Here is a 57,671-nt window from a genome sequence, read left to right as displayed (position 1 = left end):
AGCTCGGCACGCTGGTGCAAGTAGAGAACGAGGCCTCGGCCGCCGCCTTGCTGCACAACCTCGTGCTGAGCGGCGTTCCGGTCTGCGATTTCGGACCGGCCGTCGGCAATCTCGAGCACACCTTTCTCGACCTCACGCGGTCGACCATCATTGACTCGGAGGCGCGAGAATGACCGACTCGCGGGTGTTCCTTTCCGGGCTCTGGCTCATCGTCACCCTCGAGCTTCGTCAGCGAGTGCGCGGCCCCTCCTGGTATGTGTTGTTGGGCCTCTTCATGCTGCTCGTTGGTATTGTCACGTTTTTGCTCTGGTTGGCGACCTCGGCCTGGCTCTCCGGCGGCGGCGGGGTGTTTTCGACCATCATCTTTTTCGTGCTGTTGCTCGGCACCCTGGTATCGCCAGCGCTCTCGGGCAATGCCGTAAACGGCGACCGGGATGCCGGCACCCTCGCCACGACGCAGGTCACGCTGATCAGTACCGGGCAGCTCGTGTTCGGCAAGTTTCTGGCCGCCTGGATCACGGCCCTGGCCTTTCTTGCGGCGGCCCTGCCATTTCTCATCTTCGCCGTCGTGCTCGGCGAGGTCTCGCTCGGCACCATCACCGTGTCGGTGCTCGTGCTCGCGGCCGAGCTTGGCGTGATCGCGGCCATCGGGGTTGGACTCTCCGGCATTTTGACCCGTCCACTATTTTCGATCGTGGTGACCTACCTCGTCGTTGCGGCGCTCAGCCTCGGCACGCTCATCGCATTCGCCCTGCTCGGCACCGCCACCCAGCAGCAGGCGACGAACGTGAGCTACCAGGTCGTGTCATCGACCTTTGATGAGGCCACCGGCAAACAGTTGAACATTGTCTGTTCCACCGCGCAAACCACGACTTCCAACGTGCCACGCTTCGACTACTACTGGTTCTTTCTGGCTGCCAACCCCTACGTGGTGGTGGCAGATGCCGCTCCCGGCAGTTTCAATGATGCTGGCTACCCCACCGACCTGTTCGGCCAGATTGCCGTCGGCGCGCGCAGCGCACAAGTGCCCCCGAAGTTGTACACCGAATACAACGGATGCGACGAGGCCGCAACGAGTAGCTACGACGAGCGTGGAGCCTTCTCGGGTCAAGCCTTCGAGCAGCCGCCAACCGCGCAGGAGACCTACAACAGCGCAGCACCGAGCTGGTTCATCGGCCTGGCCATGCACCTCGTACTAGCGGTGGCCGCCCTAACCTGGGCCTGGCGCCGCACCCAAACCCCCACGGCCCACCTCCCCGCCGGCAGTCGCATCGCCTAAACCCCCCTCCTCCCTCACTCCCCCTCCCTCCCTCCGTTCCGTTCCGCGAAAGCGGGAAAATTGCTGCTTCAGTACCAGCGAAGCAACACTTTTCCCGCTCTCGCGTGATGTCCGAGAGAGTTAGGACGGGAGGGCGATTACGCCGGCGTCGAAGGACTCGTCCAGCGGCACCTCGGCTCCGCGAATCTCACCCTGCAGGTCGCGCACGGCGGCACGCAGGGCGCGCTCGGCGTCGAGGCCCTGGGCGCGAGCGGAGGCCACGATGGCCAGTAGCAAGGGGCCCAGATCGGCTTCGGACTCAATCGGAAGCGGGAAGCCGGCATCCGCTTCGATCAGGCCAATCTTCTCGGCCCGGCCCAACACCTTATCGGCCAGGGCGAGCGCCGGCATGCCGGCCGGAATGCCGTCGAGCACGCTCGTGCGACCCGGCTTCTCCGCGGCCTTGAAACCGTCCCAGGCCGCCGAGACCGCCTCAGCGGTATCGAGCGTGACATCGCCAAACACGTGCGGATGCCGCCCGACCATTTTCTCGGTCAGGCGAGCGGCAACATCCTGAATATCGAAGTTCTCCTCCGGCGTGTTCGCGGCGAGATCGGCGTGAAAGAGCACCTGGTAAAGCACATCGCCGAGCTCTTCGAGCAGGTCGTCGCGGCTGCCCTGTTCAATCGCCTCGATCAGTTCGTGGGTCTCCTCGACCAAATGACGCACCAGCGAAGCGTGAGTCTGGTCGGCGTCCCACGCGCATCCGTCTGGGGCGCGCAGCCGGGCGACGGTTGCGATCAGGGTGTCGAATGCGCTCGGGGCGTCGAGGGTACTCGGGGTGTCGAGGGTGCTCGGGGTGTCGAGGGTGCTCGGGGTGTCGAGGGCGCTGGGGGTGTCGAGGTTGCTGGGTCGCACCGGTGTTTCGCGAGCGGATGCCGGCTCAATGCCGTGCTCGTCGGCCTCCGGCGCTGCGCGGGTCACGTCGGCCGATGCCGCGCGCGACGGCGCGGATTCCCGTGCCGGGGCGGATGAAAACAGCGGATTCGTCATGGTCTGCACTCCTGGATCGGTTGCTCCAATCGTACGGGCGGCCACCCGATGATCGCTCAGCTACCTGGTGTATTCTGGATTAAGGTGAGCCGGGAAGTCTGGTCGGCAGTTGCTTGTGCGCGCCCAAAGACCAGAGGATTTTTATGACTGAACCATCCCGAGTGCCCACCCCATCGACCGCCACCGTGCTTCGTCGCGGTAGCCACCGCGAATTCGTGCGCATCTCCGCCATTCTTCGCAAGGAAACCGTCGGTGGTGCCATTCTGCTGGCCGCTACCGTGGCCGCGCTGATCATGGCCAATTCCGGATTCTCGGATGCCTATTACGCCTTTCGTGACTTCAAGATCGGCTACGAGCCCTGGCACCTCGAGCTGAGCCTCGGCGCCTGGGCTGCCGACGGCTTGCTGGCGATCTTCTTCTTTCTGGCCGGCCTCGAGCTGAAACGCGAATTCGTGGCTGGTGACCTGCGCAGTGTGAACCGGGCCATCGTTCCGGTGGCCGCAGCGGTTGGTGGCGTCATCGTTCCGGCGGTCATCTACACCCTGATCAACCTCGACTCCGGCGCCGAAACACTGCGCGGCTGGGCAATTCCCACCGCGACCGACATTGCGTTCGCCGTGGCCGTTCTCGCCGTCATTGGATCGAAGCTTCCGCCCGCGCTGCGCATCTTTCTGCTGACCCTCGCCGTGGTCGACGACCTCCTCGCCATCGCGATCATCGCCTTCTTCTACACCACCGGCATCGCCCTGCTGCCACTCGTGCTAGCCCTGGGACTCCTCGTGGTGTTCTGGGTGTTGACGCACAAATTCTCCTACTTCTTTGGCACCAGGGCCTGGGCAGCATGGACGGTGCTGCTGCCTCTCGGCTTCATTGTCTGGGCGCTCGTGCATGATTCCGGCGTGCACGCGACCGTGGCCGGCGTGCTCCTCGGCTTTGCAGTGCCGGTGCTGCGCAGCAAGCGCGGCGGCGGGCCAGACGCCGGGCCGGGCCTAGCCGAAACCCTGGAACATCGCATCCGTCCGCTCTCCAGCGGAATCGCCATTCCGGTGTTCGCGTTCTTCTCGGCCGGTGTCACCATCGGCGGGGCCGATGGCCTGTACCGGGCACTCACCGACCCGGTAGCACTGGGCATCGTCATCGCGCTCGTCGTCGGCAAGCCCATTGGGGTTTTGCTCGCGACCTTCATCGTGACCAAAACCACGCGGGCGGCGCTCGACCCCGACCTGGCCTGGATCGACGTTACCGGCGTTGCCCTGCTGGCAGGCGTCGGCTTCACCGTGTCGCTGCTGATCAGCGAGCTCGCCTTCGGCCAGGGCAGCCCCCACGACGACCACGCCAAGGTCGCCATCCTGGCCGGTTCTCTCATTGCAGCACTGCTGGCCACGGTTATCCTGCGCATACGCAACCGGCATTATGGGCGCATCGCCGAGAAGGAAACTGTCGACAGTGACAACGACGGCATTCCAGATGTCTACGAGCAGGAACAGACGCGCTAGCGCCCGACGCTTGGCCTGGCGGGAGTCGCTTGGTCTAGGAAACCCGGGCACCACGCCGGTTGCACGCGCGGGAGTCGCGCCAGTGCGCGCGACGTACGCCAGTGCGCGGGAGTTCGGGCCTGGCCAGAACCCCCGCGTAGCTCGTCGCGCGGGACTTGCGGCGCTGCGCGGGAGTTGGGCCTCCCGCGTAGCGGCACAACTCCCGCGCAGCACGTAGTGGAGGCACCTGACCCGCCGTCGCACTCAGAACAGCGCCATCCAACCGACGTATTGAGCCGCTTTGCACTCAAGCTGGCCGCCGACCTACGCGGCCGTGACTCTGAAGCCGGCCATCCAGCATCCGCAAACCGGTCACGCCAGTCGATGGTGATCTCGGCAGACTCGATCAGCGGATGGAGACATCCGCAAACCGGTCACGCCAACGGCCTTCCGTGCGCCGCAGAATGCGCGGTGAAGCTACGCCTTCGCGGCAACGGCCGGAACGGCCGGCGGGAAGATCGCGGCGAGCAGCGTCTTGGTCCACTCGATCAGGGCGTTGTCATCGAGCGGCTCTCCGTTTGGCCTGGGCATCGGCACGCTCAGCGCCCCGGTGGCCGACACGTAACGTGAGCCGGGATACATCCGCTGCAAACGGATTTGAATGGAGTCGGCCAGATCGGCCGGTGCGACCCGCAGGTTCGACCCCATAGCGACAACCTCGCTGAGGTTCGCCTGCTGGGCAAGCCAGCGCAACCGCGACACGGCCACCAGGTTCTGCACCGGCAGGGGCGGTTCGCCGTAGCGGTCGGTGAGCTCCTCGAGCACCAGATCAATCTGGTCGTCGGTCGCCGTCGGCGAACTCGCGCTAGAAAGCTTCTGATACGCCTCGAGGCGCAGGCGCTCACTGTCGACGAAGTCGTGCGGAATGTGCGCGTCGACCGGTAGCTCCAGCCGCAGCTCGGTCTGCCCGTCGGCGACATCGCCGCGGAACGTCGACACGGCCTCACCGATCATGCGCAGGTACAGGTCGAAGCCCACACCGGCGATGTGCCCGGCCTGCTCGCCGCCGAGCAGGTTGCCGGCGCCACGAATCTCGAGGTCCTTCAGCGCGACCTGCATACCGGCACCGAGCTCGTTGTTCGCCGCGATCGTGGCAAGCCGGTCGTGCGCGGTCTCCGACAGCGGCTTGTTCTCGTCGTACAGAAAATAGGCGTAGGCCCGTTCGCGCCCACGCCCCACCCGGCCGCGCAACTGGTGCAGCTGACTCAGACCGAACTTGTCGGCTCGGTCGATGATGATGGTGTTGGCGTTGTTGATGTCAAGGCCGGTCTCGATGATCGTGGTGCAGACCAAAATATCGAACTTACGCTCCCAGAAATCCCCAACGACCTGCTCCAACTGCGCCTCCGGCAGCTGCCCGTGCGCGATCGCGATGCGCGCCTCCGGCACGAGCTCGGCGAGCTCCGACGCGATGCGGTTAATGCTCGTGACCCGGTTGTGCACGAAGAAAATCTGGCCCTCGCGCAGCAGCTCCCGACGGATGGCCGCGGCCACCTGCCGCTGCGAATACGGCCCCACAAAGGTCAGAATCGGGTGCCGATCCTCGGGAGGGGTGGCCAGGGTCGACATTTCACGAATGCCGGTGACCGCCATCTCGAGCGAGCGCGGGATGGGCGTCGCGCTCATCGCGAGAATATCAACGTTGGTCTTAAGCTTCTTGAGGGCGTCCTTGTGCTCAACACCAAAGCGCTGCTCCTCGTCGATGATGACCAGGCCGAGGTCCTTGAAGATAATCGACGGTGACAGCAGCCGGTGCGTGCCGATGACTACGTCGACGGTGCCGTCGAGCATGCCGGCGATCGTCTCCCGTGACTCCTTGTCGGTTTGAAACCGCGACAGGGCACGCAGGTGAATGGGAAATCCGGCAAAGCGTTCCTTGAAAGTTTCCATGTGCTGGCTGACCAGAAGCGTCGTCGGAACCAGCATGGCGACCTGCTTGCCGTCTTGCACGGCCTTGAACGCGGCGCGAATGGCGACCTCGGTCTTGCCGAAACCAACGTCACCGCTCAGCAGCCGGTCCATTGGAATGGGCCGTTCCATGTCGGCCTTGACCTCATCAATCGTGGTGAGCTGGTCGGGGGTCTCCACGAACGGAAACGCCTCTTCGAGCTCGCGCTGCCACGGCGTATCCGGCCCGAAGGCGTGGCCCCTGCTGGCCATCCGCGCCGAATACAGTTTGACCAGTTCGACGGCAATGTCCCGCACGGCCTTGCGCGCCTTGCTCTTCGCACTCGACCAATCGCTGCCGCCCATCTTGCTCAGCGTCGGCGCCTCACCGCCGACATAGCGAGTGACCAGGTCAAGCTGGTCCGTCGGTACGTACAGCCGGTCGCCGGCGTGACCGCGCTTCGACGGCGCATATTCGAGCACAAGGTATTCGCGAGTGGTCTTGACCGGATTGCGCCCGCCGCTCGACACCTCACGCTGGGTCAATTCGAGAAAACGGCCAATACCGTGCGTCTGATGCACGACGTGGTCGCCGGCCACGAGCTGCAGTGGGTCGACGACGTTTTTACGGCGGCTGGCGAGCTTCTTAATCTGCCGCGCCGAGTAGCCGACGGTGCGCCCATAAAATTCGCTCTCGCTCATCAGCGACAGCTTGCTGGTCGGCAGCTCAAAACCCTGATCGACGGATGCCTTCAGCAGGTAGGCAATACCCGGTTCCGGCTCCAGCGGCCACACGTCGACGACCCGCGCCGGAAGCTCGCGCTCGGCCAACACCTGCGCCGCCCGCTCGACCAGCCCAGCCCCCTGGGCGACGATTCCGACGACCCAGCCGTCGTGCAACCGGGAGGCAACGTGACCCACGGCGCCATCGACGCTGCCGGCAAAGGTGGGAACGGCATCCGCTTCGATGCGAATGGTGAGCAGGTCGTCTATTTCACGATGTTCGGGCAATACCGGCGCGTCCGTCGGCGCGGCCTGAAATGTGCTCAACGTCCACCAGTTGTGACCGGATGCTGGCGCGCCGGGAGCTGAGTACTTCACGCTGTCGCGCAGGCGGCCGAGGGTGAGAAAATCGCCCGATTCGAGGTCGATCGGGGCATCGGCACCGGCCGTGGCCGCGCTCCAGGCGGCCCCCAAAAACTCGCGGTTGGTTTCGGCGAGGCTGATCGCGCGGCTCGCGACGCGCTCGGGCGAGATCACGGCAACGGCGGCATTGCTCGGCAGGTAGTGAGTGACCGGAACGAGCCGGTCGACCAGCGCCGGCGCGAGGCTTTCCATGCCCTCGACCGGAATACCCTCGGCAATCTTGGCCAGCAGGCCGGCCAGGCTCGGAAACTCGTGCTGCATCTCGCGGGCGCGCTGCCGCACGGCAGGGCTCAGCAGCAGTTCCCGGCTCGGCGGTAGGCTGACCGATTCGACCGGTTCGGGCAGCGAACGCTGGTCGGCGACACTGAACAGGCGAATCTGCTCGACCTCATCACCGAAGAATTCGACTCGGTAGGGGTGCGAAGCGACCGGCGGAAACACGTCGAGAATTCCCCCGCGCACGGCGAATTCGCCGCGCCGGGTAACCATGTCGACCCGGGCGTAGGCCACATTGACCAGCTGCAGCACGATCGCCGCGAGGTCGTGGCCGCGCGCTCCGACCGTGAGCTCGATCGGTTCATAGTCGGTGAGGTTGTCGGCGACGGGTTGCAGGGCGGCGCGCACCGACGCAACAACGATAAGCGGATGCCGCGTGGCCGGGTCGGCCTCCTGCCACTCGCGCATGCGGCGCAGAGCGTGCAGGCGCTTGCCGACGATTTCGGCGCTCGGGCTGAGGCGTTCGTGAGGCAGGGTTTCCCAGGCCGGAAAGTCGACGATTTCGGCGCTCGTGGCGAAGCAGCCGAGGTTCTCGCGCAACGCCTCTGACTCGCGGCCGGTCGCGGTGATCACGAACAGGGCCTGGGCATCATCGCGGCGCAGGTCGAGCAACGCGGCGAGCAGCGGGGCACGCAGGCCCTCGGTCAGACTGAAATCAGCGTCCCGGCTGGCGTAGGCGAGGGCGTTGTCGAAGGTGGAGGCGCGTGCAAGCGCTGCGATTAAGCCCTGAAGGATCACTAAACGAGTCTACCTATGACGGCGAGTGGAACTTCTGCTGGGCCGCGACGACGCCGTCGCTGGCGATCATCTCGATCGCATCGGCGGCATCCGCTATTAGATTGGGCAGAATGCTACGCTCGGCGGTTGCGAAGTCGTGCAGCACGAAGTCGGCCGCATTCTGGCGGCCGGGCGGCCGGCCGATGCCCATCCGAATGCGAATGAACTCATTGCTGCCGGTGGCGGCGATGATGTCACGCAGGCCGTTGTGCCCGCCGTGACCGCCGCCGACCTTGATCTTGAGGGTGTCGAAGGGCAGGTCGAGGTCATCGTGCACGACGATGAGCCGGGTGATGGGCAGCGAGTAGAAGCGCAGCAGGGCGGCGACCGGGCTGCCGGAGACGTTCATGAACGTGGTCGGTTTGGCCGACACCAGTTTGGGGCCGCCGGGTGAGAGCCGACCCTCGGCGACCAGGGCAGCCGTTTTGTGGCGCTTGAAATTTGAGGTGAGCCGGTCGGCCACCTCGCCCGTCACCATCTGTCCGACGTTGTGGCGGTTGCCGGCGTAGTCGGGCCCGGGGTTGCCGAGCCCGACTACGAGCCACTGGTTCGCGTCCAGGGGAATCCTCCGTGTGAACGGGAACCAGTTGACGATGGCTACTACGCGGCGGGCGTTGCGGCCGGGGTACCAGCCGTAATGACCTCGGTCTCGTCGGACTCGTCCTCGCCACGCGGCGTGTGAACGTAGACGACGAGGGTATCGGGGTCAGAGACGAGTGCTGCGCCGGCGGGCAGCGCGACATCCTTGGCGTGCACCTGAGCGCCATCTTCGAGGCCCTCGATCGACAATACGAGGTTCTCGGGAATGTCGGTGGCTTCAACCTCAAGCAGAAGCGCCTTGGTGTCGAAGTCGGCGATGGTGCCGGGGAACGATTCGCCGGTCATGTGCACGGGAACCTCAACCTGAACCTTTTCACCCTTGCGCACGACGATGAGGTCGATGTGCTCGATGATGGCCTTGACCGGGTCCTTCTGCACGTCCTTGACCAGCACGAGCTGCTTGGCGCCGGCAATGTCGAGTTCGAGGATCATGTTCTTACGACGCAGCAGCAGGCCGATGCGGTGCGAGGGCAGCGACACGTGCACCGGCTCGGTGCCGTGGCCGTAGATGACGGCCGGGATCAGGCCGAGCACGCGCAGCTTGCGGGCCGCACCCTTGCCAAAGTTTTCGCGCAGTTCAGCGACGACGGCATTTACTTCTTTTTTAGTAGCCATGGTGTTTCTCCTAGCGGGTATAAGACCCAGATGTGGGTTTTCGGGCCAAGGTCCGAAGGTGGGATGTTGATTCAACTCGAACGCATGTCAGCGTGAGGAAAAGCCCAAGGCCTTTTCGCCGCGTCGATAACGGATGCCGTCGGTCCTGATTCAGACCGGCAGATCCCTCGCCGAAGTTCAATTATTCAGCTTACACAGTTTGGGCAGCGCCAGCGAGCCCGGCGTGTCGTTCAGGGCAGCTGTACCGCTCCAGTCCGTTAGTGTCGGAGCATGCCATTCAGCCTGCACAATCGCGTGGTCGACGCTGTAGGCACTCCAATAGTTGACGGTCGCACGCCGGCCGGAACTGTCATGCTGTCCGAACATATTGAGCGGTCACAGGGCGTCAGCCGATCGGTCGTGCGCGAAGCCGTGCGCGTGCTCGCCGCGATGGGACTGGTCGAATCGGTCAAACGGATCGGCATCCGAGTGCGACCGCAATCGGGGTGGAATGCCTTTGATCCGGTACTCATTCGCTGGCGCCTGGCCGGGCCGGATCGGGGCGCGCAGCTGCGGTCGCTGTCCGAGTTGCGGGCATCCGTTGAGCCGATGGCCGCCGAGCTCGCCGCTGCGCACTGCCCCCAGCAGATGTCGGGCGAACTCATGAGCGTGGCCGCGCAGATGCGCACCGTTGGGCGCTCGGGCGACCTCGATCGCTTTCTGGCCCTCGACATCCACTTTCACCGGCTGGTACTGCATGGTTCGGGCAATGAAATGTTCGCCAAGCTCGACGAGGTGATCGCCGCCGTACTTTCCGGCCGCACCGGCCTCGGCCTCATGCCAGCCCACCCGCACGAGACCGCGCTGCAATGGCACGTCGACGTAGCCGACGCCATCCAGGGCGGCCATCCGCTTCGCGCGCGTGAATCGATGGAACTTATAATGCGCCGCACCATTGCCGAGGTGGAAGCGTCGTGGGCCGACACGCCCCGCATGTTCTTCGCGGCCACCGACTAGGCAAACTATCGGCCAAGTCCGAGATTTTCGCTTGTACATCGAGCCAGAGAGCAAAACCACTGGGCCACGCCTAAATTATTCCTACTCCCCCGCCGATAGTTGCGGCGACGGCCGCACTCGCAAGTGAGATTGCCAGCCAGCACATGCCCTGCGAGTCTGCGGTCTAGCTTGCGGAAGCATTTGTTACCCGGGCTTGCTGTCGCCGTAGCCCCATAGCCCCATAGCCCCATAGCCCCATAGCCCCATAGCCCTGACCATGCGGGGTTAGTCAGTTTACGCGGCGAAATTCTTAGAGTTCTCCTGTCCTGCGTCGGGAGTCCGTTGTCGACGTTGTACCCCGTTGCCCGCCTGCGAAAACAGCCGCGTCTCGTTGGATCGAGCTCGCCGAGCCCCGCAGACCAACGCAGCGTGCCTGCGCAATCCTCTCCTCCCCGCTGGCAGCGCTTGTCGACCGCCACAGACCGTGGCCGGCCGCCTGCAAAATCCGCCCATCCCCGTTGATCGAAATCTCGACAGGCTCACCCCCAGGCTTGCGCACGAAACCGCCGCGGACCAACGCTGGCTATCCGCGAAACCCGTCCATATTCGTTGGCCGAGCGCGCCGAGACCACCATCGACGAACGTAACCGGGTCTGGAACACAGCGTTCATGCTCGCCCGAGAGCCTCAGCATGTGAATCATCTACCCCACTAATCAAGTGTCGAAGTCGGGGTCTCGCCAGTAGTGGAACGGTGGTTGGCGCTCAGGGTTGAGGTGACGGTGGATCGTCATTCCTGAGACGCCGAGGGCCTTGGTGATTTGGGTGGAGTTTCTCGCCGCTGCGAGCGTGTCGGGTGTGACGGCGGTTGCGCGCTCATTGACCCTGCGTGTGCGTGTTCGGTGGCGAGGACGGCGAGGAAGTCTCAGAGTGTCTTGCGAACGATCATTACCGAACGCCACGCGCCAGAAACCTTTGCGTCGCATATTTGACTAATTCACAAGCCTGTGAGAGGTGCCACCCCGCACATCCAAGCGAATGTCAGCTCATTCGTATCCCGGTCTCAGGCTCGGAGTCGTCACAATTCGCCGCGTGGCCTGCTCGGTGTCAAACTTGAACCATGGTGCTTTCACTTCCGATCCTCGATTTCTCTCAACTCGACGCTGGCGATGCCGAAGCTGCGGCATTCCGCGCCGAACTCCTGCGCGTCACCCACGAGGTCGGGTTCTTCTACCTGACCGGCCACGGCGTCGACCCGCAGCTCACGAAGGAGCTCCTCGCCGTCTCCCGCAAATTCTTCGACTTGCCGGACGAGCAGAAACTCATGCTGGAAAACATCCACAGCCCGCAGTTTCGCGGTTATACCCGCGTCGGAGGTGAGCTCACCGCCAACGCCGTTGACTGGCGTGAGCAAATCGACATCGGGGTAGACCGCGAGCCTGTACCCCTCGCCGACGGTACTTCCGATTATTGGCGCCTCGAGGGCCCAAACCTCTGGCCGGAGTCCCTGCCCGAGCTCAAAGCCGTCGCCCTGCGCTGGAACGACGAACTGAGCCGCATCGCGCTTCGTTTGCTCCGCGCCTGGGCACTCGCCCTCGGCAGCCCCGAGAACGTCTTCGACGCCGCTTTCGCCCAGAACCCGTTCCTCTTGACTAAGATCGTGCGCTATCCCGGCCAGCCAGTGCGCGCTCAGGGCGTGGGCGAGCACCGCGACGGTGGAGTTCTCACACTCCTGCTCGTCGAACCGGGCAAAGATGGCCTGCAAGTCGAGCACGAGGGCGAGTGGATCGACGCTCCCCCGCTCGACGACGCCTTCGTCGTGAACATCGGCGAAATGCTAGAACTTGCAACGGATGGCTACCTCAAAGCCACCCTGCACCGCGTCTTCTCCCCTCAAGACGGGTCCGACCGCATTTCCGTACCGTTCTTCTTCAACCCCGCACTCGACACTGTGATGCCGCGGCTACAGCTCGACGAGAGCCTCTCTCGCGAGGCCCGCGGGCTCTCTGCCGACCCCACCAACAGTCCCATTCTCGAGACGACCTACGGTGACAACGCCCTGCGCTACCGCTTACGCGCCCACCCCAACGTGGCCGCGGCCCACCACGCCGACTTACTCTGACTCCATATGACGGATGATACCCAGGCCGAAGCATTCGTCATCTGCGTCACCCGAGTACTGCGCTTCAGCCGCACCGCAATCGGTCGCAAGACTAGACCGAAAGCAGGCCGTCCAGGTCAGTGATCTGAGCGTGGGTGTCTTCGCTGTATTTCTCTTCAAACATGGCAATCCCGTCCGGACTTACGACACAAGACACGAGCCGACGTTTATCTGTGCGTTAGAAGCGCAGCAGCACCTTGCCGCTGACGGCCGCGTCGCGGCCTACCGCGAACGCCTCGAGAGCGTCTGCCGCGGCGAACTCGTGGGTGACCACTGGGCCTACCCGTAGCGAACCGTCGGCCAGTGCATCCATCACGTCATCGATCTCATCATTGAAGCGGAAGGAGCCGACGAGTTCGAGTTCGCGGGTGATGGCGAGGCTGATCAGTGCGGGCTGCTCGCCCGAAGGCAGCAAGCCGACCATCACGACCCGCCCGCCTCTGCGCGCTCCGTGCACGGCCGAGGCGAGCCCGCGGGCGCTACCGGACGATTCGAAGACCACGTCGGCGTTCACGGATGCGATGGCCGCAGCATCCGTCGCCCGGAGCACCTGGGTGGCGCCGAGCTCTAGAGCGGCCTCGAGCGGACGCTCATGGATGTCGACGGCGATAATCTCGACGGCGCCAGCGCGCTTCAGTACCGCGATAATGAGGGATCCGATCGGTCCGGCTCCAATGACGAGCACGCGGCGGCCGGCAACGGTGCCACCACGGGAGACGGCATGCCACGCGACGCTCGCCGGTTCGACGAGGGCAGCGACGCGGAGGGACAGTCCGTCCGGTAGCGCCCGCAGCATGCGCGCTGGCAGGGCTACGTGGCTACCAAATGCCCCTTCGGTGTGCGGAAATCGTGCCGCGCTGCCGAGATAGGTGCATCCCGGCGAGAGGTTGGGGCGGTCGGCCGGGAACGGGCTGCCGTCGCCTGCTCCTGGGGTCGCCGGGTGCACGGCAACCCGGGTTCCCGCTGCCGGCCCGGTGCCGTCAGCGGCGGCCGTGATGACCGTGCCCACGACTTCGTGGCCAAGCCGCATCGGCGCCCGCAGCACCGACTCGCCGGCGGCGCCATGCTGCCAGTAGTGCAGGTCGGAGCCACAGATACCGCCGTAAGCGACCGCTACGAGGACTTCCGAGCGTGTTGGCACCGCAACGGGAACGGTGTCCACGCGCAGATCACCCGCCGCGTGGGCGACGACGGCGAGGCTGTGCGTGGGGATGACGGTATCGGTTGGAGTATTCACGGGGCCTTCCGGATGCGGGGTGATTTGGTCTCAGCGGCTCAGCGGCTCACAGGTTCAGACGACGACGGTCATACCGCCGTCAATGAAGACGACCTGTCCGTTGACAAAGTTGGAGCCGTCGCCGGCCAGCCACAGGGCAGGGCCGACCAGGTCGGCCACGGTTCCCCAGCGATGGGCAGGGGTGCGGCCGAGAATCCATTGGTTGAAGGTCTCGTCGTCGACGAGTTTCTGGGTCATTGCCGTGTGGATGTACCCGGGCGCGATGGCGTTTATCTGCAGGCCGTGCTCGGCCCACTCCGCCGTCATCGCCCGGGTCAGGTTGCGTAGCCCACCCTTGGAGACGGTGTACGGCGCGATGGTCGGTCGGGCAAGGTCGGTCTGCACGGAGGCGACGTTGATGATCTTGCCGGTGCCGCGCGGAATCATGTGGCGGGCCACTGCCCGGCCAACGAGGAACGCGCTTGTAAGGTTGGTCGTCATGACCCGTTCCCAGTCGGCAAGTTCCAGGTCGAGCAGCGGCACCCGGTGCTGCACCCCGGCGTTGTTCACGAGGATGCGGAGCGGACCGACGGTCTGCTCAACCCAATCGATCCCCGTTGAGACGGCCACGGCATCCGTCACGTCGAAGGCGCGGGAGAATACCCGCTCGGCGCCGAAACGCTCGGCAAACTCGGCATGGGTCGCCGCAAGGCGCTCACTGTTGACGCCGTTGAGCACGACAAGGGCGCCGGCAGCGGCGAGTCCCTCCGCGATTGCCCGTCCGATGCCGCGGCTGGACCCGGTGACGAGCGCCACCCGGCCTTCGATACTGAACGGGGTGGTCGGAGCGAAGTGACTCACAGACATTAGAAGAGGGTGGCGACGAGGTAGATCGCCAGAGCGATGATGAATCCGACCACACCGACCAGGGCCTGACCGACGGTCCAGGTCTTCAGGGTGGTCTTGGTGTCCATCTCAAAGAACCGGCTGATCAGCCAGAAGCCTGAGTCGTTCACGTGGCCGGCGAAAACCGACCCGGCGGCGAGCGCGAGCACGATCGCGGCCAGCTCCACCGGGTTGAACGTGGTGTTGCTCATGACGACGGGTTGCAAGAGCGCTGCGGACGTGGTGAGTGCCACGGTCGCTGACCCTTGGGCGATGCGAACGATGGCGGCGATCACAAAGCCGGCCACGATCACCGGCAGCCCGATGGCATCGAGGGACTCGGCAATGGCGTCGCCGATGCCGCTAGCCCGCAACACCCCGCCAAACATTCCACCGGCACCAGTGATGAGAATGACCGCAGACACTGGGCCGAGCGCGCTGTCGACGACAGCTTCGATCAGACCGGATGACTTGCGCTTCTGCCAGCCGAGCAGAATCATGCCGAGGAGCACCGTGATCAGCAGCGCGACGGGGGTCTCACCGAAAGCGCGCAGAATTTGCACCCAAGCGTCGTCGAGCGAGACCAGCCCCGCCGAAGCGGCCATGTTGAGACCGGTGTTGAGAAAGATCAGGCCAATTGGAAGCAGCAGCAGTGTCAGGACGATACCGACCTTGGGAGTCGACTCGAACTCGGCGAAGTTTTCGCTCTTGCCACTCAGAATGGAGGGTACGGGAATGTTGTACTTGCGGCCGACGTAACGACCAAACAGATGCCCGACGACAAACCAGGTGGGCAGGGCAACGATCAGGCCGAAGATCAAAACGAGGCCGACATCCGCTCCAAGCAACCCGGTGGCGGCGACCGGCCCCGGGTGCGGCGGCACGAAGATGTGCATGACCGAGAAGGCCACGGCGGACGGGAAACCATAGGCGAGGAATGATCCGCCGAGGCGGCGGGCTACCGCAAAGATGATCGGCAACATGACGACCAGGCCGGCGTCGAAGAAGATGGGGAAGCCGAGCATCAGGGAGGCGACCGCCAGGGCGAATGGTGCACGTTTCTCGCCAAACCGGTTGATCAGGGCATCCGTCAGCACCTTGGCTCCACCGCTGGTTTCCAGCATGCGCCCGAGCATCGCGCCGAGGCCGACCAGTAGCGCAACGCTGGCCAGCGTGCCACCGAATCCGTCGAGCAGGGTGGGAATGAGGCTGGACGTGGGGATTCCGGTGGCAACGGCCGTCAGCATGCTCACCATGATCAGGGAGAGAAAGGCGTGCACCTTGAACTTCATGATCAAAACGAGTAGCAGCGCGATGGAGCCGGCAGCAACGCCGAGCAGCGCGGGTGTCGACAACACCCAGTTCAATTCAAGATCGGTCATCAGCGAACTATCTCTTTCTGTAACAATCCGACCAGTTCGTCGGGGGTATGGATGAGGTCGACCCGCGTGCCAGCTTCGTCAGCTGCGAGCGGTTCGAGCGTCGCGAATTGCGAGTCGAGTAGGGTAGGCGGCATATACTCGTGGTTGCGGTGGGTGAGCCGCTCGGCGATGAGTTCCTGGCTGCCGTACAGCTCGGCGAAGACGAGGGTCGGCACGAATTGGCGCAACAGGTCTCGGTAGCTGCGCTTGAGGGCTGAGCACGCCACGACGAGGGGTTCGCCCTGCTCCAGGGCCTCCGCTATGGTTTCCGCGATGCGAGTGAGCCACGGCAGGCGGTCTTTGTCGGTGAGCGGATGCCCGGACGCCATCTTGGCGCGAGCCGCCGCGCTGTGCAGGTCGTCGCCATCGAGAAAACGCAGGCCGCGGGCATCCGCTAAACCCTGACCGACAGTCGATTTGCCACAGCCCTGGACGCCCATCACGACTATGGGCGTAGAAAAGGTATCTGGCATGGTGCTCCGCTCCGGTCGGCCGCTGCTTCTTCGCATCGAATCACCACGCGACAAGGGCGTAATAAATCTGATTACAATGAAAACGCTAGCATTTATGTCTGCTTCAGTGAAATCGTGTTCGTCCCCCACCGGTGGGTCTGTTCATCCTCGTGAGGTAAACTTGCAGATGGTCTGTTCAACACAGCCCCAAAGGAGAAAAAACGTGTCAGATTCCCGCGCAGCGCAGGCAAATATTGGTGTCGTCGGTCTGGCGGTGATGGGTTCGAATCTCGCCCGCAACCTCGCTGGCCGCACAGGGAACACGGTCGCGGTGTACAACCGCTCCCCTGAACGCACCCGTCTGCTCACGACCGAACACCCCGAGGCGAACTTCGTCGCTTCCGAGAACATCGCCGATTTCGTCGCTTCGCTCACCAAGCCGCGCACCGCCATCATTATGGTGCAGGCTGGCCGCGGAACCGACGCCGTTATCTCGCAGCTCTCCGAGCTGTTCGAGCCCGGAGATATTATCGTCGATGGCGGTAATGCCGAATTCACCGACACCATCCGTCGCGAAAAGGAACAGAGCGCCAAGGAAATCAACTTCGTCGGCGCCGGCATCTCCGGTGGCGAAGAGGGCGCCCTCAACGGTCCGAGCATCATGCCCGGCGGTTCGGTCGAGGCCTACAAGACCCTCGGCCCGATCCTCGAATCCATTGCAGCCGTCGTCGACGGTGTGCCCTGCGTCACCCACATCGGCACCGACGGCGCCGGCCACTTCGTCAAGATGGTGCACAACGGCATTGAATACGCCGACATGCAGCTCATCGCTGAAGCCTACGACCTGCTCCGCAAGGTCGGCGGGCACTCCCCCGAGGCCATCGCCGACATCTTCACCGACTGGAACACCGGTGAGCTCAACAGCTACCTCATCGAAATCACCTCCGAGATTCTGCGCCAGGTTGACGCGAAGACCGGTGCACCGTTCATCGACGTCGTGCTCGACGAGGCTGGCTCCAAGGGAACCGGCGTCTGGACCGTACAGAACTCCCTCGACCTAGGCGTTCCCGTCGGCGGAATCGCCGAAGCCGTCTTTGCCCGCGCCGTTTCCAGCCACCCGGAGCAGCGCGGACCGGTGCGCGCCATCCTCGGCGCTCGCCCCGAGATTGCTGCCGTCGACGACACCTTCCAGGAAGACGTGCGCCAAGCGCTCTACGCCTCGAAGATCATTGCCTACGCGCAGGGTTTCGACGCAATCATCGCCGGAGCGACAAAGTACGATTGGAACATTGACAAGGGCGCCATCGCCACAATCTGGCGCGGCGGCTGCATCATTCGTGCCCAGTTCCTCAACCGCATCGTCGATGCATACAACAACAACCCGTCGATCCCGAGCCTGCTCGTCGACCCGTACTTCGCCGAGGCCATCGCCGCCGGTGAAGCCGCGTGGCGCCGAGTAGTCTCGACCGCCGCGCTGTCGGGCATCCCGGTTCCCGGCTTTGGTTCGAGCCTGAGCTACTTCGACTCGCTCGCGAGTGAGCGCCTGCCGGCCGCTCTGGTTCAGGGTCAGCGCGACTTCTTCGGAGCGCACACTTACCACCGCGTCGACATGCCAGGAACCTTCCACACGCTGTGGTCGGGCGACCGCAGCGAGATCGTCACCGAGGCATCGACTCACTAACAGCACCAACCCCGCCGGCCGGCAGCATCCGCTTGTTTAAGCGGATGCTGCCGGCCGCTTCGTTTTACCGGGTCGTCTCACACCCTGGTCTGGAATAATAAGCCTCCCATGACTGACAACCACCCCGAGCTCTCCGGCTACGAGCCGAACGACAACTACCGTCCCCTGCGCGGGAAGCACTTCACCTCTATATTGCGGGTCACTGTCGTGCTTGGGCTCATTGCTTTGGTTGTGCCCGGTGTACTCACCACCATGCGGGTCGCCACCAACACCGCGAACAACGCCTGCGTGACGACCGTGGCCCAGTACTATCCATTAGCCGTCGACTACGACGCCCGCTTCGACCTGACCGGACCGGGCGGGTTCGGCTGGCAGTGTTACGCGATCGACCAGAACGAGCGCGACACCTTCGTCACGCCGCTCGGAATCATTCCCGCCGCACCGCGCCAGCTCGCCCCAGCAACCCGAACTTAGCTGCACTGCGCGGGATCTGCGCCAGTGCGCGGGAGTTCGGTACTGCCCGGAACTCCCGCGCACCACGTCGCGCGGGATCTGCGCCAGTGCGCGGGAGTTGGGCCTCCCACGTAGCGGCGCACCTCCCGCGCCTCGTGAAACGGATGCCCCCAGCGGGGCACGAACGGGAGCGGGAGCATCCGTTTGGCGTGGTTAACAAACTGGAGGCGGTGGCCGCAGCCACCGCCTCCAGAAATTAGCCATGCAGATGCTACGCGGCGCCGTCGAACATCGAGGTGACCGAACCCTCGTCAAAGACCTCGTGGATGGCACGCGCGAGCAGCGGCGCGATCGGCAGCACCGTCAGCGTCGGGAAGCGCTTTTCCGGCGGAATCGGCAGCGTGTCGGTGACAACAACGGCGCTGATGGCCGGGTTCTGTAACATCTCAACGGCCGGATCACTAAACACGGCGTGAGTGGCCGCGACGACGACGCCGATGGCGCCAGCCTCGCGCAGGGCCTCAGCGGCCAGGGCGATCGTGCGACCGGTGTCGATCATGTCGTCAACAATCAGGCAGACACGACCCTGAACCTGGCCGACGATCTCGTGCACCGAGACTTGATTGGGCACGAGCGGATCGCGACGCTTGTGGATGATCGCGAGCGGAACGCCGAGGCGGTCGCTCCAGATGTCGGCGACGCGCACGCGGCCCATGTCAGGCGAGACGACCGTCAGAGTGGCAGGGTCGAGCTTCTCGCGGAAGTGATCGAGCAACACCGGCATGGCGAACAGGTGGTCGACGGGGCCGTCGAAGAATCCCTGAATCTGGGCGGCGTGCAGGTCGATTGACATGATGCGATCGGCGCCGGCCACCTTGAACAGGTCCGCGACCAGTCGGGCCGAGATCGGCTCACGACCGCGACCCTTTTTGTCTTGCCGGGCGTACGGATAGAACGGGGCGACCACGGTGATGCGCTTGGCGGATGCCCGCTTGAGCGCGTCCACCATGATGAGCTGTTCCATCAGCCACTCGTTGATCGGGGCGGTGTGCGACTGAATGACGAAGGCATCCGAGCCGCGCACGCTCTCGTCGAACCGGGCATACAGCTCGCCGTTGGCGAAGGTGCGTGCGTCGGTGTGGAGCAGCTCAGAACCAAGCTCCGTGGCGATGTCGAGTGCGAGCTGCGGGTGCGCTCGCCCCGAAACCAGTACTAGTCGTTTGTCGCCGCTGGTCTTGATTTCCGACACTTATTCTCCAGTCTGTGTGGTGCTGCTCGCTGCGGCAGCTTCGGCTGCCGCAGTGCCTGCACGGTTGGTCTCGACCCAGCCGTCCATATTGCGTTGCGGGGCCACGTTAATGGCCAGTGCACCGGCCGGAACGCTCTTGCGAACGACCGTGCCAGCCCCCGTATACGCCCCGTCACCAATTGTAATCGGAGCGACGAACACGTTGTGCGACCCGGTGCGCACGTGCGACCCGATCGCCGAGTGATGTTTGGCCACGCCGTCATAGTTCGCGAAGATCGTTCCGGCTCCGATGTTCGACCCGACGCCGACCGTGGCATCGCCCACGTAGCTCAGGTGCGGCACCTTGCTGCCGGCTCCAATCTGGGCATTCTTGGTCTCAACGAAGGCACCGATCTTGCCGTCTTCACCGAGCACGGTGTTCGGGCGCAGGTACGAGAACGGCCCGACGGATGCCCCGGCCGCGATCACCGCGAGCGTCGCGTCGGTGCGATTGACGCGAGCGCCTTCGCCGATCTCGCAGTCGCGCAGGGTGGTGTCCGGGCCGACGATGGCGCCGGTCGCCACGACGGTGGCGCCCTCGATCTGAGTGCCCGGCAGCAGGGTCACGTCGGGTTCGAGCACGGCTTTCAGGTCAATCCAGGTCGTGGCCGGGTCTTGCACGGTCACACCGGAGAGTTGCCAGCCGCGCACGATGAGTGCGTTGAGCTTCTGGGCGGTGTCACCGAGCTGGGCGCGGTCATTGATGCCAGCCACGATCCAGGCATCGGCGACGGGAACGGCGCTCACCTCGGAGCCGGCCCGGCGCAGCAGTTCGATCACATCGGTGAGGTATTTCTCGCCCTGCGCGTTTTCGGTGGTGAGCTCGGCCAGCTGCTCGCGCAGCGCGCCAAGTGCGAACAGGTACACACCGGCGTTGATCTCGGTAACGGCCAATTCGGCATCCGTCGCATCTTTCTGCTCGACGATGCGGTCAAAAGCACCCTCCACCGAGCGGATGATGCGGCCGTAGCCGGTGGCGTCGTCGGGGTACGCGGAGAGTACTGTGCCGGCGGCGGCACCGGTGCGGTGGGAAGCGATGAACGAGGCGAGGGTCGCGGCGTTCAGCAGCGGCACGTCGCCGTTGATGATGAGCACGTCACCGTCCCAGGACGCCGGCAGCGCGGCGACGGCCTGCTCGACAGCCCGACCGGTGCCGGGAATCTCGTCCTGGTCGACAATGGTGCCCTCCGGCAGGTCCTGCGCGACGACAGCGGCCAGCAGGTCGCGTTCGTGCCGCACGACGGTAATGACGTGCGCGGCTTCGAGGGCGCGCGCGGTGGCCAGCACGTGGCTGACGATGGGCACTCCGGCGAGCGGATGCAGCAGCTTCGGCAGGCTGGACTTCATGCGGGTGCCCTGGCCAGCGGCCAACACGATGATGGCGAGGCGGGCGTCTGTCACAGGATTCCTAACACGTAGAGAAAGTGAGGGGCTCCGCCACCAGGATTCGAACCTGGACCGAACAACTCCAAAGGTTGCCGTGCTGCCGTTACACTATGGCGGACCATGCTGGCCGAGGCCAGCAACCAGTCAAGTCTGCCAGATTCCAGCGGCCAGCATGCACACTCGAGTGCTGCGAACGCCGCTTACGGCGAAGAAACCCCCCGATAAGCGGGATAATGGAGCAATGCCTGGCCATGATGAAGTCGACCGAATCGTCGATTCGTGGCTGCGTGAACGCCCAGATCTCGACTTCGCGCCGCTGCAAGTGCTCAGCCGGGTTGCCCGACTGTCGAAGCACCTCGACCGGGCCCGCCGCACCGCCTTCTCTCGCTCCGAGCTCGCCTACTGGGAGTTCGACGTGCTCTCGGCCCTTCGCCGGGCCGGCACACCCTATGAGCTCAGCCCGAAGGCTCTGCTGCAGCAGACACTCGTCTCGAGCGGCACCATGACCAACCGCATTGATGGCCTCGTCGACCGGGGGCTCGTTAAGCGCCGCTCTGCACCGAACGACGGCCGTGGCATCCTGGTGGGCATGACGCCCGCCGGGCTCAGCCGAGTGGATGCCGCCATCACCCGGCTGGTCGACGCCGAGGCCGACCTGCTCGCGACCCTCTCGCTGACCGACCAGGAGCGCCTGGCCGGTCTGCTGCGCAAGCTGAGCCTCGACTTCGACTAGCGGCTCAACCTAGCGGCGGAGCGCCTTGCGGGCGAGGTAGTTTCCGAGGAACTGCACGAGCTGAACCAGCACGATAATCAGCAGCACAGCGGCCCAGGTCACGACAGGGTTGTACTGCCGGTAGCCGTAGAGCAGGGCGAAGCTTCCGAGGCCCCCGCCACCGACGTAGCCGGCGACCGCCGACATGTCCACGAGCGCGACGAAGATGAACGTGTAGCCGAGGATCAGCGGTCCGAGCGCTTCGGGCAGCAATACCGTGAAGATGATGCGAATCGGCCCGGCACCCACACTTCGCGCCGCGTCGATCACGCCGGGCGTCACCGTGAGCAGGTTCTGCTCCACGATGCGGGCCATGGCGAAGGATGCCGCGAGTGCGATGGTGAAGATGATCGCGTTATTGCCGATACCACTGCCGGTGACAGCCCGGGCAAGTGGTTGCGCTGCGGCCAGAAAGATAATGAACGGAATCGGGCGAACGAAGTTCACCAGCAGGTTGAGCACAAAAAAGAACGGCTTGTTCTCGAGGATGCTGCCGGCTCGGGTGAGATAGAGTCCGAGACCGAGCAGCACCCCGCCGATGCCGCCAAAAAACAGGGTGAGCGCGACGATGTACAGCGTCTCGTAGGTGGCCGTCCACAGTTCGGGCAGCAGATCGATCAGGGCATCCATATCAGCGCACCTCCGTGACAGTCGTGAGCGTTCGAATATGGGCGAGCACGGTGTCGATCACGGGGTCAGCTCCGGTGAGGGCGAGGGTCAGATGCCCGAACGGGCGCCCCTGAATCTCATTGATGCCACCGTAAACGACCTCAAACGCCACGCCGGCCCGCGATAGTTCGCCAAAGACGGCCGTCTGGTCAACCGCGTTGTCGCGAAAAGCGAGGGTGACGATGCGTCCAGCGTGCCGCGCGCGCAGCACGGCAAGTTCGTCGGGCGATGGCACCCCCTTAACCACCGTCGAGACGAATCGAGCGGATGCCGCTGCCTGCGGATTCGAAAACACGTCAAAGACCGGTCCGCGCTCGATCACCCGACCCTGGTCCATTACGGCGACCTTGGTCGCAATCGTTTGGATGACATCCATTTCATGGGTGATCACGATAATCGTGACCCCGAATTCCGCGTTCACGCGCTTGAGCAGCGCGAGCACCTCGTGCGTGGTTTCCGGGTCGAGGGCACTCGTGGCCTCGTCGGCCAGCAGAATGCTCGGCTGCGTGGCGAGGGCGCGGGCGATGCCCACCCGCTGCTTCTGGCCACCGGAAAGCTGGTCAGGAAAGGACCCGGCCTTGTCGGCGAGGCCGACAAAGTCGAGCAATTCGGCCACGCGGGCGGCGCGCTCTACCTTGGGATGCCCAGCTACTTCAAGCGGGTAAGCAACGTTGCGGGCCACCGTACGGGAACCGAGCAGATTGAACTGTTGAAAGATCATGCCGATACCGAGGCGCACCTGGCGCAGCTCGCGCTCCCGCAGCGCGGCGATGTTCTGACCGTTCACCCAGATCTCGCCGGAAGTGGAGTGTTCCAGCGCGTTGACGAGTCGCACCAGGGTGCTCTTGCCCGCACCGGAATAGCCGATGATGCCGTAAATATCGCCGGCCTCAACGTCGAGGCTGACATCGTCGATCGCCGTGACGCTCGCGCCATCTTTGGTCTGAGGCGGGTACACCTTGCCCACATTTCGCAGACTGACTACAGCCATCCGTTTGCCTCGCTCATTTCATGCTTGTACCGCTGAACACAACAGCGCAGTCCGGGTCTCGTGCTCCCCGGACTGCGCTACACCGCTAGCGGATGTTTACTGGGTGGCCTTGATATCGGCCTGAACCGTCGCGAGCGACTCGGCTAGGTCAGCCGCCGAAGTGGTGACCATCTGGGCGGTGTCACCGGAGACAGCCATCACGCCGTCCTGCACGTCCTGGGTGTTCTGGTAGATCTCGACGAGCTTCAGGAACGTCTCGTTGTTCTTGTCTTCGTCACGCGTGACGAAGATGTTAATGTAGGGCAGCGCCTGCGGGTCGGTGGCGTCGTCGGTGGCGATGGCGTCCTCGAACTTGAGTCCACCCTTCTCGGCGAAGTCGTTGTTGATGACCGCGGCGGCGACGTCGGGCAGCGAGGCCACCGTGAGCGATGCTTCGAGGGCCTTGACCTTGACCTTCGAGGCCTCCTCGTCAATGTCGTCGAGGCCGGAGAAAATCGAGCCGCCGTCTTTCAGGACGATTAGCCCGTTGGACTGCAGCACGACGAGCGCGCGAGCCTGGTTGCTGTCGTCGTCGGGCACAGCGACGGTGTCACCCTTCACGATGTCGTCAACGCTGCTGTACTGGGTCGAGTACAGGCCGATCGGGTAGATCGCCGTGGCACCGATCGGGGCGAGGTTCTCGTTGCTCGCCTCGTTGTACTCGGCGAGGTAGACGATGTGCTGAAACTGATTAATGTCGATCTCGCCAGCGGCGAGGGCCGGGTTCACCTGCGGATACTGCGCAAAGTCGACAATCTCGATCTCAATGCCCTCGGCCGCGGCGGCCTCGGTGTACACCGCCCAGTACGGGTCGCTCGCTCCGACGACGCCGATCTTGATGGCGTCGCCGTCGGTGCCGGCAGCCGGCCCTTCGGAGGCGCCCGCGCAGCCGGCCAACAGGGCGACGAGCGGTACGACGGCGAGTGCGGCGAGCACGCTCTTGATGGTGGCAGTCTTCTTCACGATGATTCCTTCAGACGATTTCAGTGTCACATGGCATGGGTATTGCCTGCAGCGGATGCCCCAGCAAACGAAATAACGCATCGTTCCGACTGTTCGCGGGCACATGAAACCCACCGGTCAGGGGGAGGGGATGTGCCCACGTGGGGCGATGTACCGCGGCTGCGCAGGCACCCCTTAACGATACGTGCCGAAGCTGCGACGCGTGGGCCGTTTCGACACACTGCGTCACAGCTTCTGCGAAGCTAGCCCTCGATCAGCTCGGTAAGTTCGACCCACCGCGTTTCGAGCGCTGCGATGGTCTCTTCAAGTTCGGTCAACTTCACCCCGAGCGCGCCCAGACCGGCAAAATCGGACTGATCGTGCGCGGCCAGCTTCTCGTGTTTGAGGGCGATACGCTCCTGCAGCTTGACCACCTTGCGGTCGATTGAACCGAGCTCCTTCTGGGCGTTGCGCAGTTCGGCCCCGCCCAGGGTGGGAATCTTCTTGGTCGTGCCGGACGCATCCGTTGGCGAGCCAGCTGCCGGGCCGGCAACGGCCTTGCGGCGCACCTCGAGGTACTGGTCGACGCCGCCAGGAAGGTGACGAAAGCCGCCGTCCATGACCGCGTACTGGTTGTCGGTGACGCGCTCAATGAGGTACCGGTCGTGCGAGACGACGAGCAGGGTGCCCGGGAAGGAGTCGAGCAGATCTTCCATGGCGGCGAGCATGTCGGTGTCGAGGTCGTTAGTGGGCTCGTCGAGAATGAGCACGTTGGGCTCGTCGAGCACGATCAGCAGCAGCTGCAGGCGCCGCTTCTGACCACCGGAGAGGTCCTTGACCTGGGTGGTGAGCTGGGCGCTCAAAAAACCCATGCGTTCGAGCATCTGGCCGGGCGTGATCTCCTTGCCGCCGGCCATGTAGCTCGTCTTCTGACGACCGATGACGTCGCTCACGCGGTCGTTGCGAATCTCGTCGAGTTCGAACAGCTGCTGGGTGAGTACGGCGACCTTGATGGTCTTGCCGCGCTTCACGGTACCGGTCGTTGGCTGCAAGGTGCCGGCGACCAGGTTCAGCAGGGTGGACTTGCCGGCACCGTTGACGCCCATGATGCCGGTGCGCTCCCCCGGCGCGATGCGCCAGGTGATGTCGTTCAGCACGGTCTTGTCGCCGAACTTCACGCCGATGTCGATGAGGTCGACGACGTCCTTGCCGAGGCGCTGCATGGCCATCGACTGCATCGAGACGGTGTCGCGGGGCGGCGGCTCGTTTTCGATCAGCACGTTGGCGGCATCGATGCGAAATTTGGGCTTTGCGGTGCGGGCCGGAGCGCCGCGGCGCAGCCAAGCCAGCTCCTTTTTCATGAGGTTCTGCCGCTTGGATTCGACCACGCTACTCATGCGGTCACGCTCGACGCGCTGCAGAATGTAGGCGGCGTAGCCTCCCTCGAAGGGTTCGATCAGGCGGTCGTGCACTTCCCAGGTGATGTTGCAGACCTCGTCGAGGAACCACCGGTCGTGGGTGACGACCACGAGCCCGCCGCTCTGAGTAGCCCAGCGGGTCTTGAGGTGACCGGCGAGCCAGGAGATGCCCTCCACGTCGAGGTGGTTGGTGGGCTCGTCGAGAAAGATCACGTCGTAGTCGCCGATGAGCACCGCGGCCAGGGCCACCCGGCGACGCTGGCCACCGGAGAGGTCGTCAACGAGGGCGTCCCAGGGAATGTCGCGAACGAGTCCGCCGATGACGTCGCGCACCTTGGCGTCGCCAGCCCAGACGTGTTCCTCGATGCCGCCGACGATGGTGTGGCCGACGGTCTGGCCGGAGGCGAGGTCGTCGGACTGGTCGAGCATGCCGATGGTGACACCGCGACGACGGGTGACGCGGCCCTCGTCGGGCTCCATCCGGCCGGCCAAGAGGCGCATGAGGGTGGACTTGCCATCGCCATTCTTGCCGACGACACCGATGCGGTCGCCTTCGTTGAGGCCGGCGGTGACGCTGTCAAAGATGACGCGGGTGGGAAATTCGAGGTGCAGGGACTCAGCCCCGAGAAGATGTGCCATAGCCTCCAAGTTTACGGCACGGGAGTGTCGGTGAACTCAGCGGCACCAGGGACTGTGCTGCGGCGCTCGTCCGAAGCTGCCGACTGTCTGCCATCACTCGGTCGCCCGCTGAAGAATGTACCGGGTCACTGGGCGAAAGAGCGCGGGTGCCAAGTTGTCATCAATAACGAAGACGCCGTCGTGGCTGCCGCGTGCGTACGCTAGCGGCAGCGCCGGATCATTGACATCAGCGATCGACAAGGTTGGTATACCTCGAGCGATCGCGGCTCCGGCCATACCGTGGTCGGCGATGACTAGGTCGATCCGCTCCCCATCCTGTTCGAGCTCATTCAGCATGACCTCCATATAGTCGGCCAGGTGAGAGTGCACCAGGGAAAGACCGTCATAGACGCAACCGACCGAACCGACGAAACGCACGGTGCGTGCACTTTCGGAGTCGGTTGGGGCTGTAATGGTCGGCCCGTCATCGTGGGCGCTGAGCAGTCTGTTGCCGGCGACCTGCAGGGCGCGTCCAAGGTCAATGTAGTGCTCCAGAAGACCGGTCGGATGTCCGGTAGCGATGAGTACGTTCGCGCCCCCCGTGCGTAGATACGGAGAGAGCAGTCCCGCATAACGGTCGATACCTACCAGCGTGATGATCGGGTCAATATACCCACGAGTCTCGTCATCTACATTCAGGCTCGCCCCGGAGGTGAGCATGATCGCGTCCGCCACGTCCGCCTCCGTTGCCGTCTGCCAGTCGTTTAGACCAAACGTGCACGCAGGGTTGCCCGCTAAAAGTCGGCTCATCTTCAGCTTCGTGTTCGCGACGCTGGTCTGCACCTCACCAGCCAGATGTGATTCGACTAAGTGAACGAGGAGGGCCGACGCCTGCTGCGTCGCAACGGCATCGTCTTGTTTCAGGGTCATTTTATGCTCCGCAGTCTCGTTGGATTCAGTCGGACGGATTCCCAGCGGCTGGGCAAGTACATCGCGCCAGCGGGCACTGACGCAAATTGTGGATGGTCAGAGTGCACCGGAATGACCATCGGTGCGCCGGTAGCAGCCACGAAGCGTCGCAACGCGTCCGGAGTGGCGTGACCGTGCGCGTCTATGACCAGGAACGGCACACCCAGTTGACGAACCCAGTTGGTCAGCGCTATCCACCCCGGGTACTGGGAACCGAGCGGATGGCCGTTGGCGTGAATGATCAGGTCCGATGGACCCATTCCAACTTCCAGCATCGCCGCATATGTCGCTGTGCTGAGCTGACATACGTACGAATCGCGATCCGCCCGAATCTGCGCCAGAGTCACGTAAGTAATAGGGAAAGAGCGGTCCGGCTCATCCCCTTTGGCTAGCGGGGACTCTTCGAACGCGAGCACTCGGGATGGGTGGATGTCGAGTAACCCACCACGTATGGCCTCCAACCAAAACGCAGCAGTTCGCGCTTCGACCACGACGCGGCGGTCGGACGCTTCCAGCGCAGCGCCCAGCGCGGCTGCGCGCTCGAGCTGTTGTTGATGAAAGCAGAAAAAAACGAGACCCGGAGCAGCCGTGATAGCACCGTAAAGTGCATCGCAGGCGTCATGCTCGTTCAGCGGTACCGCGCTTATGGTGTGGCCCACCGCTTCGGCGGGAATACCTCCGCCCCAGGGCCAGCGCGCTGCGCCGGCTGGCACCGCCGTTGACGCTTCGGTGACCAGTACGTCGACTGAGCGGGCGTAGCAAAGCTCCGCGAAGGCATCCATTTTCTGGGGATTTAGCCCGTGGTACCGCCAGTCGCCCGTGTATGCCACCGTTCCCGCATCGGTCTCAGCAATAAATCCCATCGCACCAGGGGTGTCATGATCGGTGTCAATTAAGGTTAACTCGATGTCACCCACATTTACGCGGCGCCCATCCGGGTGTCCGGTCAGGGCTGCAATTGTCGGTTGTACCAGTCCGGAGCGTTCTAGGGCCCCTTGCAGTTTGTGGCTCACCTCACTCAGGTGCACCGGCTGGTCCTCGCTGAGGTAAGGCAAGAGCCCGGCGTGGTCGGAGTGCAGGTGACTAACGAATACAGCGCGAGCGTTACCCCGTTGCGGAAAATAGGGCGCATGCTCTAGGAACTTAGCTTTATCTCGCAGCGGATCGATCAGATCCGCTAAGGGTTGCCCCAGGGCATCCGCTCGATATAGCCCGTCGACCAACGGGGCCATCGCTGAGCGCAGGTAGTCGGCGAGGGGTTGTCCTCTCACGCCGGGCGGCACCTGGGCGTTGAAGAGCGCCGCTTGCTCGGTCTGTGCCAGCCCCACGTCGAAGAATATCTCTGCCTCGGCGGTGCGTAATGCCAGCTGCGTACCTCCGATGTGGTTCAGCCCGTTGATGAAGACCAACTCGGGCCCATTGTGCTGCGTCATCCCTTGACCCCTCCACTTGCCAGGCCGCCGACGAAGAAGGGCTGCAAGACGAAGAACAAAACAACCAGCGGTAGCACAGACAGCAGGCCTACCGCCATCAAGCCGCTCCAGTCGGTGCCGTTCTCATTCATGAAGGTTGACAGGCCCACGGTCAGAGTCCAGAGGTCGGTGCTGTCGATGAGTGTGCGAGCAAAGAGGAAGTCTCCCCAGGCCGTCATAGTGGCATAGAGCGCGGTGGCTGCAAGCCCTGGGGCCGTCAAGGGCAGCACGATTTTGCAGACTGCCTGAAAGCGGGAACAACCATCGATCATTGCCGCTTCCTCGAGTTCGTACGGGATCCCGTCAAAAAATCCCTTCATCAGCCAAGCAGCAAACGGCACAATAATGGTGGCGTTGGCCAGAACCAGCGCGAGCAGGCCGTCGGTCAGTCCAATGCTGTTGAACATGATGAAGAGTGGCAATACCAGCACGGTTCCCGGGATGATGCGCGTCAGCAATAGTGCATACCCCGTGGCACCTTGCCCGCGTGACGGGAGCCTCGATAGGCTGTAGCCGGCCATCAGGGAGACCACCATTGCCAGAGCTGAGGAGCCGACGGTGACCATAACCGAGTTGCCGAACCATCGCAGTACGTCCTTGTCTGTGAATGCAGACACATAGGCATCGATGCTGAGTAGTTCTAACTGTGGGAACAGAGTGGGCTGCTTGGTGAGCAAAGCCCCCATCGGCGTCACCGAAGTGAGAAACATCCAGTAGAGCGGAAAAATGGCCATTGCAGCAACGACAATGGCCGCGCCCAGTAGCACTATGGACTTCGGCTGCCAACGGCGACGCTGACGCCGGATACCGGGGTAGGCCAGTGTCGGGATCAAAAGAACTCCTTCTTGACGTAGGGATAGAGCACGCCAACGCCGAGGGCACACGCGATCATGGTTAATATGGCGATAGCCCCGGCCACGCCACCGTCGAAGTAGACGAAGAACTCGTTGTAAATGCGAACTGCAAGAGTCTCGGTGGCACCAATTGGGCCGCCGCGGGTAAGCGAGTAGATCAAGTCGAATTCCCTGAAAGCTGTCAGCGCACCGAGAAGCAGTGCTAGAGATGCACTGCTGCGGATGGCCGGCCAGGTGATATGCCGAAAACGCTGGAAGGCGTTTGCGCCGTCCATCCCGGCCGCTTCGTAGAGCTCTACCGGTACATTCTGTAGCGAGGCGAGTAGGACGAGGGTGTAGAAGGGAAACTGCGTCCATACCGTCGGCACGATGACGCCGATCAGTGCCGTTTCGGGCCGGGAGAGCCACGGCACATATTCGGTGATCAGCCCGACGCTGGCCAGCGCATAGTTGATGATTCCGTACGAACCATCGAGCATCCACAGGAATGCGGCACCAGCCACTACGCCCGGAACCGCCCAGGGAATCAACGTGAGGGTGCGCAGAAGCCTGTTGCCACGAAACTTCTTGTTGAACAGGAGTGCGGCGCCCAGCCCGATCAAGAAGGAGGGGACGGAAACACCGACCATGTAGAGCACCGAGCGCCAGATCGTGGTGCCGATATCGGCGCCGATAATCATCTGTACATAGTTCTCCTGAGTAAGTGGTGCCGACTCCAACCGGCTGAGGCTCACCACATCGATGTCACGCAGGCTGATACTGGTGACCAGGTAGATCGGATAAACAAAAAGGAGAAGCGCGAGTAAAATGGCGGGGAGTAAAAAGACATACCCCATGAACGGCTTCGACCGGCTGAACTTGACTGCCCGTTGGGCGATGGAACTCACTGGTACTCCAAGATGCATTAGTCGCAGGAAATAGGCTCGAGGGAGCGTCGCGGCGCCAGTAGGCATCGCGCGACACTCCCCTTCTGGCGCTAAGGCTGGATGTCTTCGCTCAGCAAGCGCTCCTCGACATCCGCAAAGATGTCACTAATGCTGCGATCGCTGGTCAACATCTCCATCAGTCCATCTTGAACCAGGCGATCGAAGGTTCCGAAGTTCGCCCGGATGCTGGCGGAGCTGGGGATGATCCCGACAGATTCGGCGGATCCGGTGATGAACTCCTCGAGCAGTGGCGAGACCTCCGCCTCGCTCCCGGCACCGGCGCGAGCGGCCGGGGACTGGTATAGCTCAACGAACAAATCCTGCATCTCTGCGGATGCGCTCAGTTCGAGGAAGTCCCACGCAAGGTCTTTCTCTCGGTCTGTGCCCGTCGACGGAATGTGCAATCCATTTGCTGGGTAGTAGCTGATCGCATCGAACGGTGATCGAGCTACCTTCACGTAGTCCTTCACCTCGGGCGCAGCATCGGCCAACGCGGGAATGTTGAATGGACCATCCAGCATCATCGCGACCTTGCCCTGGAAGAATAGTTCGCGTTTCTGGTCGCTACTGATGCCTTGTGGTGAGAATTTGGACACCTCGCGGTAGTTCTCGAGCGCTGCCACGACCTCCGTGGACGTGAATTGGTATTCCCCATCTTTCGCCCACGCTCCACCGAAGCCGACCACATAGGAAGAAGCCTGGCGAAACAGATCCCGATGCTGGGTCGTCACGCTTCCATAGCCATAAACGTCACCTTCGGTGAGAGCTTTAGCCACGGCCACCAGTTCTTCCGATGTCGTCGGTACACTTTGCCCGGCCTCTTCGAGCAGCTGCTCGTTATAGAAAAGTTGAACCGAGTATCCGAAGACCATCAGGCCTTGAGTAGTGCCGTCCCATTCCATAAGAGACTGCGTCTCCGGCCAGGTCTGTGGAATGTCGGTGTCGGCTAAACGGGAATCCAGTTCCTCAAGCCACCCCTCTTCCGCAAAGACGGCAAACACTTCGGTGGGTAGATGGAGTATTGCCGGTGCCGAGTCGGCCGCAAAACGGGTCGTCACAAACTCTGCCATGTCGTTTCCATCGACGTGGCGTGGAACGATCGTGACGCCGTCGTGTTCGGATTCAAACTCATCAATCACGGCAGTCCACCAATCCTGGATTCCCGCTTCCTCCAATTGCCACGTTACGAACTCAAGTTCGATCGGCTCATCGCCCCCGGGCACAGCCTGGGCACCTCCAGCACAGCCAACCAAGCCAAGCACTGCCAACAGCGCTAGAGCTAGAGGAGCCTTCTTTGAAACCTTGTTCACCACGTAATGCCCATTCCCATGTCATTCATCAATGTTTCGCCGTGCAGATTCTTTACAAAAAGTGACGCTGTCAGCTGTCTCGTGTTCCCTTCGCTGGGCGGGTTCCCCTCCGACGCCTTTCAGTTAGACGCCGAGCCCAGGCGTGTGCCTTCTCTGCATACAAAACACGGCGATTGTGAATGGGAGATTACGTGCAGGTGACGCGCCCGCTTATTGGGCGCAAACTGTTGTACATCACCTGAAGTGACGACGTATACGTCGTTTCATGGCAGACCCCTGCCGGTTCGGCGGCCAGACCGGCGTCGAACAAACCACCGAGACGGGTCATCCGCCTTAGTGGCACAGCCGTCTTGGCTCCATCCGCCCCGACCGGAGCTTCACAGCTCCCCCACATCGAGACACAACTCAGAGTGCTGCGCCAAAGCCCCGTTAGTCGTTGATCAGGCGGGCACCGTGTACCGGGCCGGTAGCCCGCACGACGCGGAGGCGAGAGGCGGAGAGCGCGACCTGCAATTCGAGCGCGCTGTCGGCATCCGCTACCAAAAATGCGACCGTTGGGCCAGAGCCAGAGAGGATGCCGGCGAGGGCGCCGTTCTCTTCGCCAAGCTGCAATACCTTGCCGAGGCCCGGCGCGAGGTGCAGTGCGGGAGCCTGCAGGTCGTTGTGCAGCACGTCGGCGAGCATATGCGGGTCGCCGGCCCGCAGCGCCTGCAGCACATTTGCGTCGACAGAGGGCTGATGCTGGGCCGGGAAAATATCTTGCGCGTGGCGGTCGCGGTGCCGATCGAGTTCCTGATAGACACCGGGCGTGGACATACCAAAGTCCGCCAGGGTGAGGACCCACTGAAACTTGCCCTTGGCCAGGGCCGGGCTGAGCTGGTCGCCGCGGCCGGTGCCGATGGCGGTTCCGCCGGTGAAGGAGAACGGCACATCGGCGCCGAGCGTTGCCGCGATGGCGAGCAGTTCATCCTTGGTGGCGGTGGTGCCCCAGAGCGCATCACAGGCGAGCAGGGTGGCCGCGGCGTCGGCCGACCCGCCGCCCATTCCCCCGGCGATCGGCACGTTTTTTTCGATCTCGAGGTGCACGCCGCCGCGGAAGCCGGCCTTGCGGGCGAGGGCCCGAGCTGCCTTGATGGCGAGGTTGGTTCCGCCGGTGGCGAGGCCCGATGAGTCGATGCTGCCGCTGAACTCGACGGAGAAGTCGGTGGCCGGGGTGGCACGCACCTCTTCAAACAGTGAGACGGCCTGATAGGCGGTCGCGAGGTCGTGGTAGCCGTCCTCCATGACGGCACCGACCTTGAGAAAGACATTGATTTTGCCGGGGGCCCGCGCGTGCACAACAGGGGCACCGGCGGTCATCGTCATGCCTTAAACCTAGCCCAGCCGCTTGGCCGCTATCGACGCGGCGGCCACGTTCGAGGACACCACCGTTTCGCGAGAGCTTTCTAGTTCTCGGTCCAGACACGGGCAATGGCGAGAAAGTCGTGCACGGTCAGCTGCTCGCCGCGCGTGGTCGGGTCGATTCCGGCGGCCGTCATGACAGTGGATGCCGCCGTCGAGTCTCCGAGAACAACAGAGAGCGACTGCCGCAGCATCTTGCGACGCTGTTGAAAGGCCGCGTCGACAAGCGCGAAGGTCTTGAGACGCAGTTCTTCGGATTCCAACGGAGCCACACGGCGCTCAAAGGCGATCAGGATCGAATCGACATTGGGTACCGGCCAGAACACCTGACGGCTTACCTTGCCGGCGGTGCGAAAGTCGCCATACCAGGCGGCCTTGACGCTCGGGCTTCCGTAAACCTTGTTGCCGGGCGGGGCGGCGAGACGCTCACCAACCTCCGCCTGCACCATGACAACACCGGCACGAATGGATGCGAAGTGCTCCAGCAGGTAGAGCAACACCGGCACCGAGACGTTGTAGGGCAGGTTCGCGACAAGCCTGGTGGGGTCTCCGGGCAGCTCGGTAATTTTCAGGGCGTCCGCGCGGATCACGGTAAGCTGCGCGCCCGGCTGCATCAGCTCGACGGTCAGCGGAAGCTGCTCGGCCAGGCGGTCGTCAATCTCGACGGCTACGACAGCCGCGCCAATTTCGAGCATGCCGAGGGTGAGTGAGCCGAGGCCGGGACCGACCTCGACAACGGTGTCACCTTGCGCTACGGTGGCGACCTTAACGATGCGCCGCACGGTGTTGCCGTCGATGACGAAGTTCTGGCCGAGCTTTTTGGTGGGGTTGACGCCGAGCATCTCGGCGAGGTCGCGAATCTCGGCCGGGCCGAGGAGGGTTTTGGTGGGCTTTTCCGGGATGGCCGGGTGAGTTGATTGCGGCGGCGTCAAAATAGCGGCCTCGATATTCACGCTGTGGATCGAGCCTGTCGAGATTTCGACCACCGGGTTGCGGTCGTTGTCGGGATCGGGTGTGGCCGCCGCTGGCGGCTCCTGCGGCTCGGTGGGGATGTGCTCCGGGGAGTGACGGCCGGTCATGCCAGGCCGCCGAGCGGGGCTCGATCGGGATTCTGATCCTCATTCTGATCGGCAAAGGCTGCGGTGACGGGCTCGGCGTCCCAACGGCCGTAGACCAGCTCCGTGTTCGCGGTAATTTGAGCGGCGAGCAGGGAGACATCCGTTTCAAGGTGGGCAGCCATGCCGCGCAACGTGTTGGGCAGCAGGTACGGTGCATTGGGCCGGCCGCGGTAGGGCAGCGGGGTGAGAAAGGGAGCATCCGTTTCAACCAGCAGCAGGTTGCGCGGGGCTGCGGACAAAGCTTCCCGCAGGTTGCCGGCGTTTTTGAACGTGACATTGCCGGCGAAAGACATGTACCAGCCCTGCGCGGCGCACAGCCGGGCCATGTCGGCGTCGCCCGAGAAGCAGTGAAAGACGGTGCGCTCGGGGGCACCAACCCTCAGCAGGGTCTCGATCACGGCTTCATGGGCGTCACGGTCGTGAATCTGCATGGCGAGGTTGTGCTCCTTGGCGATGCGAATGTGCGCTTCGAAGGAACGAAACTGGGCGGCGCGGCCTTCTTCTGGGGTGCGAAAGAAATCTAGACCGGTTTCGCCGATCGCAACCACGCGCGGCTGACCGGCGAGTTCGTGGATCACGGCAAGGGCGTCATCGAGGGTGCCGGCTTCTTCCAGTGCTGGTGCCTCGTTGGGGTGGATGGCAACGGCGGCGAGCATGCGCGGCTCGATCAGGGCGGCTGCGGCCGACCAGCGTGACGTTTCCACGTCGCCACCAACCTGGATCACGCCTCGCACGCCAACGCTCGATGCGCGGTCGAGCTGTTCCCGATAGCTGAGCGGATGCTCGCCATCGGCGATTTCGAGATGGGTGTGGTTGTCGTAGACAGAAATCGTGAGCGGCTCGGGCAACGGCGGGTAGCTCAGGTCGCGGCGCGTAGTGTTTTCGCGGCGGCGAATGGCACTGCCGTATCCGTCGACGCCGCCGGAAAGCCCGGGCAATTCATGAGGCATCGGTCGGCTCCACGATCGATTCGATGCGCGGGAACAGCGGTTCAAGCGGGCTGACCTGGGCGCCGCCGGTCCACTCCGAGGCTCGATCGAGGCGCTGGTCGGTCAGGGCACCGTCGCCACCGAGGGCGGTCCACAGCTTGCCGGTGGCGATGGGAATGACCGGGGAGAGCAGCACGGTGAGGGTACCGAGACCGCGCACGGCGGTGTGCAGCACGCTCTCCAGGCGCGCCCTGGTTTCCGGGTTCTTGGCCAGGGCCCACGGCTCTTGCAGGGTGATGTAGCCGTTGAGCTCGTCGACGAGTTCCCACACGCTGGTGAGGGCGTCGTGGATGGCGAGGGTCTCGATGAACGCACCGGCGGCATCCGTTACCCGCTTTTCGGTCGCCGCAATCGCGAGGTCGTCGGCCGTGAGTTCACCGGCTGCGGGCACCGTGCCGTCGCAGTAGCGCACGACCATGGCGATCACGCGGGAGGCGAGGTTGCCAAAACCGTTAGCCAGTTCGGACTGGTACCGGGCTGAGAGGTCTTCCCAGCTGAACGAGCCGTCCTGGCCGAAGCTGATGGCTCGCATGAAGTAGTAGCGAAAGGCGTCGGAGCCGAAGGTGTCGGTAATTTGGCTCGGGGCAATGCCGGTGAGCTTGGACTTGCTCATCTTTTCGCCGCCAACCAGTAACCAGCCGTGGCCGAAGACTTGCTTGGGCACCTCGATGCCGGCGGCCATGAGCATGGCTGGCCAGATGACGGCGTGAAAACGCAGAATGTCCTTGCCGACGATGTGGGTGGCCGGCCAGCGGCTGGCGAATTCCTCATCGTTCTGGCCGTAACCGGCCGCGGTGATGTAGTTGAGCAACGCGTCGAACCAGACGTAGACGACGTGCGTCTCGTCCCACGGAACCTTGATGCCCCAGTCGAAGCTCGACCGCGAGATCGACAAGTCGGACAGGCCCCGCTTGACGAAGGACATGACCTCGTTGCGGGCCGCCTCCGGCTGCACAAAGTTGGGATTCTCTTCGTAGAGGGCAAGCAGTCGGTCGGCGAAGGCACTCATCTTGAAGAAGTAGTTCTTCTCGTGCAGCAGCTCGACTGGTTTGGAGTGGATCGCACAGACGAGCTGGCCGGCATACTCCCCGGTACCATCGACGAGGTCGGTGGTCTGCTTGTATTCCTCGCAGCCGACGCAGTAGTAGCCCTCATACTCGCCGGTATAGATGTGACCCTCATCGTGCAGATGCTGCAGAAACTTCTGCGCGTTCACCTCGTGGCGTTCATCGGTCGTGCGAATGAAGTCGTCGTTGGCGATGTTGACGGTCGCTAGGAGCGGCTTCCACGCGGTCTCGACCAGGCGGTCGGCCCATTCCTTGGGAGTGACGCCGTTGGCGGTCGCGGTGCGCAAAATCTTCTGGCCGTGTTCGTCGGTTCCGGTGAGCAGCCAGGCGTCATCGCCCGACTGCCGGTGCCAGCGTGCGAGCACGTCGGCCGCCACCTCGGTGTAGGCGTGCCCGATGTGCGGCACATCATTCACGTAGAAAATGGGCGTGGTGATGTAAAAAGAGCCTGCGGACATGCGTTCATCTTATGCGCAGCATCCGTTCTCGTACGCCCTCATCTAACCCAACGGAAAGGCTGACCGGTCGGGTTTCGGCGCCGAAGCGCCCGTCTTGGCCTGTAGCGCATGCTCATACAGCTCGCGCTTACCCAATCCGCTGGCCGCCGCAACATCGGCGGCGGCATCTTTCAAGCGGATGCCGCCGGCCACCAGCTCGAGCACCTCGGCCACCCCCATGGCCAGGTCGAGAACCCGCACGTCGGCGCCCGCAACGACGATACAGATCTCGCCGCGCACCCCCGCAGCCGCCCACTCGGCCAGTTCGCTCGCCGTGCCACGCTTGACCTCCTCGAAGAATTTGGTCAGTTCCCGGCAGACCACAACGCGACGGTCTGCGCCGAAGGTTGCGGCGAGGTCAAGGAGCGAATCGGCCAGGCGGTTGGGGGATTCGAAGAACACCATGGTGCGGCGCTCGGCGCTCAAGTCGCGCAGCAGTTTGACTCGTTCGCCGTGCTTGCGCGGCAAGAATCCCTCGAACGTGAACCGGTCGGTCGGCAGCCCGGAGACGGCGAGTGCGGTCAGTACGGCCGATGGCCCCGGCAGGGCGGTGACCTGCACGCCGGCCGCCACCGCGGCATCCACGAGATGAAAGCCAGGATCGGAGACGGTGGGCATGCCGGCGTCGCTCAGCACGAGAATGTCGACCTCGCGGGCCAGTTCGACCAGCTCGGCGGCCTTGCCACGTTCGTTGTGGTCGTGCAGGGCGATGAGCCTCGGCCGGTTCTCGATGCCGAGGGCCTTGAGCAGGTGCACGGTGACGCGGGTGTCCTCGGCGGCCACGATGGTAATGGTGTCGAGGGTCTCGATCAGGCGCCGGGAAGCATCGCCGAGGTTTCCGATCGGGGTGGCAGCAAGAATGATCATGCTGTAAGTCTCGCAGGCGCAGCCGGGCGTTCTGGCGATGCTCAGTCACTACGATGGTCAGGTGCTGGCAACTAGTCGCTGGATGAATTGGGGCGCGCCCCTCGCCGTGGTCCTGCTGGCCGCTGTGTTACGTCTGTGGAACCTCGGAGTGCCGCACGCGCTCGTCTTCGACGAGACCTTCTATGTGAAGGACGCCTGGACCCTGTTCAACAACGGATACGAGTCCACCTGGCCCGCAGACGCCAATCCATTGTTCGAATCCGGGCATACCAATATTTTCACGGCGGATCCCTCGTTCGTGGTGCATCCCCCGCTCGGCAAATGGCTCATCGCGCTCGGCATGAATCTGCTCGGCCCCGGCAATTCATGGGGCTGGCGACTGGCGACCGCTGTGGCCGGGGTACTCGCCGTGGTGCTGATTATGCTCATCGCCCGCAAGCTTTTTCAGTCCCGCCTCCTGGCGGTGATCGCCGGTTTTCTGTTCGCCATCGACGGCCACGCGATCGTGCTGAGCCGCGTCGCGCTGCTGGACAACTTCGTGATGTTCTTCGCGCTTCTCGGCTTCGGCGCTGTGTTGATGGACAGAGACTGGCACGCGACGCGGCTCGCCGTTCGACTGGCCGATCGGCGAGCGGGCGCCACAGCCGACACACCGGCGCCGGGCTGGGGCCCGGCGCTGTGGTGGCGACCATGGCTACTCGCCGCCGGCCTCGCCTTCGGACTGACCAGCTCGGTGAAATGGTCAGGACTGTATTTTCTGGCCGCGTTCGGCATCTACCTGGTTGTCGTCGATGCACTGGCCCGGCGCCGAAATGGAGTCTCGTTCTGGCTCAGTGCCGCCATCCTGAAACAAGCCCCGGTCACATTTCTGCTTCTGGTTCCCATCGCCGTCGCCACGTTTCTGGCGTCTTGGACTGGATGGTTCGTTACGCGCGGCGGATACTACCGCGACTGGTCCGATGGGGCGGGAGCCGCCTGGACCGGCCCGCTGGCCTGGGTTCCACACACCCTGCAGAGCTTCTGGCATTATCAGGCCGCCGCGTATACGTACCATGTCGGCCTCGCCACGCCGCATCCCTACCAGGCAAACCCGCTGACCTGGCTGTTCATGATTCGACCGACCAGCATGTATTACCAGGGATCCAGCGATGGCGAATTCGGCTGCCAGTTTCAGAGCTGTTCGGAAGCCATCACCTCGGTCGGCAATCCGCTCATCTGGTGGGCTGCCACGGCAGCGCTGTTTTATCTCGTCTACCGCCTGGCCCGGTATCGGGAGTGGCGGGTCGGATTCATCCTGATGGGTATGGTCGCCGGGTACCTGCCGTGGCTGATGTACCTGAACCGCACGGTTTTTCAGTTCTACACGATTGCTTTCGAGCCGTACCTGCTGCTCGGGCTCACCTTCGTCATTGGGCTGCTTCTGCACCGAATTCCGGACCAGGCGCGACCCACACGTCGACGTTCAGCACATTCGCAGTTATCTGAAATTGACCCTCGTCAGCGGGTAAACACCCTGAACGTTATTGTCATCTACCTGGCCGTAGCGCTGCTGGTCACCGCATTTTTCTTCCCTGTGTGGACTGGAATGCAGACACCGTTCGCATTTTGGCAGGCCCATATTTGGATGCCAAGTTGGAGATAAATCGGTCAGATACATTCCATTTTTGGCATATAATCACTGAGAATGCTGTGTGAATGAGGCGCGGATTGGGCCCCGACGAACGTAGACTGGCGGCTATCTGCTTCACGAGTAATTGCTCACGTCCCGACTGAGAAGTCCCGCACACTGAGAATTTCAGACTCAGGAAGGCCTCATGTCGGAAATAACAGCCGCACCATCGGTCCGCATCATCAGGACCCGGCCGGGTGGAGACACCAAAAATCCCACAACCGAATATTCGGCACTGTTGCACACCGTGCGCAATCTGGGCCTCCTCGGACGGCGCACCGGTTTCTATTGGATGGTTTTCTCCATCCTCGTCGTCGCCACCGGCGGTGCCGCTGCCGGCTTCATTCTGCTCGGTGACACCTGGTACCAGCTCATCATCGCCGCAGCTCTCGGCTTGCTCTTCACCCAGTTCGCTTTTCTGGCCCACGAAGCCTCGCACCGCGCCGTGTTTACCTCCGGCAAGGCCAACGACCGGGCCGGCCGTATTCTCGCCAACCTGTTCGTCGGCATCAGCTACGCCTGGTGGATGACCAAGCACAGTCGTCACCACGCCCAGCCGAACGTCATCGGAAAAGACCCCGATATCGAACCCGACTTCATCGTGTTCACCGAGAATGACGCCAAGCAGGTCAGCTGGCTCAGTTCCTTCGTCACCCGCAAGCAGGGCTACCTATTCTTCCCACTGCTCATGTTCGAAGGCATCAACCTGCACGTCCAGGGTTTCAAGACCGTCTTCGGTAAGAACAAGGTCAGCGAACGCTGGGTCGAAATCAGCATGCTCGTGACGCGTCTCGCGCTCTACTTCGCCGTAATTTTTTATTTTCTGCCACTCGGCATGGCGTTCGCTTTCGTTGGCGTGCAAATGGCCGTATTCGGGGTCTACATGGGAGCGACCTTCGCGCCTAACCACAAGGGGATGCCACAGCTTCCGGCCGAAAGCCGGGTCGATTTTCTACGCCGCCAGGTGCTGACCAGCCGTAACATTCGCGGTGGAAGCTTCATCGACCACTACATGGGCGGGCTCAACTATCAGATCGAGCACCACCTGTTTCCGAACATGGCCCGCCCGCACCTGCGTAAGGCGCAGGTGATCGCCAAGGAATACTGCCAGTCGCACGATGTGAAGTACACCGAGACCGGCGTCTTTGAGAGCTACGGCATTGTCATCGCCTACCTCAACAAGGTCGGACTGGCCGCTCGCGACCCGTTCGACTGCCCGATGACCGCTCGGTTCCGCACGCACTGACAATCGCAAAATCGCACACGAAGGCCGTCTCCCCGGAGGCGGCCTTTTCGTGTCCCGCCCTGCATTCCTGCCCATTTCTGAGCTTGTATCAAATGGGCATCAAGGAGTGCTACAGTGTCCACTCAAGAGCGGAGCTGTCGTTCTTTCCACAGTTCTCACTCTTTCAGAGTCTCACTCTCTTCAGAGTTAACTCAGGGCATTTTTCGCGGCAACGACGATGCACTCGGTTTGTTCCCGCCCCTATCTCGCTCAGGAGACGTCCATTGCGCATACGCACCACGATGGTTCGCACCCTCATCGTCACCGGACTCTTGGTGGGCACGTCCCTGGTCGGCGCAACTGTGTATCGAGGGGAGCCGGCCTCAGCCGACTCGACAGACACCGTTCAGTTCACCGTTATGTCTGGTGGGCTGCAATCCACAGTGTCGGCGCCTCGCGGCATGTCTCGCGTCGTGCTGGGAAGCGGCGAGCAACGCTCAACCGGCACCGCCGCGCCGTGGACCATCAGTGACGCGCGGGGGTCCGGAGCCAGCTGGACCCTGTCGGCATCCGCTTCAGACTTCACGAGTGCCCCCGGAACTTCGGCGGACGAACTGGTGCCACGCACGATTGCCGTGACGAATCTCGTCATCACCCCCGGCACAGTGGTCGCGGCCGGCGGCGCAGATACCGCGCCCGACACCGCCGCCGTTACGATGTCAACGCTCGCCCAGGCACTCGTCTCCGCGCCCGTTTCAGGAACCGGCGCCAAGGGCTCGTTTGTTCTCGCGGCGCCTCTGTTTAGCCTGGACATTCCCGCCAATGCCTTCCGCTCCAACGTGGGCGTCGACGGCGTGCACCCATACACGTCGACCATCGTTTTCACCATCGCCTAAGCCCAACCGCCATGCCCGCTCACCGATCGAACAGAACGCCTATGACCGGCGTCACTGTGTCGACCCGTCTGCGCGCTCGCGCCCTTACGCTTACCCTCACGCTCACGCTCGCGCTGGCCCTGGTCGCCGGAACTGCACTGCCGGCGCAGGCCTGGTCCTCGCCGGCACCAGTCGCCCTTGGTGTAGCGGAGAGCTTCTCGGTCCTGGGCGCATCGACGGCAACCAACACCGGACTCACCACGACAAGCGGCGACGTCGGGGTCAGCCCGGGTACGGCCGTGACCGGCATGCCCCCGGAGAACGTAGCCGGTTCCATCAAGGTCGGCGCCGATGCAGCCGAGGCCCACGCTGACCTGCAACTGGCCTACGCGGATGCCGCTGGTCGAGAATCCAACGCAATCCTCGCCCCCGAAATTGTCGGTACAACGCTCATTCCGGGCGTCTATCGAGCGGTAAGCAGCGTCGGCATCACCGGAACGCTCACCCTCGACGCCGGCAATGACCGCAACGCGGTCTTCATCATGCAGATTGGCTCTACCCTCACCACCGCGTCTGGCAGCGCCGTCAGCCTGATCAACGGCGCCCAGGCATCCAACGTGTTCTGGCAGGTCGGCAGCTCAGCCACGCTGGGTGCCATGACCATTTTCGCCGGCACCATCCTGGCGCAGGCGTCAATCACTGTCACCACCGGAACGGCCTTCGACGGTCGCGCGCTCGCCCTCGACGGGGCGGTCACCCTCGATTCAAATACCTTCACACTCACTCCGGTGCGCCACGGCACGCTGACCGCGTCGACCGGCGGTGCGCCACTGTCCGAGGTCGTTCTCAACGGTACGAGCACCCAGTACGCGACCGGCTCCGGAACCCAGTGGTCCGTCATCGACGATCGCGGCACTGGCGCCGCGTGGACGCTGACGGTCACCGCGACGGCGGCCACGAGCGCGGCCGGCACGGTCGAGTTGGTCGCGCGTAGCTTGCCCGTCGGCAGCCTGGTGATCGACCCTGGCCCGATCACTCTCGGACCCAACGGCGTGAATCCGGAGCTCATCGTTGGGCCTGCCCTCACGATGAGTGGCGCGCCCCAAACCTTGTTGTCGAGCGTGGGATCGAACACGGGCACCTACCTGCTCACGCCGACCTTCAGCCTCGCCATCCCGTCCAATGCCTTCCGGCCGAACTATGCCGGCGACATCAATGCTTCCCCGCTGAACCCTTATGTTTCAACTCTCACGTTCACCATCAGCTGACGCACTCGTGCGTTCAAGCGTGGCTGTTCGCGCTTTGATACCGTGCATTTTCAGTACCGCGCATTTCACTATCACTGTGCCCTCATCCGGGGGTCCACCCGTTTACTCGTCTAAGGTTCACCCCATGCTCCTCACGTTCCGACGCCCCGCCCGCCCCCGTCGGACCGCGCACCATCACAATAATCGGTCCCGTCGTGGCGTCGCCCTGCTGCTGACCGCTGCCCTGCTCGCGCCGGTTGGCCTGGCATTAAGCATTCCGCAAACGGCACAGGCTATCGACGACGGAACCCTCGGCATTCGTCCCCAACTCGAGTCGGACTTTTTTCATATCTCTCTGGCGCCCGGAGCCGCTATCGACGCCACCGCCATCGTCAGCAACCACACGGATGCCGCGGTGACGCTGCTGAACTATGCCGTCGACGGTCAGAGCACAGCCCAAGGAGCATTTGCCCTGGCCGCACAGGCCGACACGAGCATCGGGGTCGGTGCCTGGGTTACGCTCGGCGCCGCCGAAATCACTGTGCAGGCCAATTCGGATCTGGCGGTACCGTTTCGCGTCGCGGTTCCGGTCGGCACCACCCCCGGCGACTATGCCGGTGGCCTGATCATTCAGAGCCCGCCGGTGCAGGGCGAAACAACGACAAGCGGCGGCGATGCTGCTCTGCGACTCGACGTGATCCAGCGCCAAGGGGTGCGCATCTATCTGACCGTCGACGGAACGGCTTCCGCGGTGCTGGAGCACGGAGACCTGAGTTGGGAACGCTCCGGCGACGACATCACCTTCGCGTTGCCCATCACCAATACCGGCAACACGATCTTGAATCCGACCGGTGCGCTGTCGATCGAGAGCCCAATCGGTGTGAACACGTCGCTGACCTTCAGCACCCCCGAAAGCATCCTGCCCGGGGCGTCACTCACACTTACGGCCATGCTCACCGGGCTGCCACTCATTCAGGCCGGTACCGCCCGTGCCACCCTGCAGAGCGATGCCGGTACCGATACGGTCAGCACCAGCTTGGTCTACCTGCCGTGGTGGATCATCACCATCGCCGTGCTCGTGCTGCTGCTCGTGGCACTCACGATTTGGCGCGGCACCGTGTTCGTGCGGCGCGCCAAGCGCGCCATTGCCCAGGTTGCCCAGACCGACCGGGGCGAGTCGAACCCGCCGGCGGAGTAAACGCGCTGGCTGCGCGAACCTTGCGCTAACGCTGATCGAGTCCTGCGTCACCGAGACTCATTTTGGGCTTTACCCATGTGAAGATTACTTATCGCCACCGGAACTCGTTCTCGCAACTGACAAGTTCGGCACTGACACCTTCCGTGTCGTGCCTGCGATTAGCTGCCCTACATCTTCTCCAGCCCGCTCCGTGTGGTCATGCTTTTTGGCGCGCTCACACCCCCGCATCACCCAGAGGACACACCATGCACGCATTCATCAAAGCCACCAGCATCATCGCTTCCACCGGCGTACTCCTCGCAGTGGCCCTCACCCCCGCCTACGCCGACAGCACCGACACGGTTGACGCCACGGTCACCTCTGGTTCACTCACCGCTCAGGCCAGCGCGCCAGACGCGATGACCTCCGTCGTTCTCGATGGCATCAGCACCAAGATCTCCACCGGGCAGGCCGCCGAATGGAATGTCGTCAACGCTCGCGGCACCGACGCGGCCTGGTCCCTCTCGGCCAACGTCACCGACTTCGAAAGCGCCGCCGGCACCGTCGATACAACGGCTCGTGTGCTGGCGGCCAGCAACCTCGTGATCACCCCCGGCACCGTCACGGCCGGTGCCGGATCCGACGCAGCCCCGACCACCGTGCCCATCACGATGTCGAACACAGCGGCAGCGCTCGTCTCGTCGTACACGCTCGGCAAGGGCCGTTACACGCTCAACCCCGTGTTCGACTTGACCGTTCCGGCCAACTCGTTCCGCTCCAACTACGCCGGCGCCTATGGCGACTCCGTTGTGAACCCGTACGTCGCAACCATCACCTTCACCATCGCGTAACGAGCAGTTCGCTCCCCTAACTCTTGAGCCCCCTTGTTGCCGCAAGGGGGCTCAAGTATTCAACCCGTGCGAGGCGCGACGAATTTCGCTGCCAATAGCCCTAGCATGGGGGTGTGACAGCGTACGTCTCGGCTCTTGACCTGTTCTCCATCGGAATTGGTCCATCCAGTTCTCATACGGTGGGGCCGATGCGCGCTGCCCGCGTGTTCGCCGAGCATCTGCAGCAGACCGGTCGTCTAGCCGAGGTCACTCGCATCCGCTGCTCGCTGTATGGCTCGCTCGGTTCTACCGGGCTCGGCCATGGCACCCCCGACGCCGTTCTGGCTGGCCTGACGGGGCTGCGACCGGAGTCCTGCGATCCGAGCGAGGTACACGCGGCCTGGTCTGGTTTGGGCGCGACTGCGACTATCACGCTGCTCGGTGGGCACACCATACCGATCAGCCAACATGACGTGCACTTCGAACCGCGCACCCGACTCCCCGGCCATCCGAACGCGCTGACCATAACGGCGTTCGGCTCCGATGAGTGTGGCGCCGGCGCCCAGGCGGTCGTGTGGGAGGAGACGTTCTATTCCATCGGCGGCGGATTCATTCGGCACGATGGCGACCGGGTGCGCGCAGTTGCTGCGCAGCCACTCCCCTACGATTCCAGCGCCGAACTGCTCGCGCTCTGCGACGCCAACAACCTCAACATTTGCGAGGTTGCCCGCCGCAATGAAGAAGCCCTCCACGGCCCTGTCGTGCTCGACGCCGGACTCGACGCCATCTGGGACGCCATGCACGTGTGCGTTGAGTCCGGACTCAACACCGACGGTATATTGCCAGGAGGTCTCACGGTTAAGCGTAGGGCGGCGGCCGTACGTATGCGCCTGGAGGAATATGACCGCCTGCCGCTGCGCGACCGCGACACCTCCACCGAGTGGTTGCACGCCTTCGCCCTCGCCGTCAACGAGGAGAATGCAGCTGGCGGACGCGTCGTCACCGCTCCGACCAATGGGGCGGCTGGCATCATTCCGGCCGTCGGACACTACTACCTGCGCTTTGTTCGCGGAGCGGATGCTGCGGGCATCCGTCGGTATCTGCTCACCGCCGTTGCGATTGGTTCCCTGGTCAAGGCGAACGCATCGATCTCGGGAGCCGAGGGTGGGTGTCAGGCCGAGGTCGGGGCAGCGTGCGCCATGGCGTCCGGCGCACTGTGCGCCGTGCTCGGCGGCACACCGCGCCAGGTCGAGAATGCGGCCGAGATTGCCATGGAACACCACCTCGGCCTCACCTGCGACCCGGTCGGCGGCCTCGTGCAGGTGCCGTGCATCGAACGCAACGCGATCGCCTCATCGACGGCTGTCTCTGCCGCGCGGCTGGCGCTGCACGGCGACGGAACCCACCTCGTCTCATTGGACGCCGTGATCGAAACCATGCGGCAGACCGGCCTCGACATGATGACCAAGTACAAGGAGACCAGCGAAGGAGGCCTCGCGGTCAACGTCATCGAGTGCTGAGCGCTTTGCCCCCAACGGGGGTAGTCGCGCCTTTCGCTCCGGCGCTATGCCACCCTAAGCTAGCTGAACGCGTGGGTCGGCCGGGCCAAACCGTCGTTCATCTGAAAGGTTTCACCATTCGCACTCTTTTCGCACGTCGCCCGTGGGGTATCGCCGTTGCTGCCGTTCTGCTCGTGACGCTGGCCGGCTGCGCTGGGGAGCCGGCACCGGCCGTCACCGTGACCATCACGCCGAGCGCCACACCAACACCAACACCAACACCAACACCAACACCAACGCCTACTCCGACCCCCACTCCCACTCCCACGGAGGAAGCGGCCCTCATACCCAACCCCACGGTTCCCGATCTGGTGCCCAACGCTGAACCGGTGCCTCTGCCGCAGGGCCCGGCCGCCGATCAGGGCAGCACGCCGGGGGCGCGCGGCACAACCACATCCGATGGTGCCGGAGCGCTGCTCACCTATACGGTCATCGAGGCCGACGCCTTCTTCGACATCGCGCAGCGGTTCAATATTCCGGTGCAGCTGCTGCTCACCATGAATCCCTCGGTGCCGGGGCTCGGCGAGAACATCTACATCAAGCAGATCATCAACCTCGACTGGACCACCACCCGCTAACCCGCAAACCCGCAAACAAGCGGATACCTGCGGCCGGTCACGGCCGGCCCGGCCCCGGTCGGCGCACTCACACCCGGCGCAGGCGCGGTCGCGGTCGCGCGGCACGCGGTGTTACAGCCGGTTGACCCCTGTTACGCGCACGACGGCCTCGCCGAGCTCGTCGGAGTCGGCGAGGTTCACGCTCGCGCTGATGCCCCAGTCGTGATCGCCGGCCGGGTCGTCGAAAATTTGGCGCACGGTCCACTCCTCTACGCCCTCCTCGATCATGAGCAGGTCAGAACTGCGGGCGTTGCCGCCGGTGAGCAGTTCGTCGTGTTCGGCAAAGTAGCCGTCCATCGCGTCAGCCCAGACATCGGCCCCGTAGCCGTGCTCCCGGTCGAGCTCGCCGAGCTGGTCGTAGTGCTCAAGCGCCGCCAGCTGCACCCGGCGAAACAGTTCGTTACGTACCAGAATGCGAAACGCCCGCACATTGGTCGTGAGCCGGCGCGGTGGCGGCGGCAGAATCGCGTGCGATTCGGCTGCGTGCGCGGCCAGATCGGGGTGCAACAGTTCTTCCCACTCGTCGAGCAGGCTCGAGTCCACCTGGCGCACCAGCTCACCGAGCCACTCGATCAGGTCGAGCAGGTCCTCATTCTTGGCTTCGTCTGGAATGGTCTGCCGGGCTGCGCGGTAGGCGTCGGACAGGTAGCGCAGCACGACGCCCTCGCTGCGAGCGAGCTTATAAAACGCGATGAACTCGCCAAACGACATGGCCCGCTCGTACATGTCGCGCACGACGGCCTTGGGCTTCAGTTCGAAGTCAGCGATCCACGGCTGGGAGGCCTTGTAGGTGTCAAAGGTATAGTTCAGCAGCTCTTCGAGCGGCTTGGGGTGCGTGATCTCCTCGAGTAGCGCCATCCGCTCGTCATATTCGATGCCCTCACGCTTCATTGCCGCGACGGCCTCGCCGCGGGCCGCGAACTGCTGGCCCATCAGCACCGGCCGCGGGTCGTCGAGGGTTGACTCCAGAATCGAGATCATATCGAGCGAATAGGTGGGTGATTCGGGGTCGAGCAGCTCGAATGCGGCCAGGGCAAAGGGTGACAGCGGCTGGTTGAGCGCGAAGTTCGCCTGCAAATCAACGGTCAAGCGGATGCTGCCGCTCGCGCTCTGCTCCACAATGCCGGCTTCGCGCAGCGTCTTGTAGATACCGAGGGCGCGTCGGGCCAGCACCAGCTGTCGCCGCCACGGTTCGTGGTTGTCGAAGACCAGCGAGTGGACGTGGGCGAAGGCATCGCCGCCGCGTCCGATCACGTTGATGAGCATCGCCGCGGTCATCTGCATGCTCGAAGAGAGGGTTTCGGGCTCGGCGTCGACCAGCCGGCGAAAGCTCGGCTCGCCCCAGGACACGAAGCCGTCCGGCGCCTTCTTGCGCACGATCTTGCGCTTCTTTTTCGGGTCGTCGCCGGCTTTTTCGATGGCCTTGAGGTTGTCGCTCTCGTGCTCCGGCGCCTGGATTACAACCGTGCCGGCGGTGTCGTACCCGGCCCGGCCGGCCCGGCCCGCGATCTGATGGAACTCGCGCACGTTCACCTGGCGCATCTTCACGCCGTCGTATTTGGTGAGGGCCGTGAACAGCACGGTGCGAATGGGCACGTTGATGCCGACGCCGAGGGTGTCGGTGCCGCAGATCACGCGCAGGTAGCCGCGCTGCGCGAGCTGCTCGACCAACCGGCGGTATTTCGGAAGCATGCCGGCGTGGTGCACGCCGATTCCCATGCGAATGAGCCGCGACAGGGTTTTGCCAAAGCTCGTGGTGAACCGAAACTCGCCGATCAGTTCTGCAATCACATCACGCTGCTCACGGGAGGCGACCTTGGCACTGGCGAGCGCCTGAGCGCGTTCGAGGGCTGCCGCTTGCGAGAAGTGCACGATGTAGACCGGGGCCTTATCGGTGTGCAGCAGTTCTTCAACGGTTTCATGCACCGGCGTCTGCTCGTAGTAATAGCTGAGCGGAACCGGGCGCTCGACACCGGTGACGACGGCGGTGGCCCGCCCAGTTCGGCGGGTCAGATCATCGCTGATGAATTTCACGTCGCCGAGGGTGGCCGACATCAGGATGAACTGCACCCGGGGCAACAGCAGCAGCGGCACCTGCCAGGCCCAGCCGCGTTCCGGGTCGCCGTAGAAGTGAAACTCGTCCATCACGACGAGGTCGACCTCGGTGTCTTCGCCATTTCGCAGCGCGAGGTTGGCGAGAATCTCGGCCGTGCAGCAGATGATCGGGGCATCGGCGTTGACGCTGGAGTCGCCGGTCATCATGCCGACGTTTTCGGCTCCGAAGGTCTCGACCAGGGAGAAGAACTTCTCGCTCACGAGGGCCTTGATCGGCGCGGTATAGAAACTGCGCTTGCCGGCCGACAGCGCCGCAAAGTGCGCCCCGACGGCGACGAGCGACTTGCCGGTTCCGGTCGGTGTGCTCAAAATGAGATTCGCACCGGAGACGATCTCAATGACCGCTTCCTCCTGCGCCGGGTACAGGTTAAGCCCCTGCTCGGTGGCCCAGGTTTCGAACGCCTCAAAGAGAACGTCGGGGTCGGTTTCGTTTTCGAGGCGCGCAAGCAGAGACATAGTCCCTTAAGACTGCCCTACTTCGGCGCCTCCCGCCCGCCCATACCTCACGCGAGAGCGGAGAAAATGTTACTTCCGTACCCTTGAAGCAACAATTTTCCCGCTCTCGCGGGCAGACGCGAGGCGCTTGAGCTCAATAGCTGCAAAATGTGACGGATGTCTGACAAAACCGGCCTCTCGCCCCGCGCTGGGTGGTGATCACAGTCGCTCGTTCTAGGCTGGCGGCATGTCCACCTTCGACAGATCGAGCACCCCAACCAGGCCGCGTACCTTCACAGTGGCGCTGCTCTGGCAGCCGGCCGCTGCCGGCCTCGCCTCCGCCTTGGCCGGCCTAGGCTTGGCCGAGTTGACCGCCGCGTGGATCGCGCCCGGCGCGAGCCCGGTACTTTCTGTTGGCGCACTCGTCATCGATATTGTTCCGGCCGGCGTCAAAGACTTAGTGATCGGCCTATTCGGCACGGCCGACAAGATCGTGCTCATCGTCACCATCGTGCTCGTGCTACTCGTGCTCGCCGCCCTCGCCGGCATCCTGGAGAGCAGGCGCCCACCGTTTGGCCGCCTGCTCGTGGTGCTCATCGGCGCGATCGCCCTGTTCGCGGCGCTGTCCCGCTCCAGCGCCTCCACCCTCGATGCGGTGCCAGCCGTGGTCGCCATGGGCGTTGCGGCCATCGCGCTGACCTTTCTCACCACCCGCCTGCCGCGGACTGCCCGAGGGCCGGCCGACGCCTCGGCAGGTCCAGACGCGCCAAGCCCAGATACACCGGGCCCCGACCGCCGCCGTTTTCTCGTCTATACCGGCATTACCGCCGGGATCGGTCTGCTCGCCCTGATTGGCGGGCAGCTGGGCGCGGCCGCAACGCGGGCAGCGGATACCGCGCGCGCGCTGTTCACGCTGCCGGCAGCATCCGTTCGCCAGGCCGCACTACCGGCCGGAGCGAGCTTCGACGTGGCCGGCATTACCCCGCTGATCACTCCGAACGCCGACTTCTATCGCATCGACACCGCCCTGAGCGTGCCGCGGATCAACCCGACCACGTGGCGATTGAAGATCACCGGCATGGTCGAAAATGAGGTCGAGATCGACTTCGCCGAGCTGCTCGCACTGCCGCTTGAGGAGAGCACGACGACCCTCGCCTGCGTGTCTAACTATGTCGGCGGCGACCTGATCGGCAATGCCACCTGGCTCGGCTACCCCATTCGCAAGCTGCTGGCGCGGGCCAAGCCCACACGTGACGCCGACATGGTGCTCTCCACCAGCCAGGACGGTTTCACCGCCGGAACCCCGCTCGAGGCGCTGACCGACGCGCGCAATGCCATTCTTGCCGTCGGTATGAACGGCGAGCCGTTGCCGCTCGAACACGGGTACCCGGTGCGCATGGTGGTGCCCGGCCTGTATGGCTATGTGTCGGCGACGAAATGGGTCGTCGAACTCAAGCTCACTCGCTTCGATCAGGAGCAGGGTTATTGGACCCCCCGTGGTTGGTCACCGCGAGGGCCGGTCAAGCTGTCGTCGCGCATCGACGTGCCGCGCGCCTCGGTGCCCGCCGGGTCTGTCGTCATTGCCGGCGTCGCCTGGTCGCAGCGCGTTGGCGTGAGCGCCGTCGCTGTGCAGATCGACGACGGGCCGTGGCGCGAGGCGACACTGGCCGATGCTATTTCGATCGACACCTGGCGGCAGTGGGCGTATACCTGGAGCGATGCGACCGCCGGCGAGCACTCGGTGAAGGTGCGGGCAACGGATGCCGCCGGCCTCGTTCAAACGTCGGCCACCGCCGACGTCGCCCCCAACGGAGCCACCGGGCTGCACGAAATCTCCGTATCGGTCTCGGCCTGATGGTCTGGGGCGCGGTGAAGACCGCGCCCCCCTACCGGGGCCTGAGCACCGCGATCGGAACGGTACGACCCGAGCGGTGCTCATAGGCGGCGAAAAACGGTGCTCGCACCAGGATCACATCGTTCCAGAGCGCGAGCCGTTCACAGTCGTCGGCAACTCGCGCCGACACGGCCATGACGCGATCGGCCACGAGCACCGTGGCCTCGCCCGCCTGCCGAAGATTTCTAAACCAGTGCGGTTCCGCCGGTGCTCCCCCGCCGGAACCCACCACCAGATAGGCCCCGTCGTGCTCGAAATAGCCCACCAGCACGGTGCGCGGCAGACCGGTCGAGCGGCCGGTCACCGAGAGCAATAGCACGGAGACGCCACGAATGGTTCCGCCGATGCGCCCCTTGCTGCGTCGGTACAGGAGCACGGGAACCTGCATGAGCGAACGTCAAAGCCGTGCTGACAGGTTCACGTCAGGTCCCTTCGTCGGCGGCCAACCGGCAGCATCCGTTTCACCAGTAAACACCGATCAAGCGGATGCTGGCAGCCCCAGCACGCAGAAACCCCGCGAATTCCTGTCGATCACGACACGGGATTCGCGGGGTCTCAGCGCCAGCTAGCCGTTGGCCCCGCTGGTGTTGATGGCACCGTTGACGCCGGCCGGGAAGAACCCGCCCGAGCGCACCGGTGCCGCGTTGAGGTACGCGATGTTGAGCACCTGGGCGGCAGTGCGGCTGTAGGCCAACCCATTCGCGTCCGTCGGCACGAGGTTTGCCTTCGACGCGTTGCCGATACCCTGGTCAAGGTCGGTCGAACCATCGACGGCGTCGCGCAGATTGGAAATCGCCTGCGCGGTCGAGTACACCGACGGCACGGCGACCCCGAGCGCGTAGAGCGTGCTGCGAATCACACCGGCGTGGTAGGCCTCGACCGCGAGTATCCCTGCAGCCGCCTCGAGGAAGACCTTATTCGAGATCAGCGGCGCAGCACCCTTGAATGCGGTCACTCCGACGTCCTCGAAAATGTACGCCCCAAAGAGGAAGTTCGCCTCGTTGGCATAGACATCGAACGTCTGCCCCGGCTTGATTAGCCCAGCCGCCAGGGCGGCTGCGGTGAAGCTCGCGTCGAGGTTGATCTTGGGGCGAGACACGGCTACGCCGCCGAGTGCGGACCGCAAGAAGCCAACGTGCGCCTTCTCGTCGGCAGCGATTTCGTCGGCGTACTTCTTGATGATGGCTGTCTTGAAGTGCACCATGCGACCGCCAGTCACCCCGCCGCGGGTTCCCTTTCCCGTCGTCATATTGTCGGGCAGCCCGCTGCCGGTCGTGGCGCGAAGATAGAACTCCGCTTCGAGGTACTCGAGGTTGAGGGCGAAGTTCAATATGGCGGCGTCGCTCGGTGCAGCGGCCGGTGCCACTGCCGCCTCGGCGGCCAGTGCAGGTGCGCCGGTGGCGAGTACCGCGGCTCCGACACCGATGCCGGCCACGCCGGCGGCACGCAGAAAGTTTCTGCGATCCGTCGAGTTCTCGGCGCTGCGGTTGATGGCATTCGTAATAAAACCCTGATCGAACATCCTTGTTCTCCTGACGTTGTATGAATGTGCCGAGCGTGTCTGAACAGACTCCGTCAACCTACCCGCGCAAAAAAAAACCCCGAATGGCTAGACACGGCACGTGAGCAAGCGGTAAGGAGAACATGCACTTTCGTGTGGGTGCGGGTGATAATCAGAGCAACAGGCCGTCAGCACCGACCGGAGGCACGCGGCACACGCCCTGCAGCACCATCTGGTCTAAACCTTCGAGTTCGGGGTGCCGCTCGAATCGTTGCCGGCGCCACCTAGGTCTGGCGCCGTTTCAGGGACCCGTTCCGGCGTGATCTCACTCTTGAAGATTTTCATCGATTGGCCGAGACTCCTGGCAAGCCCTGGCAGCTTGGGGGCACCAAACAACAACAGAATTACCACGAGAATGATTAAAAAGTGCCATCCGGTCAGGTTTCCCAGCATGTGAAATTCTCCCTCGAATTGTGTCGGTCGTGCAGCAGTGTAACGGCCAGAGCATTCACATAACCGGGTAAATCTCAGCTTTTCTTCCGGCCGTAAGGTTTCTATGCTGTGCCACGATAAAAACTGGGGCGCACGTACTGCCGGCGGATGGCTCGTAGTCCGGTCCGTCGTAACGCAACAGTACGGAGCGGTCAGCTGGCAGTTCGCCGCTGCGCTCGAATAATAGGATTAGCTCGGCGGCCGTGCACGGCATGCCGACGCAGACGAAACCCTCAAAAATGCCGTCGCGGGTGACCATTTTCGGGGGTTGTTGGGGCGCTGGTACCTGACGGACATAATTCGCGCGCGGCCGCAGATGACAGACTAAGAGCGCCCGCGTATTCGCTGTTTGAAAGGTCCACACATGACGATCACTGCTGCCGCCGACGGTTCTGCCCTCGGCAATCCCGGACCGGCCGGCTGGGCCTGGTACGTCGATGATTCATCGTGGGCAGCCGGCGGCTGGAAGCACGCGACCAACAACCAGGGCGAGCTGAAGGCCGTGCTTGAACTGTTTCGGGCTACCGCGCATATTGACGATGACCTGCTCGTGCTCTGCGACAGCCAGTATGTGATCAACTCGGTCACCAAATGGATGAAGGGCTGGAAGGCGAAGGGCTGGCGCAAGGGCGACGGCAAACCGGTGATGAACCTCGACCTGCTCAAGGAAATCGACGAGGCCATCGCCGGACGGCGCTACCGGTTCGAGTGGGTCAAGGGGCACGTCGGTCATCCGCTCAACGAAGCCGCCGACGAGCGTGCGCGTGGCGCCGCGGAGGCTTTTCAGCGCGGGCGGTCGGCGCCGGCCGGGCCGGGTTTTCGCTTGGGCGGCGCTGCGGCGGTAGTGGCTGAGCGGATTACCCCGGCGGTGGCAGCATCCGTCGGGCAACACTGGACAGGTTCACCAACCTTGACCGCGGATCGGGTGGCAGAGCGGGCCTCGGCCTACGCGCACGAGGAGCTGTTCTCCTTCGACGACCTCGGCGACAACATTGGCGAAGATCACCGCGACCTGACCGATCCACACGGCCCCGATGCGGCACGTAGCGGTGGCGAGTTGCACCGGGTGACTCTCGCGCTCAGCGCCGAGGAACACCGGCGGCTGGTGCAGCGGTCCGAGGCCCGCGGTGTGACGATCGAGGAGTACCTCCGCGGCCAGATCTGATCCGTGAGACTACGGAATATGACCATTTCACCCTTCAACCCCGCTCAACTGCACATTTTCGCGACAGCACTCGGCGATCGCCGGCTCGAGCTGACCGAACAGTCCCAACGCCTCGCCGGCGCCTTCGCCCACGTGCAAAGTTCGCGCAGCGACGGCTCGGCCGACGGTGCCCACGACGCTGAAGCCTCCTCGCTGCGCACCGAATGGTCGCGCATGTCTGGGTTTCAGGGCGAAGCCGCCGAAGAGCTCGCGGCCATCGAACGGGCCCTCCAGCGCATCATCGACGGCAGCTACGGCCTCTGCGTGCGCGGCGGCGAGCGCATTCCCGAGGGCCGGCTACAGATCAAACCGGCCGCCGACCTCTGCATCGCCTGCGCCGAGAAGGCCGCTCCGCGCCGCCGTTAGCTGGTCGGTCCGCACTCGAGCGCAGTTTCACGTTGCGCGGGGACTGCGCCGCTGCGCGGGAGGCCGAACTCCCGCGCACTGGCGCAGCTCCCGCGCTCCGAGTTGCGCGGGACTTCTGGACCCGCCGGAACTCCCGCGCACTGGCGCAGGTCCCGCGTGACGCGCTGCGCAGGAGCGGATGCCGCGTCAGCGCACGCCGATCAGCGACCGCAGGCCGAACTCTGAGACGATCGGGATGCCGTAGTCTCGCGCCTTGCCGGTTTTGCCGGTGAACGATTCCGGGTTGGCGGCGACCAGCAGCCGCGTGCGCAGGGTGACCGCGGTACCCAGGGAGAGGCCCCGGGCAACCAGCTCTTTGCCCCAGTCGGCGCGAGCGCGGGCCATGTCTCCGGTGAGCACGACGATATCGCCCTGTTCCAGCAGTACCTCATCGATCGTGGTCGCCGATGTGCCCGGCGCCACGGTCGGAGCGGCCAGAGCCGTGGCAACGACCTTCGGAGCAACATCGAGCATGCGGGCGACCGCGATCAGGTCGGTGGAATCCGCGATGTTCAGCGCTCCGTCCGACCATGCCACGCGCACGAGGTCTTCGAAGTAGCTGCAGTGCAGGGCAGCGCAATCGATCGCACTGATGCCGCTGAATTCGGCGAGCACCCGCAGTTCGCGCGTGTCCCGAGCTGACAGCACGCGATCGAGCAGGCACAAATCGAGCAGGGCAAGATAGTCGAGGTGCTCCTCCGGGCCGGTGTAGTCGGGAAGTTTCACGGCCATCCGCGCGAGAAAGTTCTGCCTAACCAGAGCATCAGCGGGTGCCGGGTCTCGGTGCACCCAGACCGGCTCGGTGACACGAAGATCGGCGCCGAGACGGGGACCGTCGACAGCGGCGGCAGCCGGTGCCATGTCCGGCCAGAAATTCAGCTCAGCACGGTCAAGCGCGTCGATCCAGGGTGCGTCGCTAGGCGAACCGTGTACGTACGCTGCCAACAGGCTGGCGCAGGCGACGGCCTGCACGAGTGCACCAGAGCCCGGCTCGATCTCGATGTCGTAGGCGGCGCAGCAGTCGCTGAGCAACCGTCCGGCACCGGGAAGATAGCTGCGGGCCAAGTGCATGGTGCAGACCGCTTCGAGTCCGCGCCCGGGGGCGTAGCTGATCCGCTCGAACTCGCTCATCAGAAATCCGGTAACGAATTGGGCGTTGTGGGTCACCAATACCCGGCCGCGTAGTAAGTCGACCAGACGCGGCGCGATCTGTTCAAACGTCGGCGCACGCAGCAGCTCGGCTGTACTCACGCCATGGTTCGCCGTGCCCCCCACGTTGCTTTCCGGGTTGACGACAGTCTCCCACCGCGCAGTCAGATGACCACCCTCGTCGAGGTGCACAACGGCGACCTCGACGACCCGGTCCCGTTGGTACGGGAACAGTCCAGTGGTTTTCAAACTTATAACGGCGTATCCACGTTCGGGCATGGTCACACTCCACAATCTTGTGTTGTGAAGGTATCGAGAATTCCCCGACCGTGCGACTGCCCGTTCGGGGGCTTGACGTGAAAGCCTAATTACTGCTTTGTGCGCTGTCGGCCGCTTTCTTGGCCGAGTTCTTCGGCGGCAGCAGGGTGTCGGCTTCTTCGAGCGACATGCCGTTCGTCTCGGGAACCTTGCGCAGCACGAACCAGAACGACAGTCCGGCAAACAGGGCATAGAGGCCGTAGGTGATCGGGAGGGAGGCATCGGCCATCGGTGGAAAGCTGATGGTGATGAGAAAGTTCGCGATCCACTGGGCGGCGGCGGCGAGCCCGAGTGCCTTGGCGCGAATCGAGTTCGGGAACATCTCCCCCAGCAAGACCCACACCACCGGCCCCCAGGACGCACCAAACGAGATGACAAAAAGGTTCGCGGCCACGAGTGCGATTGGCGCCCAAGCGCCCGGCAAGCTCAGTTCACCGCCGACGGTTTTCGATTGACTGAAGGCGATCGCCATGGCCGCGAGGGACGCTGTCATGCCGATGGAGCCGGTTAGCAGAATTGGCCGGCGGCCGATCCGATCGACCAGGGCAATGGCGACGAGGGTCACCAAAATATTGGTCACCGACGTAATCACCGAGATGGTGAGCGAATTGGATTCTTCAAACCCGACCGCTTGCCAGAGGGTAGTCGAGTAGTAGAAAATCACGTTGATGCCAACGAACTGTTGGAACACCGACAGGATGATGCCGACCCAGACAATCGGTTTGAGGCCGAACGTCTTTCCGCGCAGAGATCCGGATTTGTGGCTCCGAGCGTCGACCTCGATCGAGTCGCGCATGTCACGAATTTCGCGGTCGACGTCGCCACTTGGCCACAGCCGGGTGAAGACGGCGCGGGCATCCGCTTCTTTATCTTTCAAAATGAGAAAACGCGGGGATTCCGGCAAAATGAACGCGATGCCGCCGTAGACGATGGCCGGCACTGCGCCGGCGAGGAACATCCAGCGCCACGCTTCCAAG

The 57,671-nt window shown here is 63.7% G+C and carries 50 protein-coding genes and 1 tRNA gene (2 of these 51 cut by a window edge); 20 read left to right on the top strand and 31 right to left on the bottom strand.

The window, feature by feature from the left end:
- Both CXY75_RS11445 and CXY75_RS11440 read left to right on the top strand, forming a co-directional pair.
- Positions 1-173: the end of an ABC transporter ATP-binding protein gene (locus tag CXY75_RS11445; RefSeq protein WP_233201853.1), read on the top strand. It extends 829 nt beyond the left edge of the window; 173 of the gene's 1,002 nt are visible here — the last part of the coding sequence; its start codon lies beyond the left edge, outside the window; its stop codon occupies positions 171-173.
- Positions 170-1,279, top strand: coding sequence for an ABC transporter permease (locus CXY75_RS11440; protein ID WP_104082944.1), 1,110 nt, complete (start codon positions 170-172; stop codon positions 1,277-1,279). The genes CXY75_RS11445 and CXY75_RS11440 overlap by 4 nt, the downstream gene beginning before the upstream one ends.
- Before the next feature lie 120 nt (positions 1,280-1,399).
- On the opposite strand, the gene CXY75_RS11435 is transcribed toward CXY75_RS11440, so the two are convergent.
- Complete coding sequence (locus CXY75_RS11435) at positions 1,400-2,311, bottom strand: MazG family protein (protein WP_104083051.1); 912 nt, start codon at positions 2,309-2,311, stop codon at positions 1,400-1,402.
- Positions 2,312-2,454: 143 nt separating this feature from the next.
- Between CXY75_RS11435 and nhaA the strand changes: the two genes are divergently transcribed.
- Positions 2,455-3,807, top strand: a complete 1,353-nt coding sequence (nhaA, locus tag CXY75_RS11430) for a Na+/H+ antiporter NhaA (protein WP_104082943.1) — start codon at positions 2,455-2,457, stop codon at positions 3,805-3,807.
- Positions 3,808-4,263: 456 nt separating this feature from the next.
- Here nhaA and mfd read toward each other — a convergent pair whose 3' ends face one another.
- Genes mfd through CXY75_RS11415 form a run of 3 tightly spaced genes read right to left on the bottom strand, consistent with a single transcriptional unit; the run spans position 4,264 to position 9,147 of the window.
- On the bottom strand, positions 4,264-7,893 hold the full coding sequence (gene mfd, locus CXY75_RS11425) for a transcription-repair coupling factor (RefSeq protein WP_104082942.1): 3,630 nt from the start codon (positions 7,891-7,893) through the stop codon (positions 4,264-4,266).
- 13 nt (positions 7,894-7,906) lie between these two features.
- Positions 7,907-8,491, bottom strand: a complete 585-nt coding sequence (gene pth / locus CXY75_RS11420; protein WP_104082941.1) for an aminoacyl-tRNA hydrolase — start codon at positions 8,489-8,491, stop codon at positions 7,907-7,909.
- Positions 8,492-8,532: 41 nt separating this feature from the next.
- Complete coding sequence (locus tag CXY75_RS11415; RefSeq protein ID WP_104082940.1) at positions 8,533-9,147, bottom strand: 50S ribosomal protein L25/general stress protein Ctc; 615 nt, start codon at positions 9,145-9,147, stop codon at positions 8,533-8,535.
- 270 nt (positions 9,148-9,417) lie between these two features.
- On the opposite strand from CXY75_RS11415, the gene CXY75_RS11410 reads away from it, so the two are divergent.
- Positions 9,418-10,143, top strand: a complete 726-nt coding sequence (locus CXY75_RS11410; RefSeq protein WP_104082939.1) for a FadR/GntR family transcriptional regulator — start codon at positions 9,418-9,420, stop codon at positions 10,141-10,143.
- A 1,097-nt stretch (positions 10,144-11,240) separates the two neighbouring features.
- Positions 11,241-12,242, top strand: a complete 1,002-nt coding sequence (locus tag CXY75_RS11405) for an isopenicillin N synthase family oxygenase (RefSeq protein WP_104082938.1) — start codon at positions 11,241-11,243, stop codon at positions 12,240-12,242.
- 217 nt (positions 12,243-12,459) lie between these two features.
- Here CXY75_RS11405 and CXY75_RS11400 read toward each other — a convergent pair whose 3' ends face one another.
- The 4 genes from CXY75_RS11400 to CXY75_RS11385 are packed head-to-tail and all read right to left on the bottom strand — an operon-like array spanning position 12,460 to position 16,276.
- The gene (locus CXY75_RS11400) at positions 12,460-13,518 is read right to left on the bottom strand and encodes an L-idonate 5-dehydrogenase (protein WP_104082937.1); all 1,059 of its coding nucleotides are present in this window, start codon (positions 13,516-13,518) and stop codon (positions 12,460-12,462) included.
- Between the two features lie 54 nt (positions 13,519-13,572).
- Entirely contained in the window at positions 13,573-14,364 is a 792-nt protein-coding gene (locus CXY75_RS11395) for an SDR family oxidoreductase (protein ID WP_104082936.1), read from the bottom strand.
- Positions 14,364-15,764 carry a GntP family permease gene (locus tag CXY75_RS11390; protein WP_199182437.1) on the bottom strand — a complete coding sequence of 467 codons (1,401 nt, stop codon included), beginning with the start codon at positions 15,762-15,764 and terminating at the stop codon, positions 14,364-14,366. Before CXY75_RS11390 ends, CXY75_RS11395 begins: the two co-directional genes overlap by 1 nt.
- Positions 15,764-16,276 carry a gluconokinase gene (locus CXY75_RS11385; protein ID WP_233201852.1) on the bottom strand — a complete coding sequence of 171 codons (513 nt, stop codon included), beginning with the start codon at positions 16,274-16,276 and terminating at the stop codon, positions 15,764-15,766. Before CXY75_RS11385 ends, CXY75_RS11390 begins: the two co-directional genes overlap by 1 nt.
- A 202-nt stretch (positions 16,277-16,478) precedes the next feature.
- Here CXY75_RS11385 and gndA point away from each other — a divergent pair, with 202 nt between their 5' ends.
- Both gndA and CXY75_RS11375 read left to right on the top strand, forming a co-directional pair.
- A complete protein-coding gene (gene gndA / locus CXY75_RS11380) occupies positions 16,479-17,936 on the top strand; it encodes an NADP-dependent phosphogluconate dehydrogenase (protein WP_104082934.1) in 1,458 nt (485 codons plus the stop codon).
- Between the two features lie 108 nt (positions 17,937-18,044).
- Positions 18,045-18,410, top strand: a complete 366-nt coding sequence (locus tag CXY75_RS11375; RefSeq protein ID WP_104082933.1) for a hypothetical protein — start codon at positions 18,045-18,047, stop codon at positions 18,408-18,410.
- A 250-nt stretch (positions 18,411-18,660) separates the two neighbouring features.
- On the opposite strand, the gene CXY75_RS11370 is transcribed toward CXY75_RS11375, so the two are convergent.
- The 3 genes from CXY75_RS11370 to CXY75_RS11360 form a co-directional block, all read right to left on the bottom strand.
- Positions 18,661-19,638 (bottom strand): ribose-phosphate diphosphokinase, encoded by a 978-nt coding sequence (locus CXY75_RS11370; RefSeq protein ID WP_104082932.1) that lies wholly within the window; start codon positions 19,636-19,638, stop codon positions 18,661-18,663.
- Positions 19,639-21,078, bottom strand: a complete 1,440-nt coding sequence (gene glmU, locus CXY75_RS11365) for a bifunctional UDP-N-acetylglucosamine diphosphorylase/glucosamine-1-phosphate N-acetyltransferase GlmU (protein ID WP_104082931.1) — start codon at positions 21,076-21,078, stop codon at positions 19,639-19,641.
- Between the two features lie 31 nt (positions 21,079-21,109).
- Positions 21,110-21,181: transfer RNA gene (locus CXY75_RS11360), tRNA-Gln, on the bottom strand.
- Positions 21,182-21,304: 123 nt separating this feature from the next.
- Here CXY75_RS11360 and CXY75_RS11355 point away from each other — a divergent pair.
- Positions 21,305-21,796, top strand: a complete 492-nt coding sequence (locus CXY75_RS11355) for a MarR family winged helix-turn-helix transcriptional regulator (RefSeq protein WP_104082930.1) — start codon at positions 21,305-21,307, stop codon at positions 21,794-21,796.
- A gap of 9 nt (positions 21,797-21,805) precedes the next feature.
- Here CXY75_RS11355 and CXY75_RS11350 read toward each other — a convergent pair whose 3' ends face one another.
- The 14 genes from CXY75_RS11350 to rsmI form a co-directional block, all read right to left on the bottom strand.
- Positions 21,806-22,465: a methionine ABC transporter permease gene (locus CXY75_RS11350; protein WP_104082929.1), complete on the bottom strand. Its 660-nt coding sequence runs from the start codon at positions 22,463-22,465 to the stop codon at positions 21,806-21,808.
- Position 22,466: 1 nt separating this feature from the next.
- The gene (locus tag CXY75_RS11345; RefSeq protein WP_104082928.1) at positions 22,467-23,495 is read right to left on the bottom strand and encodes a methionine ABC transporter ATP-binding protein; all 1,029 of its coding nucleotides are present in this window, start codon (positions 23,493-23,495) and stop codon (positions 22,467-22,469) included.
- A 96-nt stretch (positions 23,496-23,591) separates the two neighbouring features.
- On the bottom strand, positions 23,592-24,497 hold the full coding sequence (locus tag CXY75_RS11340) for a MetQ/NlpA family ABC transporter substrate-binding protein (protein WP_233201851.1): 906 nt from the start codon (positions 24,495-24,497) through the stop codon (positions 23,592-23,594).
- 242 nt (positions 24,498-24,739) lie between these two features.
- Positions 24,740-26,533 carry an ABC-F family ATP-binding cassette domain-containing protein gene (locus CXY75_RS11335; protein ID WP_104082926.1) on the bottom strand — a complete coding sequence of 598 codons (1,794 nt, stop codon included), beginning with the start codon at positions 26,531-26,533 and terminating at the stop codon, positions 24,740-24,742.
- A 93-nt stretch (positions 26,534-26,626) separates the two neighbouring features.
- Positions 26,627-27,442, bottom strand: a complete 816-nt coding sequence (locus tag CXY75_RS11330) for a phosphatase (protein WP_104082925.1) — start codon at positions 27,440-27,442, stop codon at positions 26,627-26,629.
- Positions 27,439-28,890 carry an MBL fold metallo-hydrolase gene (locus tag CXY75_RS11325; protein ID WP_158251188.1) on the bottom strand — a complete coding sequence of 484 codons (1,452 nt, stop codon included), beginning with the start codon at positions 28,888-28,890 and terminating at the stop codon, positions 27,439-27,441. Before CXY75_RS11325 ends, CXY75_RS11330 begins: the two co-directional genes overlap by 4 nt.
- 20 nt (positions 28,891-28,910) lie before the next feature.
- Complete coding sequence (locus CXY75_RS11320; protein WP_146069452.1) at positions 28,911-29,786, bottom strand: carbohydrate ABC transporter permease; 876 nt, start codon at positions 29,784-29,786, stop codon at positions 28,911-28,913.
- A complete protein-coding gene (locus tag CXY75_RS11315) occupies positions 29,783-30,694 on the bottom strand; it encodes a carbohydrate ABC transporter permease (RefSeq protein WP_158251187.1) in 912 nt (303 codons plus the stop codon). The genes CXY75_RS11320 and CXY75_RS11315 overlap by 4 nt, the downstream gene beginning before the upstream one ends.
- Before the next feature lie 89 nt (positions 30,695-30,783).
- On the bottom strand, positions 30,784-32,046 hold the full coding sequence (locus CXY75_RS11310; RefSeq protein ID WP_104082921.1) for an ABC transporter substrate-binding protein: 1,263 nt from the start codon (positions 32,044-32,046) through the stop codon (positions 30,784-30,786).
- A 426-nt stretch (positions 32,047-32,472) separates the two neighbouring features.
- On the bottom strand, positions 32,473-33,408 hold the full coding sequence (locus CXY75_RS11305) for a 4-(cytidine 5'-diphospho)-2-C-methyl-D-erythritol kinase (RefSeq protein ID WP_104082920.1): 936 nt from the start codon (positions 33,406-33,408) through the stop codon (positions 32,473-32,475).
- 80 nt (positions 33,409-33,488) lie between these two features.
- Positions 33,489-34,286 carry a 16S rRNA (adenine(1518)-N(6)/adenine(1519)-N(6))-dimethyltransferase RsmA gene (rsmA, locus tag CXY75_RS11300; protein WP_233201863.1) on the bottom strand — a complete coding sequence of 266 codons (798 nt, stop codon included), beginning with the start codon at positions 34,284-34,286 and terminating at the stop codon, positions 33,489-33,491.
- A 233-nt stretch (positions 34,287-34,519) separates the two neighbouring features.
- Positions 34,520-35,512, bottom strand: coding sequence for a TatD family hydrolase (locus tag CXY75_RS11295; RefSeq protein ID WP_104082918.1), 993 nt, complete (start codon positions 35,510-35,512; stop codon positions 34,520-34,522).
- Positions 35,502-37,076 (bottom strand): methionine--tRNA ligase, encoded by a 1,575-nt coding sequence (gene metG, locus CXY75_RS11290; RefSeq protein ID WP_104082917.1) that lies wholly within the window; start codon positions 37,074-37,076, stop codon positions 35,502-35,504. The genes CXY75_RS11295 and metG overlap by 11 nt, the downstream gene beginning before the upstream one ends.
- A gap of 42 nt (positions 37,077-37,118) precedes the next feature.
- Positions 37,119-37,982, bottom strand: a complete 864-nt coding sequence (gene rsmI, locus CXY75_RS11285) for a 16S rRNA (cytidine(1402)-2'-O)-methyltransferase (protein WP_104082916.1) — start codon at positions 37,980-37,982, stop codon at positions 37,119-37,121.
- Positions 37,983-38,043: 61 nt separating this feature from the next.
- Here rsmI and CXY75_RS11280 point away from each other — a divergent pair, with 61 nt between their 5' ends.
- From CXY75_RS11280 to CXY75_RS20095, 8 genes are all read left to right on the top strand, one after another.
- Entirely contained in the window at positions 38,044-39,624 is a 1,581-nt protein-coding gene (locus CXY75_RS11280) for a dolichyl-phosphate-mannose--protein mannosyltransferase (RefSeq protein WP_233201850.1), read from the top strand.
- A 172-nt stretch (positions 39,625-39,796) separates the two neighbouring features.
- On the top strand, positions 39,797-40,897 hold the full coding sequence (locus tag CXY75_RS11275) for an acyl-CoA desaturase (protein ID WP_104082914.1): 1,101 nt from the start codon (positions 39,797-39,799) through the stop codon (positions 40,895-40,897).
- A gap of 263 nt (positions 40,898-41,160) precedes the next feature.
- Positions 41,161-41,772, top strand: a complete 612-nt coding sequence (locus tag CXY75_RS11270; RefSeq protein WP_146069451.1) for a WxL domain-containing protein — start codon at positions 41,161-41,163, stop codon at positions 41,770-41,772.
- A 41-nt stretch (positions 41,773-41,813) separates the two neighbouring features.
- Entirely contained in the window at positions 41,814-43,019 is a 1,206-nt protein-coding gene (locus tag CXY75_RS11265) for an ice-binding family protein (protein WP_104082912.1), read from the top strand.
- A 124-nt stretch (positions 43,020-43,143) separates the two neighbouring features.
- Complete coding sequence (locus CXY75_RS11260; RefSeq protein WP_146069450.1) at positions 43,144-44,196, top strand: DUF916 domain-containing protein; 1,053 nt, start codon at positions 43,144-43,146, stop codon at positions 44,194-44,196.
- A gap of 245 nt (positions 44,197-44,441) precedes the next feature.
- Positions 44,442-45,026 (top strand): hypothetical protein, encoded by a 585-nt coding sequence (locus tag CXY75_RS11255; RefSeq protein WP_104082911.1) that lies wholly within the window; start codon positions 44,442-44,444, stop codon positions 45,024-45,026.
- Positions 45,027-45,139: 113 nt separating this feature from the next.
- Positions 45,140-46,525, top strand: coding sequence for an L-serine ammonia-lyase (locus CXY75_RS11250; RefSeq protein WP_104082910.1), 1,386 nt, complete (start codon positions 45,140-45,142; stop codon positions 46,523-46,525).
- A 71-nt stretch (positions 46,526-46,596) separates the two neighbouring features.
- On the top strand, positions 46,597-47,142 hold the full coding sequence (locus CXY75_RS20095; RefSeq protein ID WP_199182436.1) for a LysM domain-containing protein: 546 nt from the start codon (positions 46,597-46,599) through the stop codon (positions 47,140-47,142).
- A 111-nt stretch (positions 47,143-47,253) separates the two neighbouring features.
- Here CXY75_RS20095 and CXY75_RS11235 read toward each other — a convergent pair whose 3' ends face one another.
- Positions 47,254-49,752 carry an RNA helicase gene (locus CXY75_RS11235; RefSeq protein ID WP_104082907.1) on the bottom strand — a complete coding sequence of 833 codons (2,499 nt, stop codon included), beginning with the start codon at positions 49,750-49,752 and terminating at the stop codon, positions 47,254-47,256.
- Between the two features lie 226 nt (positions 49,753-49,978).
- Here CXY75_RS11235 and CXY75_RS11230 point away from each other — a divergent pair, with 226 nt between their 5' ends.
- Entirely contained in the window at positions 49,979-51,586 is a 1,608-nt protein-coding gene (locus tag CXY75_RS11230) for a molybdopterin-dependent oxidoreductase (protein ID WP_199182435.1), read from the top strand.
- Positions 51,587-51,617: 31 nt separating this feature from the next.
- Here the strand turns inward: CXY75_RS11230 and CXY75_RS11225 are convergent, their stop codons facing one another.
- Positions 51,618-52,013 carry a nitroreductase/quinone reductase family protein gene (locus CXY75_RS11225; RefSeq protein WP_104082906.1) on the bottom strand — a complete coding sequence of 132 codons (396 nt, stop codon included), beginning with the start codon at positions 52,011-52,013 and terminating at the stop codon, positions 51,618-51,620.
- Here CXY75_RS11225 and CXY75_RS19495 point away from each other — a divergent pair.
- The gene (locus CXY75_RS19495; protein WP_146069448.1) at positions 52,012-52,194 is read left to right on the top strand and encodes a hypothetical protein; all 183 of its coding nucleotides are present in this window, start codon (positions 52,012-52,014) and stop codon (positions 52,192-52,194) included. The genes CXY75_RS11225 and CXY75_RS19495 overlap by 2 nt on opposite strands.
- On the opposite strand, the gene CXY75_RS11220 is transcribed toward CXY75_RS19495, so the two are convergent.
- Complete coding sequence (locus CXY75_RS11220; protein ID WP_104082905.1) at positions 52,191-53,147, bottom strand: ferritin-like domain-containing protein; 957 nt, start codon at positions 53,145-53,147, stop codon at positions 52,191-52,193. The two genes, CXY75_RS19495 and CXY75_RS11220, sit on opposite strands and share 4 nt — an antisense overlap.
- A 216-nt stretch (positions 53,148-53,363) precedes the next feature.
- Positions 53,364-53,579 carry a twin-arginine translocase TatA/TatE family subunit gene (gene tatA / locus CXY75_RS11215; RefSeq protein ID WP_104082904.1) on the bottom strand — a complete coding sequence of 72 codons (216 nt, stop codon included), beginning with the start codon at positions 53,577-53,579 and terminating at the stop codon, positions 53,364-53,366.
- 403 nt (positions 53,580-53,982) lie between these two features.
- Here tatA and CXY75_RS11205 point away from each other — a divergent pair, with 403 nt between their 5' ends.
- Positions 53,983-54,783 carry an RNase H family protein gene (locus CXY75_RS11205; protein ID WP_104082903.1) on the top strand — a complete coding sequence of 267 codons (801 nt, stop codon included), beginning with the start codon at positions 53,983-53,985 and terminating at the stop codon, positions 54,781-54,783.
- Positions 54,784-54,801: 18 nt separating this feature from the next.
- A complete protein-coding gene (locus tag CXY75_RS11200; RefSeq protein WP_104082902.1) occupies positions 54,802-55,188 on the top strand; it encodes a TraR/DksA C4-type zinc finger protein in 387 nt (128 codons plus the stop codon).
- 186 nt (positions 55,189-55,374) lie between these two features.
- Here CXY75_RS11200 and CXY75_RS11195 read toward each other — a convergent pair whose 3' ends face one another.
- Together CXY75_RS11195 and CXY75_RS11190 are read right to left on the bottom strand one after the other, a co-directional pair.
- Positions 55,375-56,655, bottom strand: coding sequence for an exonuclease domain-containing protein (locus CXY75_RS11195; protein ID WP_104082901.1), 1,281 nt, complete (start codon positions 56,653-56,655; stop codon positions 55,375-55,377).
- Between the two features lie 85 nt (positions 56,656-56,740).
- Positions 56,741-57,671, bottom strand: partial view of a sugar porter family MFS transporter gene (locus CXY75_RS11190; RefSeq protein WP_104082900.1) — the 3' portion only. 545 nt of this gene lie beyond the right edge of the window; 931 of the gene's 1,476 nt are visible here — the last part of the coding sequence; the start codon falls outside the window, past its right edge — the gene reads right to left on this strand; its stop codon occupies positions 56,741-56,743.

The organism is Cryobacterium sp. Y11, from assembly GCF_002929535.1.
Classification (GTDB): Bacteria; Actinomycetota; Actinomycetes; order Actinomycetales; family Microbacteriaceae; genus Cryobacterium.
The sequence above is the reverse complement of the archived record's forward strand: the minus strand, read 5'-3'. Positions and strand labels throughout refer to the sequence as shown.

Coding starts and splice junctions, on each gene's coding strand:
- CXY75_RS11440 (WP_104082944.1), top strand. CDS start 170: ATGACCGACTCGCGGGTGTTCCTTTCCGGGCTCTGGCTCATCGTCACC.
- CXY75_RS11435 (WP_104083051.1), bottom strand. CDS start 2,311: ATGACGAATCCGCTGTTTTCATCCGCCCCGGCACGGGAATCCGCGCCG.
- nhaA (WP_104082943.1), top strand. CDS start 2,455: ATGACTGAACCATCCCGAGTGCCCACCCCATCGACCGCCACCGTGCTT.
- CXY75_RS11415 (WP_104082940.1), bottom strand. CDS start 9,147: ATGGCTACTAAAAAAGAAGTAAATGCCGTCGTCGCTGAACTGCGCGAA.
- CXY75_RS11410 (WP_104082939.1), top strand. CDS start 9,418: ATGCCATTCAGCCTGCACAATCGCGTGGTCGACGCTGTAGGCACTCCA.
- CXY75_RS11405 (WP_104082938.1), top strand. CDS start 11,241: ATGGTGCTTTCACTTCCGATCCTCGATTTCTCTCAACTCGACGCTGGC.
- CXY75_RS11395 (WP_104082936.1), bottom strand. CDS start 14,364: ATGTCTGTGAGTCACTTCGCTCCGACCACCCCGTTCAGTATCGAAGGC.
- CXY75_RS11390 (WP_199182437.1), bottom strand. CDS start 15,764: ATGACCGATCTTGAATTGAACTGGGTGTTGTCGACACCCGCGCTGCTC.
- CXY75_RS11385 (WP_233201852.1), bottom strand. CDS start 16,276: ATGCCAGATACCTTTTCTACGCCCATAGTCGTGATGGGCGTCCAGGGC.
- CXY75_RS11375 (WP_104082933.1), top strand. CDS start 18,045: ATGACTGACAACCACCCCGAGCTCTCCGGCTACGAGCCGAACGACAAC.
- CXY75_RS11355 (WP_104082930.1), top strand. CDS start 21,305: ATGCCTGGCCATGATGAAGTCGACCGAATCGTCGATTCGTGGCTGCGT.
- CXY75_RS11350 (WP_104082929.1), bottom strand. CDS start 22,465: ATGGATGCCCTGATCGATCTGCTGCCCGAACTGTGGACGGCCACCTAC.
- CXY75_RS11345 (WP_104082928.1), bottom strand. CDS start 23,495: ATGGCTGTAGTCAGTCTGCGAAATGTGGGCAAGGTGTACCCGCCTCAG.
- CXY75_RS11335 (WP_104082926.1), bottom strand. CDS start 26,533: ATGGCACATCTTCTCGGGGCTGAGTCCCTGCACCTCGAATTTCCCACC.
- CXY75_RS11330 (WP_104082925.1), bottom strand. CDS start 27,442: ATGACCCTGAAACAAGACGATGCCGTTGCGACGCAGCAGGCGTCGGCC.
- CXY75_RS11305 (WP_104082920.1), bottom strand. CDS start 33,408: ATGACGATGACCGCCGGTGCCCCTGTTGTGCACGCGCGGGCCCCCGGC.
- rsmA (WP_233201863.1), bottom strand. CDS start 34,286: ATGCTCGGCGTCAACCCCACCAAAAAGCTCGGCCAGAACTTCGTCATC.
- CXY75_RS11295 (WP_104082918.1), bottom strand. CDS start 35,512: ATGCCTCATGAATTGCCCGGGCTTTCCGGCGGCGTCGACGGATACGGC.
- metG (WP_104082917.1), bottom strand. CDS start 37,076: ATGTCCGCAGGCTCTTTTTACATCACCACGCCCATTTTCTACGTGAAT.
- rsmI (WP_104082916.1), bottom strand. CDS start 37,982: ATGATCATTCTTGCTGCCACCCCGATCGGAAACCTCGGCGATGCTTCC.
- CXY75_RS11275 (WP_104082914.1), top strand. CDS start 39,797: ATGTCGGAAATAACAGCCGCACCATCGGTCCGCATCATCAGGACCCGG.
- CXY75_RS11265 (WP_104082912.1), top strand. CDS start 41,814: ATGACCGGCGTCACTGTGTCGACCCGTCTGCGCGCTCGCGCCCTTACG.
- CXY75_RS11260 (WP_146069450.1), top strand. CDS start 43,144: ATGCTCCTCACGTTCCGACGCCCCGCCCGCCCCCGTCGGACCGCGCAC.
- CXY75_RS11255 (WP_104082911.1), top strand. CDS start 44,442: ATGCACGCATTCATCAAAGCCACCAGCATCATCGCTTCCACCGGCGTA.
- CXY75_RS11235 (WP_104082907.1), bottom strand. CDS start 49,752: ATGTCTCTGCTTGCGCGCCTCGAAAACGAAACCGACCCCGACGTTCTC.
- CXY75_RS11230 (WP_199182435.1), top strand. CDS start 49,979: ATGTCCACCTTCGACAGATCGAGCACCCCAACCAGGCCGCGTACCTTC.
- CXY75_RS19495 (WP_146069448.1), top strand. CDS start 52,012: ATGAGCGAACGTCAAAGCCGTGCTGACAGGTTCACGTCAGGTCCCTTC.
- CXY75_RS11225 (WP_104082906.1), bottom strand. CDS start 52,013: ATGCAGGTTCCCGTGCTCCTGTACCGACGCAGCAAGGGGCGCATCGGC.
- CXY75_RS11220 (WP_104082905.1), bottom strand. CDS start 53,147: ATGTTCGATCAGGGTTTTATTACGAATGCCATCAACCGCAGCGCCGAG.
- tatA (WP_104082904.1), bottom strand. CDS start 53,579: ATGCTGGGAAACCTGACCGGATGGCACTTTTTAATCATTCTCGTGGTA.
- CXY75_RS11205 (WP_104082903.1), top strand. CDS start 53,983: ATGACGATCACTGCTGCCGCCGACGGTTCTGCCCTCGGCAATCCCGGA.
- CXY75_RS11200 (WP_104082902.1), top strand. CDS start 54,802: ATGACCATTTCACCCTTCAACCCCGCTCAACTGCACATTTTCGCGACA.
- CXY75_RS11195 (WP_104082901.1), bottom strand. CDS start 56,655: ATGCCCGAACGTGGATACGCCGTTATAAGTTTGAAAACCACTGGACTG.